Genomic DNA, 57,671 nt, shown 5'->3' on the forward strand with positions numbered 1-57,671 from the left:
ACGCGCAGCGCCGCGCTGAAGCGATGGCGGCGGGCTTCGGCAAAAAGGTTGGGGCGGTGAACGCCATCTCCTCCGGGCAGCTGCGCAACCTGACCAATGCGGTGGGGCTGATGCCGGGCGACTTGTACTACCGCAGCAACCGCACCGTGGATGCGGCGCCGGCCGACAAAGACTACCTCGCCATCGAAGCGCTGCGCTGGTCGCAAACCGTTGACGTCATCTTCCGCATCAAATGAAATTCAGGGTCAGCTCTGTCATTTGGACACGCGGTGCGCACTTTTGATCTTCCTCAAGGCGTCGGCGGCTCGCTGAGGAAGCTTTCTAGCGCGCGGCTGACGGTCTTGACCGAAACTCGCGCAAAGCGGGCGATTTCCGGCATCGAATAACCTTGCGATAAGTAAGCGCGCGCCATCGCTTCCTTCGGGTTGCGGTAGCGTTTGAAGTATTCGTGCAGCGGGTGCACGATCGCGCTGCGTTGCTCGCGTTTGATTTCAGCCAGATCGCCCGGCACATCGGAGCCAATAATGCGCTGGCAAAATGATTCATCGCCAAGCAGCAGCTGATTTCTTACTGACCGCAGCGGACTTGGCTCGCGGATTCCCGCGCGCACAAACTCTTGGTAGCCTTGCCTGGCTTCCGCGAGATTGCTGCCGAACTGCGCCAGTACCAGATCAGGCTGCAGCCACGCCGGAGTATCCGCCAGGCCGATGGTAGCGCGGTAGCTGCTCCACAGCCATTTCTCGGGATGAGATGTGATTCCTGCCCGCACTGGATTCAACTCAATATAGCGCGCCAGCGCCTGTATATAGCGATCGCTTTGGCACAGGATGCCGGTATATCTGCCCTGATACACATGCCCGACCAGATCATGCTGGCGGTTGAAATATTGTGAGTAGTTACCGTTGAGATAGCGCATGCCGCGCGCCAGTCCGCCGTCCGGGGTTTCCAGCAGCAAGTGGTAGTGGTTGGTCATCTGGCAGTAAGCGCGCACGATGAAATTGAAGCGCGCGCAGGCCTGCCCCAGCAGCGAAAGCCACACCAGCCGGTTGCTATCTGAACGGTAAATGCTGTCCTGCCTGTCGCCACGGGCGGTGACATGGTAGAGGGCTCCGCTGTATTCGATGCGTAGTGGACGGTTCATATGGCGAGTGTAGGGCCACATGTGTCCGCTCCATTTGCGCTCTCGCAATGAGTGGGGAGGCGCAGGAATTTCGCGCCGCGTATTGATCCATCTCAAAACTCGTGCGCGCGTGTCCAAATGACAGAGCTGACCCTGAATTGTTTTTCGGGCTAGAATGCGGAAAAATTAACGAGGAGGACTCATGAAGTTGATCGCCACTTTCCTGGCTGCCGTTTTGTTCGCGGGCGCCGCGCATGCCGCGACGCCAAATCCCGATGCCGCACAGGTCAAGGCCGCCCACGATTTGCTCGCCGCCATGCAGGCCGAGAAGATGATGCGTATGACCGCCGGCATGAGCCAGTACGCCTCGCCCGCGCAACGCAAGGAGGTCATGGATAAGGTGATTAAGCTGCAGCCGGAATTGGTCTATTCCCGCCTCGCGTTGCCGGTCGCCAAGCTGCTCAGCACGGAAACCTCGCTTGAGATGACCAAGTTCTATCAGTCCAGTTACGGCCAGAAGGTGCTGCACGATACCTATAACAGCGGCGCCCAGCTCAATCCGAGCGCGCCGAAACCGACCGCCGCAGAAACCGCTGCCCTCAAGAAGCCGGCCTACCTTAATGCCAGGAAGGAGTTCCAGGCCAATGAGCAGGCCATCCACCACGAGACCTTCTTGCTGCTGAAGGCGGTCATCAACGGCAAGTAATCAGCCGCAGCACTTTTTGTATTTTTGTCCGCTGCCGCACGGGCACGGATCGTTGCGGCCGACCTTGGCCGCTTTCGCCATCGGCGCGTGGAAGAAGGCGTTGATCTGCACCACCGATGGCGCCACTTTGCCGGCCTGCACCGGCGACTGGAACGGCAGCAGCAAGGCCGGCTGCTGCGCCCGCAGCGGCGCCCACGCGTCGCCCGCCAGCTGCACGCCCGCCTGGAAGCCCGCACACCACGCCTCGACTGTCCAGTTGCCGCCGCACTCGTAGATCGGCTCGAAGCTGGCCGGGTCTTTGTCCATCCATACCCGCATGTAGCCGTGATGGCGCAGCACCAGCGCCGTCGTTTCGGCATTGCCCGCGCCGCTGCCCCAGACCAGCGGCAGCCACGCTTCCTGCGCCACCTCCACCGGTCCCACCACCAGCGCGGTCAGCAAGCCTTCCAGCCGCGCCACGTCCATGCTGTCGGCGCTGATCGCGGCCAGCAGTTCGTCGAGTTGATCGTATTCGTCGTCGTTCAGTGGGGCGGTGCTCATGGCGGCGGGTGTCCGGTCGGAAAAGCCGCCATTGTACCTACTTCGCCTGCGGCGGCGCCGGTTTGTTGTTGGGCCGCTCGACGATCAGCACGTGCTTGTCGACGGCGCCGGATTTTTCCTGTTTCACCACTTGTACCGCAACCGGCCGGTGGTCGTACACCGAGCGCGGAGGTTTAGGCACCAGCATGCTGTTCTCCTGTGGGCTGTTGTTGAACACGCAAGTGGGGGCGATAAACGTTTCGACAAGTTTGCTTTTTTTCTCTGTGGTTTTTTCGATGCCACGCAGTTCTTTTCTTGGTAAGTCGGCCATCAAAATGTTAATTTGGCAAATCGTCCGACCGCGCCAAGACGCGGCGGACACGTTGCCAAACAGTAGGTGCGGCACGTAAACCAATAATTCAGGGATACGATCATGGGAAACATCATTAACGGCACCGACGGCGCCGACGGCCTGTTTGCGGGTAATGGCGGTGATACGCTCAACGGCTTTGGCGGCAATGACGTGCTGCAGGGCGGCAATGGCGCCGATGTGATCAACGCCGGGGCCGGCGATGATTTCATCAACGTGCGCGGCAAGGGCGACGATACGGTGGACGGCGGCGATGGCAACGACCGCGTCACGTATTACACCACCGGCAAGCTGACGCTCAATCTCGAGGATGGTAACGCCGACGACAGCAGCGGCTTCATCGACCATCTGACGAATATCGAACGCATTTCCGGCACCGCCGGCTTTGGCGATGTGATTACCGGTCGCGCCGACACCAATGAAACCCTGTACGGCAACGGCGGCAACGATACGCTCGATGGCGGCGTCGGCGGCAGCGATACCACTGGTTACAGCTTTATTGCCCCAGGCGCGGGCGGCGTGCAGGTGAACCTGGCGCTGGGCACCAGCAGCGGCCCTGACGGCAACGATGTGCTGAGCAATTTTGAAAACGTCGAAGGCAGCATCAATAACGATACGCTGACCGGCGACGATGGCGCCAACATCTTGTGGGGCGGGGATGGCGACGATCTGTTGATCGGCGCCGGCGGCAACGATACGCTGGTCGGCGGCGCCGGCAATGACCGCGCGGTCTTTAGCGGCAATCGCAGCGATTACACGCTGACCACGCAGGACAACGGCGACGTGACGGTGCAGGATAATCGCGGCGGTTCGCCGGACGGTACCGACACGGTGCGCGGCGTGAAGTATCTGCAGTTTGCCGACACCACGCTGGAAGCCAAGCCGATGGACCAGGTGGTCAGCAGCGTCAAGGCCGGCCATCAGGCGTTCAATTTCTCGCTCATGTTGCGCGGCACCGGCGGCCAAGGCGCCAACGGTTATGCCACGGTGTTCCGTGGCGGCGACGATAACGGCGAGGGCATTTATGTGCGCGTGTTTACCGGCGACGGCGTGGCGCGCACCGAGGATATCCTGGTCAACAGCAGCACCGCCGGCGACCAGCGCGCGCCCACCGCCGTGGCGCTGCAGGATGGCACTTTCGTGGTGATGTGGGACAGCACGCCGGAGACCAGCCCGTATCCCAATGCCGGCCTGATCGACATCAAGATGCAGCACTTCGATGCCGACGGCAACAAGATGGGCGGCGAGGTGACGGTCAATACCACCACCGCCTTCCAGCAGCGCTTCCCGTCGGCGATTGCCACCGCCGATGGCGGTTTCTTCGCGGTGTGGCAGTCGCGCCAGGAGGGCAGCGGCCCCACCGCCAGCTATGGCGTGTACGGCCAGAAGTTCGATATCGCCGGCAACAAGGTGGGCGCTGAGCTGCATATCAACACCACCGAGGCGGGCAACCAGCTGTTCCCGCTGGTGCGCCAAGCCGGCGCCGACGCCAACGCCGATGGCATCCCCGACCAACTGGTGGTGTTGTGGGAGGATCTGGGGCTGACCGGCGCCGTGCGCATCGCCCAGCAATTCCTCAACGGCGACGGCAGCAAGAGCGGCGGCGAAAGCTTTATCTACAGCGCGCCGGCCGGCAGCAGCATGAATTTCGTGCACCAGGCCGAGGTCGAGGGCGGCTACGTCGTCAGCTGGACCATGACGCTGGCCGACGGCACTGGCGCCGTGATGGCGCGCCTGTTCAACGAAAACGGCACGCCGCGCGGCGCGGCCTTCACGGTGGCGTCCGGCGAATACTATTACGGCACCGACGCCATCAGCGTCTTCAACGGCGACGTCATGATGGTGTGGGATGTCCATCATGCGGACGGCAGCAGCGCCATCGTCGGCCGCAACTTCAACGTGGTCACCGGCGCGCCGAGCGGGGCCACCTACCTGATCAGCAATCACGCCAACGGCGCCAGCCTGATGTATCCGACCGTGAGCCCGTCCGGCAATAACGATGTGCTGGTGTCCTGGAATACGCAGGGCAACCAGATCGACGGCGAAATCAGCGGCGTCTACCAGCAACTGGTGAACGGCAATGGCCAGTTCGAGAACGGCGTCTTCAACACCGGCGCCACGCCGGACGCTACCAGCTTCACGGTACAGGTGGTGGCTGGCGGCGCGGCGCCGCAGACCGACACGCAGGGCCGTTACGTGCTGAACGCGGCTCTCACCAGCGGCGACAGCACGGTGTTGTCGCACCTGGCGCTGAAAGGCACGGCCGCCTTCGGCACCACGGTGACCATTTACTCGGACGGCAACCCGCTGCTGAAAGTGGGCGTCGATGACAGCGGCAAGTGGACCGCCGATATCAAGGACCTGGCCGCCGGCACGCATGCGTTGACCGCCGTGGTCACCGATGTGCACGGCAACGCCAGCGCGGCCAGCGCCGCGTTCGAAGTGACGGTGGACAACGACGTCATTGAAGGCACCAGCGGCGCCGACGACGAGGATTACTGGATCGGGCACGGCGCCGACGGCAATGCGCAAGTGCTCAACGGCGGCGCCGGCAACGACACCCTGTACGGCGCCGGCGGCAGCGACACCATGAACGGCGGCGCCGGCGACGACACTTTCCTGATCAGCAAAGGCGAGATGGCGTTCGAGCAGGCCGACGAGGGTACCGACACCATCATCAGCACCTACAGCCTGGCGCTGCCGGCCAATATCGAAAACCTGACTTTCGACAGCGACGCCGACGGCTACCTGGTCGGTAACAACCTGGACAATGTGCTGACCGGCGGCGACGGCGGCAACTTCATCCACGGCATGGGCGGCAACGACACGCTGATCGGCAATGGCGGCGGCAATAATTTCCAGGGCGGCGAGGGCAACGACCTGGAGCAGGGCGGCAGCTATGGCGACTACTTCATCGGCGGCGCCGGCGACACCGGCGACGATACGATGGACGGCGGCGCCGGCAACGATATCATCAACCTGTCGCCGGGCCATGACGCCATCATCGGCGGCGAGGGCGACGAGGACGTGCTGCAAACCCGCGTCGAGGGCGCCAGCCACGGCGTCAACATCAACCTGGCCACCGGCATCATCGTCGACAACGGCTTTGGCGAGAGCGGCACCGTCACCGGCATCGAGGAAGTGGAGGGCACGCAGTTCGCCGACACCCTGATCGGCAGCGCGGCCGACGAGCAATTGATTTCCCACGGCGGCAGCGACAGCATCGACGGCGGCGCCGGCAAGGACATCGTGTTCTACGGCGGCAGCGCCAATTTCACCGGTAGCCTGAGCACCGGCACCGGCACCAGCACGGACGGCACCGTCACCTTCACCAACGTCGAAGGGCTGGGCGGCGGCAGCGGCAACGACAGCCTGACCGGCAGCGCCGGCAATGACAGCCTGGGCGGCTTCCTCGGCGACGACACCATGACCGGGCTGGGCGGCAACGACGAGCTGTGGGCGCTGGGCGGCAAGGACACGGCGGTCTATCGCGGCAAACAGGCCGACTACAACATCAGCACCAACGCCGACGGTACCGTCACGGTGCAGGACAAGCGCACCAGCGGGACCACGCTGGACGGCACCGACACACTGCACGGCGTGCGCACCTTGCAATTCGCCGACGGCTCGGTGGACCTGAAAGTGCTTGACCGCGTGGTCAGCAGCGCCCCGGCCGGCTACCAGGTTTACCAGACCACGGCGGCGCACTGGTATCTGGACGGCGGCTACATCCAGGTGTTCCGCGCCACCGATGGCAGCGGCGACGGCCTGTATGCGCGCGTGTTCGACGAGGACGGCAACCCGGACGGCAACGATATCCTGATCAATGCCGGCAACACCGGCGGCGACCAGCGCGCGCCGGTGGTCGCCAGCATGATCTCCGGCGGCTATGCGGTGGCCTATCACAGCAATCCGGCGCTGGGCGCCGGCTATGCGGACAGCGGCTGGGACGTGATGGTGCAGTTGCTCGACAACAGCGGCCACCTGGTCGGCGGAGCCATCAACGTCGGCACCACGGCCGGCGTGGGCCAGCGCCTGCCGACCGTGGCCGGCCTGACCAACGGCAACTTCGTGGTGACCTGGCAATCGGCGCAAGCGGGCGACGACGGCCACCTGGCGGTGTACGCGCGCGTGTTCTCCTCGACCGGCATGCCATACGGCCCGGAAATCAAGGTGGGCACCAGCAGCGAGTACGCCCAGACCTCGCCGGTCGCCACCGCGCTGGACGACGGCGGCGCCATCATCACCTGGGCCGGCGTCAATGACGACGGCCACTTTGGTTTCATCTCGCAGCGCTTCGGTCCCGGCGGCGCCAAGGTTGGCGACGCCTATACCGTGTTTGAAGTCGGCGGCCCCGACTCCACCGTGTCGGCCATCCATACCACCACCCTGAACGACGGCGGCCATGTGCTGACCTGGATTTACGACGCCGACGGCCCCACCCGCGAGGGCGAGCTGGGCACCGGCCCGGACGTGGTGATGGCGCGCCACTACGACGCCGACGGCAACCCGGCAGGCGACGCCTTCGTGGTCTCGGCCGCCGGCCTGCAGCGCTCGTCGTCGGTGCTGGGCCTGAGCGACGGCAGCTATCTGGTGGTGTGGGACGTGGAAAATACCGACGGCACGTCGGCCATCATGGGCCGCCGCTACAACAGCGATAACAGCCCAGCGGCGGCCGAATTCAAGATCAGCAATGCGGCCAGCGCCGGCATCAAGGTGTTCCCGACGCTGGCCGAGTTCCAGCCGGGCCAGATCGTGGTGGCATGGGGCACGCAGGACGCGCCCGCGATCACCAGCAGCGGCGGCATCTACCAGCAGATCATCGACTTCAACGGCAATCCGCTGTTCTATGTCGGCGATTCCTCGATCACCAAGCCGGCCACGCCGACCCTGACGGTGCAGACCGTGGTGGGCGGTTCCGTGCCTGTCCTCGACCCGGCCTACCCGAGCGCCGCCTATTACCTGAAGGACGCGCCGCTGACCACCGGCGCCACCACCGCCAACAACCACCTGGTGGTGAGCGGCACGGCCGTCGCAGGCTCGACCGTGACCATCAAGGTCGGCACTGGTATCCCCAAGACGGTGGGGGTGGACGACGACGGCCGCTGGGCACTGGACATCAAAGATCTGGCTGACGGCACGTATGCGGTCACGGCCACCGTGACCGATCTGTTCGGCAAAACCAGCTTGACCAGCACCGCCTTCACCGTCACCGTCAAGGCCGGCATCACCGGCACCGGGCTGGCGGACGGCGAAAGCTACTGGGCGGCGCGCGGCGCCGACGGCACCGCGCAGTCGCTGTTCGGCGGCGACGGCAACGACACCCTGAACGGCGGCGGCGGCGCCGACACGCTGAACGGCGGCGCCGGCGACGACACCTACATCGTCGCCAATGGCGGCATCGTCATTACGGAAGCGCCTGGCGCTGGCACCGATACGGTGAAGACCTCGCTGGCCGCGCTGACCTTGGCGGCCAACGTGGAAAACGGCATGGCCCTCGGCGCTGGCGCGGTGGCCCTCACCGGCAACGCCCTGAACAACGTCCTCAGCGGCAACAGCGGCAACGATACGCTGGACGGCGCGGCCGGCAACGACACCCTGGCCGGCGGCGTCGGCGACGATAGCTATACGGTCGACGCGGTCGGCGACGTTATCATCGAAAACGCCAGCGCCGGCACCGATGCGGTGAAGGTGATGCTGGCAGCGGCCGGCACCTACACGCTGTCGGCCAACATTGAGAACGCGACGGTCGGCAACGCCATCGCGGTCAACCTGGCCGGCAATGAGCAGGCCAATCTGCTGACCGGCAATGCCGCCGTCAACAAGCTCGAAGGCGGCGCCGGCAACGATACGCTGGACGGCGGCGCCGGCATCGACAGCCTGGTCGGCGGCAGCGGCGACGACACCTACGTGGTCGACGTGGCCGGCGACGTGGTTACCGAACTGGACGGCGGCGGCAAGGACACCATCCTGACCGGGCTGGGCACCTACACGCTGACGGCGGCCAACGTGGAAATCGTCAGGTACACCGGCGCGACCACCTTCAACGCCACCGGCAACGCTGGCGACAACCAGCTCGAAGGCGGCGCCGGCAACGACACGCTGAACGGCGCGGCCGGCAACGACACCCTGATGGGTGGCGCCGGCAACGACAGCCTGCAAGGCGGCGACGGCAATGACGACGTGCGCGGCGGCGACGGCAACGACACCGTGCTTGGCGGCGCCGGCAACGACCTGCTGGCCGGCGGCGTCGGCAGCGGCGCCGACTCGCTCGACGGCGGCGCCGGCAGCGACACCCTGATCGGCGGCGCCGGCAACGATACGCTGGAAGGCGGCCTGATCACCGACAAGATCGGCTACACCGATGCCAACGTGGTGTCGTACAACGAAGCGGGCGCCGGCATCAACCTCAACCTGCAGACCGGCACGGCGCAGGATGGCCTGGGTGGCACCGATAAACTGAGCAACATCAACATCGTGGTCGGTTCCACCCACGACGACACCATCACCGGCAGCAATGCCTTGCTGCTGGAGCAGTTCGAAGGCGGCGCCGGCGACGACGTCATCGACGGCGGCGCGGTCGATGCGCTGAACCAGGAAGGCAATAACCGCGTCACCTTCTTGCGCGCCACCGGCGGCGTGACGGTCGACCTGGCGGACGGCACCTCGGACGGCGACGGCGTCGGCCACGATACCCTCACCAACATCACCCAGGTGCGCGGGACCGCATGGGACGATGAACTGTCGGGTTCGGACACCGCGTTGACCGAACAGTTCGAAGGCCTGGGCGGCAACGACACCATCGACGGCCGTGGCGGCATCGACATTGTGCGCTACGACAACGCCGCCAGCGGCGTGGAAGTCGACCTGAATGCCGGCATGGCCGATGACGGCACCGGCGGCACCGACACCCTGATCAACATCGAAGGCGTGCGCGGCTCGGCCTTTAACGATACCCTGACCGGCGGCAACCCGGACAACGGTATCGACGTCCATGACGGCAAGATCGAAATCTTCATGGGCAACGGCGGCAACGACCTCATCGATGGCGGCGATGGCTACGACCGCGCCGACTACACCTCGGCCACCAGCGCCGTCACGGTCAATCTCGGCGCCGGCACGGCGCTGGATGGCCTGGGCGGCACCGACAGCTTGAGCAACATCGAGGGCGTGCGCGGCTCGGCCTTCAACGACACCCTGATCGGCAGCGACGATGGCGAGTTCGAATCGTTCGAAGGCCGCGAGGGCAACGACAGCATCGACGGCCTGGGCGGCATCGACCGCGTCGACTACGACCGCGCCAAGGCCGGCGTCGGGGTCAACCTGCTTACCGGCATCGCGACCGACGGCTACGGCGGCACCGACAAGCTGCTCAACATCGAAGACGTGCGCGGCTCGTCGTTCAACGACACCATCACCGGCAACGCCGAGGACAACTACCTGCAAGGCCTGGATGGCAACGACAGCCTGCAGGGCGGCGCCGGCTTCGACCTGCTGAGCGCCGGCAGAGGCGTCGACACGGTGGATGGCGGCGCCGATGAGGACACGCTGGCGTTGATCGGCAATTACGCCGACTACACCATCAGCCGTCCGAACGACACCGACGTGCTGCTGGTGAACATCGGCACCGGCGAGAGCATCACGGTGCGCAACGTTGAATTCTTCGAGTTCGACGACGTCGGCCTGAGTTTCGAGGACGTCACCCTGAACTCCGCCAGCGGCCTGCCGGACCTGATCACGGGCACGCCGGACGCCGACAGCATCGACGGCCTGGGCGGCGCCGACACAATGGTCGGCATGGACGGCGATGACGTCTATACGGTCGATGTCGCCGGTGACGTGATCGAGGAAATGCCGGACGAGGGCAACGATACGGTGAAGGTGGCCTTCAAGGCTGCCGCCACCTACACGCTGGGCGAGAACGTGGAGAACGCGGAGGTCGTCGCCGCCGCCACCATCGCGATCAACCTGACCGGCAACGAACTCGATAACAAGCTGACCGGCAACGGCGCCGCCAACAAACTGATCGGCGGTGACGGCAACGACTTCCTGGACGGCCGCGCCGGCAACGACATCATGATCGGCGGCAATGGCCACGACAACTATTTCGTTGATGCGGCCGGCGACGTGGTGACCGAAGAGGCCGGCATCGACGGTGGCTACGACTCTGTCTACACCTCGCTGGGGAGTTACACGCTGGGCGCCAATGTGGAAGGGCTGGCCTACACCGGCACCAGCACCTTTGTCGGCATCGGCAACGCGCTCAACAACAACATCACCGGCGGCGCCGGCAATGACAGCCTGAGCGGCGGTGCCGGCGGTGACTTCCTGAGCGGCGGCGCCGGCAACGACACCCTCGACGGTGGCGCGGTCACCGACCGCGTCAACTACTCCGACGGCAACTACGCCGCCTATTTCTCGGCGACTGCGGGCGTCCAAGTCAATCTCGCCACCGGCGAGGCGCTGGATGGCCAGGGCGGCAAGGACAAGCTGGTCAACATCAACATGGTGTATGGCTCCGATTTCAGCGACACCATCACCGGTAGCAGCACCCTGATCGGCGAGTTCTTCAACGCCGGCAAGGGCGACAACATCATCAACGGTGGCGCCATTGTCAACGCCGACCAGAACAGCAACCTGGTCTACTACTTCGGCTGGGACAGCGATACTGGCGTCAACATCGACCTGCAGGCCGGGACCGCCGAGCACCACGGCGGCAGCGTCGATACGCTGACCAACATCAACCAGCTGGTGGGCTCGATCCACGACGATACGCTGCTCGGCTCGGACAGCGCGGTGACGGAAAGCTTCGACGGCTACCTCGGCAGCAACGAGATCGACGGCCGTGGCGGCTTCGACTTCGTGCGCTACGACTTTGCCCAGGATGGCGGCGTGTTCGTCGACCTGTCGGCCGGCACCGCCGACAAGGGCACCGGCATCGACACCTTGAGCAATATCGAAGGCGTGGTCGGCTCGATGTTCGACGACACCATCATCGGCGGCAATCCCGACAACGGCGTCGAGATTGGCGACGGCCTGATGGAAGTGTTCATCGGCGGCTACGGCAACGACTCCATCGACGGTGGCGAGGGCTACGACCGGGTCGACTTCATCACCAGTACCGCCGCCGTAGTGGTCGACCTCGGCGCCGGCACGGCACAGGATGGCCTGGGCGGCACCGACGAGCTGACGAACATCGAAGGCGTGCGCGGCACGGCCTTCAACGACACCCTGAGCGGCAGCGACGACGGCGAGTTCGAAACCTTCGAAGGCCTGGCCGGCAACGACAGCATCGACGGCAAGGGCGGCATCGACCGCGTCGACTACGACGATGCCAAGACCGCCGTGGTGGTCAACCTGGCCACCGGCGCCACCGACACCGGCAAGGATGGCTACGGCGGCACCGACAAGCTGCTCAACATCGAAGACGTGCGCGGCTCGAAGGGCTTTGGCGACAGCATCACCGGCAGCGCCGCCGACAACCATCTGGAAGGCCTGGGCGGCAACGACACCCTGAACGGCGGCGCCGGCGCGGACGTGCTGGATGCCGGCACCGGGGTCGACCTGGTCGACGGCGGCGCCGACAGCGACACGCTGGTCCTGCTGGGCAACTATGCCAGCTACACCATCGAGCGTCCGACCGCGACCGACCTGCTGCTGAAAAATACCGGCACCGGCGAAACCATCACCGTGCGCAATGTCGAGAACTTCGTGTTTGCCGATGGCACGCGTAGTTACAACGAAACCATCGCCAACAAGCAAAGCATCTTCGGCGACTTCATGATCGGTACGAGCGGCGCTGACTCGATCGACGGCCTGGGCGGCGCCGACACCATGACCGGCTTCGACGGCGACGATATCTATGTGGCCGACGTGGCAGGCGACGTGGTGGTCGAGGCGGCGGATGGCGGCAAAGACATGGTCGAAGTGAAGTTCGCGGCGGCCGGCACCTACACGCTGGCCGACAACGTGGAGGAGGCCAAGGTCACGGCGGCGGCCACCATTGCCGTCAATGTGGTCGGCAATGCGCAAAGCAATAAGCTGACCGGCAACGGCGCGGCCAACAAGCTGGACGGCGGCGCCGGCAACGACACGCTGGACGGCGGCGCCGGCGGCGACTCCATGAGCGGTGGCGAAGGCAACGACCGCTACTACGTCGAGTCCGCCACCGACACGGTCAAGGAAGACCTGGATGCGGGCTACGACGTGGTGTACACCACGCTGGCCAGCTACACGCTGACGGCCAACGTCGACAAGCTGGAGTTCAAGGGCAGCGGCAAGTTCAGCGGCACTGGCAATGCGCTGGACAACGATATCTACGGCGGCGCCGGCGACGACACCGTCAACGGCATGGGCGGTAGCGATGCGCTGTACGGCAACGAAGGCAATGACAGCGTGCTGGGCGGCGAGGGCGACGACGCCATCGACGTCGGCACCGGCACTGCCGACGTGGCCGATGGCGGCGCGGGCGCCGATACGCTGGTGTTGTTGGGCGACTTCGATGCCTACACGCGCAAGCGCGTCTCGGCCACCGACACCCTGCTGGTGAACAGCAGCACCGGCGAGTCGGTCATCCTCCGCAATATCGAGACCGTCGTCTTCAACGGCGACTTCAAGACGCTGGACGAAGTCAACTTCAACCTGCCGAGCGCAGGCAACGACGACCTCGAAGGCACGGACGGCAACGATTCGATGGACGGCGGCCTCGGCAACGACACGATGGCCGGCCTCGACGGCGACGACATCTACGTGGTCGACGTGGCCACCGACGTGGTCACCGAGGCGGCGGACGCCGGCAGGGACACGGTGCAAGTGGCGTTCAAGACCGCCGGCGGTACCTACAGCATGACCGCCAACGTCGAAGACGCCGCGATCACCGGCAGCGTGGCCACCAACATCGTCGGCAACACGCTGGACAACGTCCTGACCGGCAACGCCGTGGCCAACAAGCTGGAAGGCGGCGAGGGCAATGACTCGCTGATCGGCGGCGCCGGCAGTGACACCATGATCGGCGGCCTGGGCAACGACACCTTCGTGGTGGACGTGGCCTCCGACGTGGTGACCGAAGTGGACGGCGGCGGCACCGACCGCGTGGAAACCGCGCTGGCGACCTACACACTGGCGGCCTTCGTCGAGGAGCTTGAATTCAAGGGCACCGGCACGGCGACCTTCAACGCCACCGGCAACGCGCTGGACAACAAGATCGTCGGCGGCGCCAAGAACGACACCCTGAACGGCGGCCTCGGCAACGACTCGCTGACCGGCGGCGCCGGCGACGACAGCCTGCTGGGCGGCGACGGCAACGACACGCTGGTGGCCGGCACCGGCCTCAACGACATCGTTGACGGCGGCGGCGGTACCGACACCGTCAATGTGCTGGGCAATTTCGCGGCCTACACCCGCACCCGCACCACCGCCACCGACACCAAGCTGGTGAACGCGGTGACCGGCGAAACGCTCACCATCCGCAACGTCGAGACGGTGCACTTTGTCGACGGCGACAAGACGATGAACGAAGTCAACTTCAACCTGACCAGCGCTGGCAACGACACGCTGGTCGGCGGCGACGGCAACGACATCATCAACGGCCTGGCCGGCGCCGACGACATGAGCGGCGGCCTCGGCAATGACACCTATGTGGTCGACGTGGCGGGCGACGTGGTGCACGAGCTGGCGGACGAGGGCACGGAAGACCTGGTGCAAGTGGCCTTCACCGTTGCGGGCCAGACCTACACGCTGACCGACAATGTGGAGAAAGGCGCGGTCACCGGCACGGTCGCCACCAACCTGAAGGGCAACGGACTGGACAACGTCCTGACCGGCAACGCGGTCGCCAACAAGCTGGAAGGCGGTGAGGGCAACGACAAGCTGATCGGCGGCCTCGGCACCGACACCATGATCGGCGGCCTGGGCAACGACACCTTCGTGGTGGACGTGGCCGCCGATGTGGTCACCGAGCTCGACGGCGTCGGCACCGACCTGGTGGAAACCGCGCTGGCCAGCTACACGCTGGCCGCGCTGGCCTTTGTCGAGAACCTGAGCTACACCGGCGCGGCAGCCTTCACCGGCACCGGCAATGCGCTGAACAACGCCATCGCCGGCGGCGTCGGCAAAGACACCCTGACTGGCGGCCTCGGCAACGATTCGCTGAGCGGCGGCGCCGGCGACGACAGCCTGCTGGGCGGCGAGGGCAACGACACGCTGGTGGCTGGCACTGGCGTCGCCGATATCGCCGATGGCGGCCTCGGCGACGGCGACGTGGTCAATGTGCTGGGCAACTTCGCGGCCTACACCCGCACCCGCGTCACCGCCGCCGACACCAAGCTGGTGAATGCGGTGACCGGTGAGTCGCTCACCATCCGCAACGTCGAGACGGTGCACTTTGCCGATGGCGACAAGTCGCTGGCGGAAGTCAACGACAACCTCGCCAGCGCCGGCAACGACACGCTGACCGGCACCGATGGCGACGATGCCCTGAACGGCGGCGCCGGCGCCGACACCATGATCGGCCTCGACGGCGACGACACCTACACGGTCGAAGTGAGCGGCGATGTGGTGGTCGAAGACGCCGACGAGGGCGCCGACCTGGTCAAGGTGGCCTTCACCGCGGCCGGCCAGACCTACATCCTGACCGACAACGTCGAAAACGCCACCGTCACCGGCACGGTGGCCACCAACCTGGCCGGCAACGGCCTGGCCAACATCCTGACCGGCAATGCCGTGGCCAACAAGCTGGAAGGTGCTGGCGGCAACGACACCCTGATCGGCGGCGCCGGCACCGACACCATGATCGGCGGCAGCGGCGACGACGTGTACGTGGTCGATGTGGCGGCCGATGTGGTGACCGAGGCGGACAGCGCCGGCTCCGACCGTATCGAGACGGCGCTGGCCAGCTACTCGCTGGCCACGGTCGCCAACGTCGAAAACCTGACCTACACCGCGACCACCGCCACCGCCTTCACCGGCACCGGCAACGCGCTGAACAACGCCATCGTCGGCGGCCTCGGCAAGGACACTCTGAACGGCGGCCTCGGCAACGATTCGCTGTCCGGCGGCGCCGGCGACGACAGCCTGCTCGGCGGTGCTGGCAACGACACGCTGGTGGCCGGCACCGGCGCGGCCGACGTGCTCGACGGCGGCGAGGGCGACGGCGACGTGGTGAATGTACTGGGCAACTTCGCCGCTTACACCCGTACCCGCGTGTCGACCACCGACACCAAGCTGGTCAACGCTGCCACCGGCGAATCGATGATCATCCGCAATGTGGAAACCGTGCACTTTGCCGACGGCGACAAGTTGATCGCGGAAGTCATCAACAACGCCGCCACCTCCGGCAACGACACGCTGACTGGCACCGACGGCGCCGACACCATGAATGGCCTGGCCGGCGCGGACGACCTCAGCGGCAATGCCGGCAACGACACCTATGTGCTCGATGTCGCCGGCGATGTGGTGCACGAGCTGGCGGACGAGGGTACGGACCTGGTACAAGTGGCTTACACTGCCGCCGGCCTGACCTACACCCTGGCCGACAACGTGGAAAACGCCACCGTCACCGGCACCGTGGCCACCAACCTGACCGGCAACGGCCTGGCCAACATCCTGACCGGCAACGCGGTCGCCAACAAGCTGGACGGCGGCCTCGGCAACGACACGCTGATCGGCGGCGCCGGCACCGACACCATGATCGGCGGCGGCGGCAACGATGTGTACGTGGTCGACGTGGCGGCCGACGTGGTGACGGAGGCGGATAGCGGCGGCACCGACCGCGTCGAGACGGCGCTGGCCAGCTACACGCTGGGCACGTTTGTCGAGAACCTGAGCTACACGGCCACCACCACCGTCGGCTTCGCGGGCACCGGCAATGCGTTGAACAATGCCATCATCGGCGGCCTCGGCAAGGATACCCTTACCGGTGGCCTCGGCAACGATTCGCTGACCGGCGGTGCCGGCGACGACAGCCTGCTCGGTGGCGACGGCAACGACACCATCGACGCCGGCACCGGCCTCGCCGATCTCGTTGACGGCGGCCTGGGCGACGACGTGGTGAACGTGCTGGGTAACTTCGCGGCCTACACGCGCAGCCGCACCACCGCCACCGACACCAAGCTGGTCAACGCCGTTACCGGCGAAGTGCTGACCATCCGCAATGTTGAGACGGTGCACTTTGCTGACGGCGACAAGACGCTGACGGAGGTCAATGCCAACCTGCCGAGCACCGCCAACGATACGCTGACCGGCACCGACGGCAACGACACCATCAACGGCCTGGCCGGCGCCGACAGCATGAGCGGCGGCCTCGGCAACGATACCTATGTGGTCGATGTGAGCGGCGACAGCGTGACCGAAGCTGCGGACGAGGGCACGGACCTGGTGCAGGTGGCCTACACCACGGCCGGCCAGACCTACATTCTGGGCGCCAACATCGAGAACGCCACCGTCACCGGCACGGTGATCACTCACCTGACCGGTAACGATCTGGACAACATCCTGACCGGCAACGGCGTCGCCAACAAGCTGGACGGCGGCTTGGGTAACGACAAGCTGATCGGCGGCGTCGGCAACGACACCCTGATCGGCGGCGCCGGCAACGATGTCTACGTGGTCGATGTGGCCGGCGACGTCGTGACCGAGGGCGTGGATGCCGGCACCGACCGCGTTGAAACCGCGCTGGCCACCTATTCGCTGGCGGCGCTTACCAACGTCGAAAACCTGAGCTACACGGCGACCACCACCACTGCCTTCACCGGCACCGGCAATGCGCTGGCCAACGTCATCACCGGCGGCCTGGGCGCCGACAAGCTGAACGGCGCGGCCGGCGACGATACGCTGATCGGCGGCGGCGGCAACGACGCCCTGAACGGCGGCGACGGCGCCGACAGCTTCGTGTTCAACAGCCTGACCGGCATCGACACGATCACTGGCTTTGTCAGCGGCACCGACAAAATCAGCATCAGCCAGGCCATCCTGGCGATCGGCGACGGCGATCTGGTGGTGGAGGACGGGGAAACGCGCGGCGCGGCGGGCGGCTTCAGCGCCGACGCCGAGCTGGTGGTGTTCACTGCCAACGCCGGCGGCACCGCGGCGGCGGCCGCTGCCACGGCGATCGGCTCGGCCACCGGCAATTACACGCTGGGCCAGCAGGCGCTGTTCGTGGTCGACAATGGCACCGCCAGCTACGTCTACCTGTTCAAGTCGAGCGGCACCGATGCAGCCGTTTCGGCGGCGGAGCTGACCCAGATCGCCATCCTGACCGGCACGCCGTCCACCAGCCTGGCGGACTACCAGTTCGTCGCCTGACGAAGCAGGGCCGTCCTGCGTGCATTGGCGCACGCAGGACGGTTTTTTTTCCTTTGCAGATGGTGCAGTGTGCCCGACACTGACAAAACCGTCATACCGCCAAGGAGAGCAGCATGCACAGCACACCCGACCCCGATGTGCCGCCACCGTCGCCGGAGAAAGAACCGCCGCCGGACAACCGGCCGACACCGGAACACGCCCCCATTGAAGAACCCGAACCGCCCAAGCCGGCGGTGAAAACTTGACGATAAAGTATGCCTCAGCGTGCGCTGGCGTACCGTCCGTTGTGTGGAACGGACGGTATGCTGGTTCCACGCCACCAAACGTTGCTCAATGGATATATTTTTCCCTATTTGTGTCTGGCGTCACACAGCGGTAATCAAAGAGTTTCTATAATTTAGTCATGTCGTCGATTTCTGTATTTCTGTACACGGAGAGCAATCATGGGCAACTCGTTACACAATAAAATCTACCTCGGTCGTCGCACTGTCGCCCTGAGCACCAAGCGAGTACAAGCCATGATCTGCATCGCCGCCTTTGCCAGCATCGGCCTGGCCTGGCTGCTGATACGAGCGTTCCAATAAATAACTTTATTGACATTTTTTCGGCTGGTTCCGCCTTGCCGCCGCGCCGCTGTGCGCGTACCATGAGGGCCGCAGCAGTCTCTTATGGAAAAAATGGCAATGAAGAATGAAAAATTCACGCAGGACGAGTACGACGCCCTGTACGAAATCAAGCGCGGCATCAAGGGCGATCGCGTCAGTGCGTGTGTGGGCCGCAACAGCAAGCGCCTGTCCGGCCTCAAGCTGATCAGCATCGCGCACAACGGCCGCATTTCGCTGACGGAAAAGGGCGAGCAGGCGATCTTCCTGCGCCGCTGCGTGCTGGCGCTGCGCGCGCTGTCCGAGCAGGCCGGCGCAGCGGTCGACGCCGACGTGGCCCTGTTCCTCGGCAAGAAATCCCATATCCTCGAGCGCGCCGAAGGCGGCTTTGAAATCAGCGACAAGGGCAGGGAGTCGCTGGAAGACATCATTAAGCAGGGTTACTGATCAAAACGCTCCTCCGGAGCGTTTTTTTTGCTGTAATGTAGAGCTAATACAGCAAATAAAGAGTCCGGGTCCGCCATGAGATTCATCACACTGCAAAAGTTTCGCAAACTATTCGGTGTACTGGTGGCGGCCGTGGTGCTGATGTTGCTGGTGGTTTCGCTGTTTGTCGCGCACGTGCTCAACCAGAGCCGCCTGCGCTACTACGCCAGCGCCGAGGAAACCTCGCACAACCTGGTGGTTTCGCTGGAAAATTTCCTGCATTCGCACTTCCAGGAGGTGGAGCTGGCCATGCGCCGCGCCGACCTCGAATTCCGCCGCATGCATGAGCAGAAGCGCTTCAGCGATGCGGCCTTCAGCGCCTACCTGCGCGAACTCAAGGAGCGCGTGCCGCAGGCGCAGGCGGTGCGCGGCTCCAACGCTGCCGGCATGGTGATCTATGGCGAGCAGGTCGACCTCGCCAATCCGCAAGACCTGACCATCCGCGAATTTTATGCGCGCGTGCAGAACGAGCACCAGCTGGTGTTTGGCGTGCCGGTGCAGTCGCGCATCAGCGGCGAGTGGGTACTGCCGCTGGTTTATCCGCTGACCCTGCCGAATGGCGGCTTTGGCGGCACCGCCTACGTGGTGATGAACAGCGCCCGCATCAGCGAAGCGTTTGCCGGCCTGAATATCGGCGCGCATGGTTCCATCGTGCTGCTGGACGACCGCCGGCGCGTGCTGCACCGCTATCCGGAAGTGCCGGACATGCTGATCGGCAGCACCATCAAGGTCAATCCCGCCACCCAGGCGCTGTTGGACGGCAAGCACAAGCGCGCCAGCTACACCGTGCGCAGCCTGCGCGATGGTCTGGAGCGCACGGTCAGCGTGGAGAAGGTCGGCGCCTATCCGGTGTACATCGTGGTGGGACTGGCCAGCGACGATTTCCTGGCGCCGTGGCGGCGCGAGGTGCGCAATGCCTTGCTGTTCCTCTGCGTGCTGGTCGGCTTGTCGGCGGCGCTGCTGTTGGGGGTGCGCTACGGCCTCAACAAGCAGTACGATGCGCTGAGCGCGCTGGGCGAGACGGACCGGGCGCTGCAAGCCTCGCTGGCGCGCCTGACCGCCTCCGAATCGCGCTGGCGCTCGCTGACCGAAGGCTTGCCGCAGATGGTGTGGACCGCCACGCCGGAGCTGCGCATCGATTTCCTCAGCCATCACTGGGAAAGTTTCAGCGGCGTCCCGGCCGAGCAATTGTTGGCCTCCGGCGACTGGTCGGCGGTGATCCATCCGGAAGACCTGCCGCTGATTAGCGCCGCCTGGCAGCGCGCGCTCGACGGGGGCGAGCAGTTCCGCTGCGACTGCCGGCTGCGCCGGCATGACGGCGAGTGGCGCATCTTCGATCACCATGCGCTGCCGCAGAAGGATGGCAACGGCGTCATCCTCAGCTGGGTCGGCAGCAGCACCGACCGTACCGAGGCGCGCGCGGCGCACGCTGCGCTGCTGCAGGCCAAGGAGGCGGCCGACCAGGCGGGCCGCGCCAAGTCCGACTTCGTGGCCAATATGAGCCATGAGATCCGCTCGCCGATGAATGCGGTGCTGGGCATGTTGCAGCTGCTGCGCCAGACCGAGATGAATGCGCGCCAGCAGGATTACGTCGGCAAGGCCCATGCGGCCGCCGGCGCCTTGCTGGGCCTGCTCAACGACGTGCTGGACTTTTCCAAGGTGGAGGCGGGCAAGCTGGCGCTCGATCCGCATCCGTTCCGGCTCGACAAGCTGTGGCGCGACCTGGCGGTGATTTTGTCGGCCAATGTGGGTTCGCGCAATATCGAGGTACTGTTCCGCATTGCGCCGGAATTGCCGGCGCTGGTGGTGGGTGATGCGCTGCGCCTGCAGCAGGTGCTGCTCAACCTGGCGGGCAACGCCATCAAGTTCACCGAGCGCGGCGAGGTGGTGGTGTCGGCGCAACTGGTGGCGCAGCAGGACGGTACGCTGACGATTGCGTTTGCCATCCGCGATACCGGCATCGGCATTGCGCCCGAGCAGTGCGAGCATATCTTCGATGGTTTCTCGCAGGCCGAGGCGTCTACCGCGCGGCGCTACGGCGGCACCGGGCTGGGGCTGGCGATCAGCCAGCGGCTGGTGCGCCTGATGGGCGGCACGCTGCGCGTGGTGAGCGAGCCTGGACACGGCAGCGTGTTCGATTTCACCATCGAGCTGGGCTTGCCGGAGCAGCCGCCCGAGCTGGCCGCGCCGGCCGACGCCGTGGCGTCGGAGGCGCAGCAGGCGGCGATGCGCGGCCTGTCCTGCCTGGTGGTGGACGACAATCCGGTGGCGCGCACGGTGTTGCGCGAGATGGCGTCGTCGTTCGGCTGGCGGGTCGACGTGGCGGCCGATGGGCTTGAGGCGCTGGATGCGGTCAGCGCGCAGCTGGCGCGGCGCAAGGCGTATGACGTGGTGTTCATCGACTGGCGCATGCCCGGGCTGGATGGCTGGGAGACCAGTTGCCGCATCCGCGCGCAGGCGCCGCAGGGCAAGACGCCGCTGATCGTGATGGTGACCGCGCATGACCGCGAACTGCTGGCGCAGCGGTCTCGCGATATGGCGCCGGTGCTCGATGGTTTCGTGGTCAAGCCGGTGACGGCGTCGATGCTGTTCGATGCGGTGGTCGAGGCGCGCATGGAGCAGCGCAAGCCGCTGGCGCTGGTGTCGGCGCCGGCGCAGCGGCGGCTGGCTGGCGTGCGGCTGTTGCTGGTGGATGACAATGCGGCCAATCAGCAGGTCGCCAGCGAGTTGTTGGGCAGCGAAGGCGCGCAGGTGGTGGTGGCTAGCTCGGGGGCGATGGCGCTGGGCGTGTTGAATGGGGCGGGGCCGCTGCCGGATCTGATCTTGATGGATATCCAGATGCCGGAGATGGATGGCTACCAGGCCACCCGGGCGATACAGGCCCGGCTGGGCATGAAGACGCCGCCGATCGTGGCGATGACGGCCAATGCGCTGGCCTCGGACCGCATCGCGGCGCTGGAAGCCGGCATGGCCGACCACGTCGGCAAGCCGTTCGACCTGGCACAACTGGTGGAGGTGATCCTGCAACACGCGCGGCACGGCGGCGCCGCGTCAGCCAACGGAGCGGCGGCCGCCGGACAGCGCGGCGCGGCTGCGCCGGATGCTGCGGCCACGTCGGCTGGGGCGACAACGGCAGGGGATGAGGCCATGCTGCTGCCCGACGCCGGCCTCAATAGCGTGGCCGCGCTCAAGCGCATGGGCGGGCTGGAATCGGTCTACCTGATCGCGCTGCGCAGCTTCGTGGCCGAGGCGGAAAAACTGGCGCACGAGCTGCACGCCGCGCGCCGCGGGCAAGACAGCGCTGCCGCCTTGCCCGCGCTGCACACATTGAAAGGGTTGGCCGGCACCGTCGGCGCCGACCGTCTTGCCACCCTGAGCCAACTGGCCGAGCGCGCCCTCAAGCAGGACGCCACCGCCTGGGCGCCGCTCGACCGGGTGCTCGACGCGTGCCCCGAGGTGGCCGGGGACATTGAACAGCTACTTACCGAAAGCCGTCGGCAGTGATTTCCAGCTCCGTGACTTCGCCATAGGTCTTGGCGATGCCGCGTATGTCGGCCGCCTTGCCGATCAACACCGTCTGCAGCTTGTCGCGCGGGAAGTGCTTGTTGACCAGCGCCTTGGCGCGCTCCGGCGTCAGGCTGTCGACGTCGCGGGTGAAATTGTCGATCTGCTCGCGGCCCACCTGGTTGGCGTACATATCGCCCAGCAGCCCGGCCAGCTGCTCGCCGGTTTCATAGCGCGGCGGGAACTGGCCCTTGACGTAGGCCTTGGCCGAATCCAGCGTCGCCTTGTCGATGCCCTTGTCCCACAGGCGCTGGTAAGTCTTGTGGGTCAGGGCCAGCGCCGCTTCGGTCTTCGGCGACGCGGTAAAGCTGCTGATGGCAAACGTGCCGGTCTGCGACAGCGTGCTGAAACTGCTGAAGGCGCCGTAGGTCAGGCCGGAGTTGACGCGCAGCTCATCGTTCAGCCACGAAGTGAAACGGCCGCCCAGCACCGTGTTGATCACCTGCAGCGGCACGTAGTCCGGATCATTGCGGGCCACGCCGGCGCCGCCGACCAGGAAAGTAGTCTCGATGGCGTCGGCCTTGTTGACCAGCAGCACGCGCGCCTTGTCGGCTTTGACCTTGCCATTCTGCTGCGCCGCCGGCGCCGGGCCGCTGGCCTGCCACGCGCCGAACAGCGATTCGATCTGCTTGCGCATCTCGCTCTTCTGGAAATCGCCGACCACGATGATGGCGGCATTGTCGGGGCGGTAGTAGGTCTGGTAGTAGCGCCGCACGTCGGCCTGCTTGAGCGCGCTGACGCTGCCGACCGTGCCGCTGGCCGGAATCGCATACGGGCTATCGCCGAACAGCATGGCGCGGTAGTAGTTCTGCACCACGTTGCGCGGCGCTTCCTTGGCCTGCTTGAGGCCGTTCACCTTGCGCTCGCGCAGCTTGCCCAGCTCGGCCTCGTCGAAGCCCGGCTGCTGGACGATTTCAGCGAACAGCGGCAGCAGCGCGGCCGTGTCGTCGCGCGCGAAGTTGGCCTGCACCGTGCTGGACTCGGCCCCGGCGCCACCGGCGATGCGCGCGCCACGGTCATCGAACGCCTGGTCGATGGCGGCCTTGTTGTGGGCCTTGCTGCCCAGCAGCAGGGCGTCGCCGGTCAGGTTGGACAGGCCCGGTTGTGCGCCGTCGTTGACCGCGCCGGCCTTGACCACGGCGCGGACCGACACCAGCGGCACGTCGTGGCGTTCCATCAGGTAGACCTTGAGGCCGTTTTGCAGCGTGACAGTATCGAACTCCGGCAGGCGGAATTCGGCGGCGTGGAGCTGTGCGCCGTGCAGTGCGCTGGCGGCCAGTACGGCGGCGATAAGCGTATGTTTCATGGATCAGTCCTCCTTCGCGGCCAGCACGCCGATGGTGCGCTGCGACTTGGTCAGGTATTTGGCGGCGACGGCCTGGATATCGGCCGGCGTCAGTTTCTGGTAGGCGGCGGGCGCGTCGAACATCTTCTTGTAGCTGCCGAAGAAGACTTCGTAGCTGCCCAGCTGCAGCGCCTTGCCGTTGATGGTTTCCTGCTCGCGGTACAGGTTGACCAGCTTCTGGTTCTTCACCTTCTGCAGCTCTTCGGCGCTGACGCCTTCCTTGACCAGCTTGTCCACTTCGGCCAGCAGCGCCTGTTCCAGCTTGGCGGCCGGCACATTGGCGGCGGCTACCGCCGACAGGTACAGCAGGCCGGGATCGAAGCCGTCGATGCTGTCGGCGCTGACCTGCGTGGCCAGTTGCGTATCGACCAGCGCCTTGTACAGGCGCGAGGTCTTGCCGCCTGCCAGCACGCTTTGCAGCACGTCGAGCGCGTAGTGGTCCGGGCTGTCGTTGGCCGGCACCTTGTAGCCCACGCTCAGGTTGACCGAGGTGGCCGATTCCTTGGTGATGAACAGGCGACGCTCGCCGGTCTGCGGCGGCTCGATGGTGCGCACCGGCGGCGGCAGGGCGCGCTTGGGGATGCCGCCGAAATACTTGGTAGCCAGCTGCTTGACCTGCTCGGCCTTCACATCGCCCACCACCACGGCCACGGCGTTATTGGGCGCGTAGTAGGTGCGGAAGTAGTGCTCAAGGTCAGCCTGGGTCCAGGCCTTGATGTCGGACTCGTGGCCGATTACCGGCAGCGCGTACGGGTGGGCGGTGAAGGCCACGCTGTTGATCTCGTTGTACAGCGCCATCAGGTTGGAGTTCTCGAGGTTGGTGCTGCGTTCGGACAGCACCACGCCGCGCTCGCTCTCCACCATCTTCGGATCAATGGTGAGGTGGGCCACGCGGTCGCTTTCCAGCGTAAAGATGGTCTCCAGCGCCGAGGCCGGGAACCAGTCCTGGTACACCGTCAGGTCGCTGCTGGTGAAGGCGTTGTTGGAGCCGCCGTTGGCCTCCATCGTGCGGTCGAACATTTTCGGGCCGAACTTCTTGGAGCCGTTGAACATCATGTGTTCAAAGAAGTGCGACAAACCGGTGATGCCGGGCGCTTCATTGCGCGAGCCGACTTTCCAGAAGGTGTACATGGTGGCGTTGGGAATGCCGTGCGATTCCAGCACGATGAACTTCATGCCATTGTTCAGCGTGAAGGTTTGCACCTGATCGGCGCTGATCGCGGCCTGCGCGGTGGTGGCCGACAAGGCGAGCATCAGGCTCGCGGCCAGGACTTTCCATTTCATAAGCGCTCCATCGAGGACGAGTGAGCGCTGAGTGTACATCTTTTGATAACTATTTGCGAATGGCAAGCTTAGCAGATAGCATGTCATTAACCACAAAAGGAGTCTGGCAATGGAAAAACCGAACTGGGTAGCGCACGAACTGAGCATGACCGTATTGATGACGCCGGATATGGCGAACTTTTCAGGCAACGTGCACGGCGGCACCATCCTGAAGTACCTGGACAGCGTGGCCTATGCCTGCGCCAGCCGTTACTCCGGCACCTACACCGTGACGCTGTCGGTGGACCAGGTGATGTTCCTGCAGCCGATTCACGTGGGCGAGCTGGTGACCTTCCTGGCCTCGATCAACTACACCGGCCGCACCTCGATGGAAGTGGGCATCCGCGTGGTGACCGAGAACATCCAGCAGCGCCTGGTGCGCCACGCCAACAGCTGCTACTTCACGATGGTGGCGGTGGACTCCCACCGCAAGCCGGTGGAAGTGCCGCCGCTGGTGCCGGAAACCGAAGAGCAGAAGCAGCGCTGGGAACAAGCCGTGTTGCGCAAGCAGTCGCGCCAGATGGTGCACGGCAATCGCAAGAAATGAGCGGCGCAATGCAACGCTTGGCGGCGCTGACGGTGTCGGCGCTGCTGGCTGCAGCGCTGCCGTGCGCGCTGGCGGCACAGCCCAGCGGCAAGCAGATCATCGGCGATGTGAGCCGCATCGTCGCGCCCAACGGCGTGCAGGAGAACTTCAAGCTGCACATCAACGGCATCGACCAGTGGGTCTACACGCGCGGGCAGGACCGCAAGAACCCGGTGCTGCTGTTCGTGCACGGCGGCCCGGCCTCGACCAGTGCGCCGACCATGTGGATGTACCAGCGTCCGTTCGAAGAGTACTTCACAGTAGTCAATTACGACCAGCGTGGGGCCGGCAAGACCTATCTGGAAACCGATCCGGACACGGTGCGCCCGACCTTGCGCATCGACCAGTTCGTCGATGATGCGGTGCAGATTGCCGAGCAAGTCTCGAAGCGCTACGGCAAGCGCAAGGTGATCCTGGTCGGGCACAGCTGGGGCACGGTGGTGGGCATGCGCGCGGCGCTGAAACGGCCGGATTTGTTCCATGCCTACGTTGGCATCGGCCAGGTCATCAGCATGCTGGACAACGAAAGGGTCAGCTTCGACTTCGCGCTGGCGCAGGCGCGCAAGGAGCACAACGAGAAGGCCATCAAGGAGCTGGAATCGATTGCGCCCTATCCGGGCGATACGCCGCTCACGCGCGAACGCATCATCACCGAGCGCAACTGGGCGCAGCATTACGGCGGCCTGGCCGCGTACCGCAGCGATTTCGCCTACTACTTCGACGCGCCGCTGCTGTCGCCGGAATATGACGAGGCGGCCATCAAGGCCATCGACCAGGGCAGCCTGCTGACGCTGGAACGGATACTGAACGAATGGCTGCAGGTGGACCTCAAGCCGGTCAAGCGCTTCCCGATTCCGGTGGTGATGTTCATGGGGCGGCACGACTACACCACGCCGTCCGAACCGACCGCCGCCTGGCTGGCGAAGGTCAAGGCGCCGTACAAGCGCGCGGTCTGGTTCGAAAACTCCTCGCACCTGGTGCAGTTCGAGGAGCCGGGCAAGACGCTGGTCAGCTTGCTCGAATACGTGCGCCCACTGGCAAAGGATTAACTGCGGCGCTTCTGCAATAAGAGATACGCGGGACGCCCAGATGTGGTGAGGCGGTTCCGCGTGCAGCTGGTTAAGCTTCCGGCTCCATTTATTTATGCGAGCAAGGAAGAAATCATGAGCGCTGCGTTAGACAAGAAAACCGCCAACCTCGGTGTGGCCTGGGAGGGCATCTACGGCTATACCCAGGCTGTGAAGGTGAAGGACACGATCTACATTTCCGGCCAGCTGAGCCACGACCAGCAGGGCAATCTGGTGGCGCCGGCCGTGCTGGGCGCAGACGGCAAGCCGCGCGATTTCGACACGATGGCGGCGCAGATGCGCCAGACCTATGTCAACGCCATTGAGCTGCTGGCGCAGTTCGGCGCCACGCTCGACAACGTGGTGGAAGAAACTTTGTTCGTGCTGGACGTCGATGCCGCCTTCAAAGTGGCCGGCGTGGTGCGCAAGGAAATGTACGCCAGTGCGCAACCCGCCATCGCCAGCAATCTGATCGGCGTGTCCCGGCTGGCGTTTCCGGAACAGCTAATCGAGATTGCTTTCCGCGCCGTCCTGCCGGATTAAGCCTGCTTGCGGCGGGTCAGGAATACCAGACCTGCCGCGATCACCGAGGCCGCCGCCAGTGCGTACAAACCGCCCTGGATCGAGCCGGTCTTCTGTTCCAGATAGCCGAAGGTGGCTGGCGCGACGAAGCCGCCGAGGTTGCCCAGCGAGTTGATCAGCGCGATCACCGCTGCGGCGATGCGACTGTCCAGATACCCTTGCGGAATCGGCCAGAACAGCGACGATGCCGCCTTGAAGCCGATGCCGGCAAAGCAGATCGCCACGAATGCAAACACCGGGCCGCCGGTGGTGGAGGCGAACATGCCGCAGGCTGCAATCAACAGCGCCACCGCCACCCATGCCTGCTGGTGGCGATACTTCTGCGCCAGCGTGGCAAACATGTACATGGCCGCGATCGAGATCATCCACGGAATCGAGTTGAACAGGCCGATCTGGAACTCGCTGAAATGGCCCATCTTCTTGATGATGCTCGGCAGCCAGAACGTCGCGCCGTAGATGGTCAGCTGGATCGCGAAGTAAATGAAGCAGAACAGCGCGATGCGGCCATCCTTGAGCAGCGTGAACATGCTGGCGTGGACCGGCTTGCTGGCGTCGCGCTCCTTCTTCTCGGCGGCGATGACGGTGGCCAGCGCGTTGCGCTCGGCATCGGTGAGCCACTTGGCGTCTTCCGGCCTGGAGTCGAGGCAGAACCACACCACGAAGCACAGCGCCACCGAGGCCAAACCTTCGATGATGAACATCCATTGCCAGCCGTGGAAGCCGCCGCCCTCAATCGACAGCAGCGCGCCCGACAGCGGCCCGGACATGACCGACGCCAGCGCCGAGCCGCTCAGGAAAATCGCCATCGCCTTGCCGCGCTCGCGGTTCGGCAGCCATTGCGTGAAGTAGTAGACCACGCCGGGGAAGAAGCCGGCCTCGGCCACGCCCAGCAGGAAGCGCATCACGTAGAACGACGTCTCGCCCTGCACGAAGGCCATGCCGGTGGCGACCACGCCCCAACTGGCCATGATGCGGGTCAGCCAGGCCTTGGCGCCGAAGCGCTGTTGCAGGATGTTGGACGGCACTTCGAACAGCGCGTAGGCGAGGAAGAACACGCCCGCGCCAAAACCGAACGCCGCCGCGCCGATGCCGAGGTCTTTCTCCAGGTGCGAACGCACGAAGCCGATGTTGACGCGGTCGATGTAATTGGCGATGAACATCACCACGAACAGCGGCAGGATGCGCCATTTGACTTTGCTGACGGCGGTGTCGAGCACGGTAGGGGCGGCGGCTTGCGCGCCGCCAGCGGTGGTGGTTGCTGTAGTCATGTTTGTCTCCTTGTGGTTCTTATTGTTGTTTTTAGCGAACCATGCAAGGCATCTTGTTATTGAACTTCCAGCCGGGGATCAGGAACTGCATCGCCACCGCATCGTCCCGCGCGCCCAGCCCCATATTGTTGTAGAGGTGGTGGGCGGCCTCGATGGCATCCATGTCCAGCTCGACGCCGAGGCCCGGCGTGGTCGGCACCTGCACCATGCCGCCCTTGATCTGCAGCGGATTCTTGGTGAGATGCTGGCCGTCCTGCCAGATCCAGTGGGTGTCGATGGCGGTGATGTTGCCCGGCGCGGCGGCGGCTACGTGGGTGAACATGGCCAGCGAAACGTCAAAGTGGTTGTTCGAGTGCGAGCCCCAGGTCAGGCCCCATTCATGGCACATCTGCGCCACGCGCACCGAACCCTGCATAGTCCAGAAGTGCGGGTCGGCCAGCGGGATGTCGACCGATTGCAGCTGGATCGCGTGGCGCATTTCGCGCCAGTCGGTGGCGACCATATTGGTGGCGGTCAGCAGGCCGGTGGCGCGGCGGAACTCGGCCATCACCTCGCGGCCCGAGTAGCCGTTCTCGGCGCCGCACGGGTCCTCGGCGTAGGCCAGCACATCGCCCTTGTCGCGGCACAGGCGGATCGCGTCCTTCAGCAGCCAGCCGCCGTTCGGGTCCAAGGTCACGCGCGCTTCTGGGAAGCGTTCGTGCAGGGCGGTGACGGCTTCCATTTCTTCCTCGCCACGGAACACGCCGCCTTTCAGCTTGAAGTCGTTGAAGCCGTAGCGCTCGTAGGCGGCTTCGGCCAGCTTGACCACCGCGTCCGGCGTCAGCGCGGCTTCGTTGCGCACGCGCGACCAGTTGTCGGTGGCGTTGGCCGGGGTGGCGGCGTAGGGCAGGTCGGTCTTGTTGCGGTCGCCGATGTAGAACAGGTAGCCCAGCATTTCCACTTCCTTGCGCTGCTGGCCCTCGCCGAGCAGGGCGGCCACCGGCACGCCGAGGAATTTGCCGACCAGGTCCAGCAGCGCCGCTTCCAGCGCGGTGACCGCATGCACGGCGATGCGCAGGTCGAAGGTTTGCAGGCCACGGCCGCCGGCGTCGCGGCCGTCCAGCGCGGCGCGGGCGGCGTTGAGCAGGGCGTTGTAATTGCCGATCGGCTGGTTCAGCAGCAGCGGCTTGGTGTCTTCCAGCGCCTGACGGATCTTCTCGCCGCCCGGTACTTCGCCGACGCCGGTGTTGCCGGCGCTGTCGGTCAGGATCACCAGGTTGCGGGTGAAGTAGGGACCGTGGGCGCCACTCAGGTTGAGCAGCATGCTGTCACGGCCGGCAACCGGAATGACGCGGATGGCGGTGATGATGGGGGTCTGGTTCATGGTTTTTCCTTCTGAAATGATTGCGCTGTCATTTGTATCTTAGAATGGAGTTGGGGGAAACTCAAGGGAAATTGATGATAGAAAATGATGTGCGGTGCTACAATGACACATCTTTTTCTATCGAGGCTGTCATGAGCGAGCTGCGCACTTTGCGGACCACAACAGGGGAAATGCAGGTCAGCGGCGCCACGCTGGCCGATGTGGCCAAGCTGGCCGGGGTGTCGCCGATTACCGTGTCGCGCGCGCTCAACCAGCCGCATCTGGTGCGGCCGAACACGGTCGCCAAGGTGCAGGCGGCGGTGCAGCAGACCGGCTACGTCAAGAACATGATGGCCGGGGCGCTGGCGTCGAACCGCAGCCGGCTGGTGTCGCTGGTGCTGCCGACCATCTCCACGCCGATCTTCGCCGATATGGTGCAGGCCGCCAGCGACCACCTGACGGCGGCCGGCTACCAGGTCATGCTGGGCTTGTCGAGCTACGAGGCGTGGCGCGAGGAACTGTTGGTCGAGACCATCCTGAGCCGGCGGCCGGATGGTGTGATCCTGACTGGCTCGCTGCACACCGACAGCACGCGGCGGCGCCTGCAGGCCGCGCAAGTGCCGGTGGTGGAGGCGTGGGACCTGACGCCGTCGCCGATCGACATGATGGTGGGCTTCTCGCACGAGGAAGTGGGGCATGCGATCGCCCAGCACCTGCTGGAGCGCGGCTACAAGCGGATCGCCATCCTGGCGGTTGAAGATCCGCGCGCGGCGCGGCGCAACCAGGGCTTGCAGGCCGGGCTGGCCAAGCTGGGCGTGCAGGTGGCGGCGGTGCAGATGATGCCGCTGCCATCCACCTTCGGGCTGGGGCGGGATGGCTTGTCTCTGTTGCTGGAACGTTGTCCGGACGTCGACGCGGTGGTGTGCAGTTCCGACACACTGGCGCATGGCGTATTGACCGAAGCGATCGCACGCGGGCTCAGCGTGCCGGGGCAACTGGCGGTGGTCGGCTTCGGCGACCTTAATTTTGCTGAGCGAACCTATCCGCCGCTATCGACTGTACGCGTCGATGGCGCTAATATCGGACGTGTGGCGGCGCAAGCGATACTGGACCGGTTGGACGGCAAGGCGATGGCCGGGCTGACCGACACCGGCTTCCAGTTGATCCAGCGCGGCAGCACCTAAACCGATAACAGGAGGCCGGCATGGAAATGAAGCGCATCAATGCGGGGAAATTGCGGGCCATCGGCTATGACGCGCGCGACAAGCTGTTGCGGGTGGAGTTCGAGGATGGCACGGCGATGGATTATTCGGGCGTTGGCAACGAAGTGTGGCGCAAACTGTCCACCTCCGGCGCGGCGTGGAGCTACTACCGCGACAACATCGAAGACGAATACACCGGCCGCAAAGGCGTGGTGCGCAAACCGACCACCCGTGCCGATCTGGAAAACCTGTTCAAGGCGCCGGACGAATAAGGAGAATTCATGCATTGTCCCGCCATGTTTCGTGAAGAGCGGTTGGAGGTGTTGCAGCAATTGATGCGGGAGCATCCGCTGGCGACCTTGATTACGGCCGGCGCCGGCGGGCTGACGGCGAACCTGATTCCGTTCTCGCTGCATGGCGACGTACTGCGCGCGCATCTGGCGCGGAACAACAAACAGCTGGATGACCTGCTGGCGGGGACGGAAGCGCTGATTGTGTTTCAGGGGCCGCAAAGCTACATCACACCGTCATGGTATCCCTCGAAAGCCGAGCACGGCAAAGTGGTGCCGACCTGGAATTTCGTGATGGTGCAAGCACGCGGCATCCCGCAAGTGATGGACGATGCGGCCTGGCTGCGCGAACAAGTCGGCCAGATGACCGCCAACCTCGAAGGCCAGCGCGCCGAACCGTGGAGCGTCGCCGACGCCCCCGACGACTTCATCGCCACCCAACTCCGCGCCATCGTCGGCGTCGAAATCCCCATCCGCTCGCTCGAAGGCAAATGGAAAATCAGTCAGAACCGCAACGAAGCCGACCGCCAAGGCGTCATCCAGGGCCTGTCATCGGAAAGCCGCTGCCCGGAAATGCATCGGCTTATGGCGCCTTAATTCAGGGTCAGCTCTGTCATTTGGACACGCGTGATCGATGTTTGAGGATTCTCAAAGTGCTCTGTGAAATTTTAGCTGTCAGAGCTGTTGGGCTATTCCGCCTTTGAACGCGCATTAATAAAAATTGTTTTGATATGGATCAAAGGTGCCGGCTGCGTGTCCGAATGACAGAGCTGACCCTGAATGGTGATTTCCAATTGAATCCGCATCTGCACTGTGGTTTAATCGAATGATCTTTGATCCACTTGATTGCGACATGTCCGACGCCAGTATTCAGCCAGCTTTCCGAGTCGAGCGCTCTTCTGTTCACGGTAATGGTGTGTTCGCGCGGCGCGATATCGCTCCCGGTGAGCGTATCGTCGAATATGCCGGGCGCGAAATCACCTGGGAGGAGGCGCAGATCCGCGCTGAGATCCAGGGCGGCCCGCATAATCACACTTTCTTCTTCAGCCTGGCCAACGGTAATGTCATCGATGGCGGTGATCACGGCAACGAGGCGCGCTTCATCAATCATTCCTGCGAGCCGAATTGCGAGGCGATCGAGGGGGAGGATGGCCGCATTTTTATCTATGCGCTGCATGACATCAAGCAGGATGAGGAACTCAGCTATTCTTATCCCCTGATTTACGAGGGCCGTCACACGCCTGCCATCAAGAAGGAGTTCGCTTGCCGCTGTGGCGCGCTCAATTGCACCGGCACGATGTTGGCTCCTAAGCCGCGCAAGCGCAAGCCGAAAATTAAGCCGCAACCGTTTGCAGATCTCGTCCCTGCTGCAGCAGCTGTTCAAAGTCCGCAGCCGGCAGCGCTGGGCTGAAGTAGTAGCCCTGCATTTCGTCGCAGCCGTTGCGGCGCAGGTAGTCGACCTGGCTTTCGGTCTCCACGCCTTCGGCAATCACCCGCAGCTTGAGGTTGTGCGCCAGCGCGATGATGGACACCACAATCGCCGCCTCGTCATCCTCGTTGATGTCGCTGACGAAGGAACGATCGATTTTCAGCACGTCGATCGGGAAGTGCCGCAAATACGAGAAGCTGGAGTAGCCGGTGCCGAAGTCGTCGATCGACAGCGCCAGTCCCAGTGCCTTCAGCTTGTGCAACAATTCCACCGCCTGCGCCACGTCGTGCATGAACAGGCCTTCGGTTAGTTCGATATCGAGACAGGCTGGCGGCAGCCCGGTATCGCGCAGCACTTCGCTGATCGATGACAGCAGCTGCGGCTCGCTGAACTGGCGCGGCGACAAATTCACGGCGATGCGCAGCATGCCATGCCCGTCGTCCATCCAGCTGCGCGCCTGCGCACACGCGGTGCGCAGCACCCAGGCGCCGATTTCCACGATCAGCCCGGTCTCCTCGGCCAGCCCGATGAAGCGGTGCGGCGCCACCATGCCCAGTTCCGGATGCTGCCAGCGCAGCAGTGCTTCCATGCCGACCACGCGCCCGCTCTGCAAGTCCACCTGCGGCTGGTAGTGCAGCACGAACTCCTGCCGCACCAGTGCGTTGCGCAGCGCGCTTTCGATGCGCAGCCGTTCACGCGCCTCTTCGTTCATGGCCGGCTCGTAGAACTGGGTGTTGTTGCGGCCCAGCTTTTTGGCGCGGTACATGGCGATGTCGGCATGCTCGATCAGGCGCTGGGCCGAGGTGCCGTCCGCGCCGTACACGGCCACGCCGATCGAACAGGTGACGAAGAATTCCTTCCCTTCCAGCATGGCCGGCTGGGTCACGGCGCGCATGATGCGCTGGGCGATGTCGTGCGAGGCTTCTTCCGGATATTCGCACAGGATGGCGACGAATTCGTCGCCCGACAGGCGCGCCACGGTGTCGCTCTCGCGCACGCTGTCCTGCAGGCGCTGGGCCACGGTTTTCAGCAGCTGGTCGCCGGCCTTGTGGCCGAGGCTGTCGTTGACGAATTTAAAGCGGTCGAGGTCGATCAGCATGACCCACAGCGGCTTGCCGCTGCGGTTGGCGAAGGCCACGGCCTGGCTCAGGCGGTCCTGCAGCAGCACGCGGTTGGGCAGGCCGGTCAACACGTCGTGGTGGGCGATGTGCTGGATGCGCTGCTCGGCCAGCTTGCGCTCGGTGATTTCAGTGCCGGTGCCGCGATAGCCCTTGAATTTGCCCTCGCGGTCGAACACCGGCTCGCCGCTGGTGCTGAACCAGTGGGTCTGGCCGTCCACGCCGGTCAGCGCATATTCAAGGTTGGTGAAGGGCAGGTGGGCTTCCAGCGTGGCGCGATGATCGCGGCCCCAGCGGTTGTCCCACACCTCGGGATGCAGTTCCCAGCGGGTCCTGCCGATGAACAGCGCGGGCTCCTGCTTGCCCTTGTCGAAGAAGCCGCCGGTGATGTTGGTGAAGCGGAATTGCTCGTCCTGTTCCCAGTACCAGTCCGACGACAGCGCCAGCAGGCGGCGGAAGCGGTGCTCGCTTTCCTGCAGCGCTTCCTCGGTGCGCTTGCGGGCCGCCACGTCCTCGGCCAGCTTGTCGTTGCTGGCCTTGAGCGCCAAGGTGCGCTCGTCGACCAGCCGCTGCACGCGCCTGGAGCGGCGCGCCAGCGAGTTGACGAAGGCCGCCGTCAGCAATGAGAACAGCAGGCCGCCGACCAGCGTCGACAGGGAGCCGAGGTGCGTCGGCAGGAAGGGGCGCGGCAGCGGCGTCACCTGCACATGCCACGATTTGCCGGCCGCGCTGAAGGTGCGCACATACGGTTCGCGGTAGTCGAAGGCCAGCCAGCGCTGCAGCGGGCGCGGCGCCGGCGGCTCGCTGGCCGGCTGGCCGCGCGTGTAGATCAGGTTGGCGGGGCGGATGTCGTCGCCGATGTAGACCTGCAGCATCAGCTCGCGGTCGTCCAGCAGGTCGGCCGCCAGCAGGATTTTCTGGATCAGGTCGGCCGAGCGGATCACCGCGCTGGTGTTGCCGATCCAGGCCGCGCGCCGCTGCGCCGCCGTGCCCAGCTCGGCGCCGGCGCGATACACCGGGATCATCATCACGAAGCCTTTTTGCGCCGCCCGTTCCTGTTCCAGCTTCATCAGCGCGGTGGTGCGCGGCTGGCCGCTGTCGACCGCTTCGCCGATCACGCGCGCCATCGCCGGCAGCGAGGCCACGTCCAAGCCGAAGGCCGCCTCGTTGCCTTCCAGCGGTTCCAGGTAGTCGACGATGATGTGTTGCGGGCGCGGCGTCAGCGGCTGGCGGTTGGCGTCGTGCAGCACGTAGTCGGGATGGCGCTTTTGCGTTTCGGCCTCGTGGCGGCGCGCGCTGGCGGTGTCCATCACGCGGTGGAAATTGAAAGCTTGCACAAATGGATAACGTTCCAGCAGCGGCTGGGTGAAGGCGGCAAACTGCTCGCGGTCGAGCAAGCCGACCGAGCGGAACAGTGTGTTGATGATGGTGACCAGTTCCAGCGTGTCGTCCATGCCGCGCCGGATGGCCGCCGCCCGCATGTGGCCGCGCTGCTGGAAGCTCAGTTCCATTTTGCTGTATTCCAGCGCGCTGACCGCGACGAACAACAGGCCGGTGACGGCGAAGCCGGTCATCAGCGTCAGGATGGCCGCCAGCGAAATCCGGGATGATTTGCGTGAGGACGACATGACGCGCTTTCCGCAGGGCAGAGTGGCAGGGCGCGGGCAGGGGTGAGGACCGCAGGATTGATAGCTAGTGTGTCACAAAACATGCCGTGGTGACAGGCTTGGTGCCAAATAACCACGGCTCACTGCCAACGGAGCTTGAGCACGATCCAGTGCGCCAGCAGGCGGTTGAGCAGGGGCAGGGCCAGGCCGTGGGTGCGCGCCACTTTCTGTTGCATGGCCAGCGCCGGCGATGTCGACGCTCCGCCGTCCTTGACCGCGAACAGGATGCGGTTGTTGCCGGCGATGCCACGGAACCAGCAGATACGGCCCTGGAAGGCGGTCCGCAGGCGGCGCAGCATGGCGCCGTAGTTGGGGTCGTAGCTGAAGATATTGGTCACCATCACGCCGCCGGGGCGCAGCGCGCGACGGCAATCGTTGTAGAAAGCGCTGCTGCCCAGCGCCGGCGGCAGGCCCTCGGCGTCGAAACCGTCCACCAGCAGCACGTCGGCGCTGTTGTTCAGCTTGCTCATGTAATCGACCGCGTCGGTCTGGATCACGCGGAAGCGGGCATTGTCGCGCGGGATGGCGAATTGTTCGCGCAGGGCGATCACGTCCGGATTGAGCTCCAGCACGGTGATGCGGCAGTGCGGCAAATAACGGTAGCAAAACTTCGCCAGCGAGCCGCCGCCCAGGCCGACCATGACAATGTGCTCGGGCTGCGGATGAAACAGCACGAAGCACATCATGGCGCGCGCATAGCTGAGTACCAGCTCGTCCGGGCGCGACAGGCGCATTTCGCTTTGCACCATGCCGGGCTGGAACTCCAGGCGGCGCTTGTCGCCATCGGTCAGAACCCGGGGGCGTTGCAGGGGCTTGGTGGGGGGCGTCAAGTTTTGTTGTATTGTGGATTTACGTAGGGAATCATAGTAGCATGGCGTTAGCATAGGCTAGCCCCTCCGGCGGCCAACTTGGAGAGAGAGAACGATGTTTTTAGACCACCCTACGCTTACCGCCACCAACAGCTTCACCGAGCCGGACCGCCTGGAACGCCTGAACCGCGTCTACGGCTACGTGGCGGCGCTGGCTGACCTGGCCGGCAAGCAGAGCTTTATCGAGAAAGTCAGCCAGCTGCACGACCACAAGGGCACCCTGATTGTGTTCTGGCACGACGCCCCGAACGAGGATGAAAAAGACTTGTTCACCAAGGCCTGGGCCAGCAAGATGGGCGACGGCAGTACCAATGTGGAACACGAGGTCTGATGCCTCGGTCTGACATCAGGCCCCGGTCATGGATATAAAAACCTTGTTGTTGGCGCTGGCGCTGGGCAATCTGAGCCTGTGCGCGGCGCTGTTCTTTTTTGAGGCCGGCGCGCGGCGCGGCAATCAGCCGGCACGCGTGCACGCCACCTGGACCTGGGCCAAGCAATGCCAGGCCGTGGCCTGGGGGCTGTTGTATTTACGCGGCGAACTGCCCGATTTCCTGACCATTCCTTTTGCCAATGCGCTGCTGTTTGCCGGCTTCGCGCTCGACGCCTCGGCGCTGTGGGAGCAGGCCGGGCGCCGCGTGTGGCGGCCTTATCTGTTGCCGGCGTTGGGCGCAGCGATAGGCTTGTACACCGGCGCCTGGCTGCTGCAAGCGCCGGCCGGTACCCGTATCGCCATCGGCTCGGTAGCGGCCGGTTTCTTCTTTGTGGCTGGCGCTGCCGCGCTGGGGCGGGGCTGGAGCAACGGCACGCCGCTGCGGCGCTATCTGGTGGTGGCGATGCTGGCGCTGAGCGCCGCTGTGGTGCTGCGCGGCCTGTGGTCGTTGTTGCCGGAAGGCGTCAATGGCATCAGCACGCTGGCGGTGCAGGCCGTGGGCGTGGTGGCCGTGTATTTGATGATGTTGAGCAACGCTTTCGGCTATTTGCTGCTGGTGCGCGAGCAAGCCCAAGGCGAGCTGGCGCGGCTGGAAGTGGTCGATCCGCTGACCGATGTGCCGAACCGGCGCGGCTTCTACCAGGCGCTGACACCGTGGATCGCGCTGGCGCGCCGTCCCGGCATGCCGGCCTCGCTGATTGTGCTGAACCTCGACCAGTTCAAGCGCGTCAACGACAGCTACGGCCATCCGGCCGGCGACATGGTGCTGAAGGCGATGGTCGACGTGTGCAAGAAGCAGCTACGCGATTCGGACCAGATGGGCCGTTTGGGCGGCGCCGAATTTGCCATCCTGTTGCCGCGCACGTCGATCGAGGATGCGACGATGGTGGCGGAACGCATCCGCCAGGCCGTCGCCGCGTTGCCGGTGAAGGCCGAGAAGGCGGTGATCAGCATGACGGCCAGCCTGGGCGTGACCGTGATCCGCGCCGAGGACAGCACCGTCAGTCTGTTCAAGCGCGCCGACGAGGCGCTGCAAGCCGCCAAACAGGCTGGCCGCAACCGTGTGATGGAGGCGGAAGTCATCAGGTTGTAATATTTTCGGCATATCGTCATATAATGATATAAACAGTTTAGTCAGATTCCATAATATGTACGCAGCCGTAGATCTTGGTTCCAATAGTTTTCGCCTCCACATCGGCAAGCACGATGGTGAGGCCATCCGCGTCCTGAAAAGCGTGCGCGAACCGATCCGGCTGGCCGCAGGGCTGGACAAGGACGGCAACCTGACGCCTGCCGCCATGCAGTCGGCCCTCAACTGCCTGAAGAACTTCCGCGCCGTGCTGGCCGGCTACAAGCTCGATGCGGTGCGCGTGGTCGCCACTTCCGCCATGCGGGTGGCGCGCAATGCCGCCGCCTTCCTGCCGGAGGCCGAACTGGCCATCGGCTACCCGATCGAGATCATCTCCGGCGAGGAGGAAGGGCGCCTGATCTACATGGGCGTGGCGCACTCGGTCGGCCTGCCCGGCGAACGCCGGCTGGTGATCGATATCGGCGGCGGTTCGACGGAATTGATCCTGGGGCGCGGCCAGGAAATCGAGAAGGTCGAATCGTTCAGCGTCGGCACGGTCAAGCAAAGCCTGTCGTTCTTCATCGGCGGGCGGGTGGACGGACCATCGTTCGAGGCCGCCATCCTGTCGGCGCGCAGCCATTTCGAGGACGCCGCGCCGCCTTACCTGCCGCAGTTCTGGAAGCAGTGCTACGGTTCCTCCGGCACCGCGCGCACCATCGCCGACATCATCGTCAAGAACGGCTTGGGCAAGGAAGTCAACGCGCAGACGCTGGAAGCGCTCAAGCAGCGCTTCGTCGAATTCGGCCATGTCAGCAAGATCGACATGCCGGGCCTGAAGCCGGACCGCGCCTCCACCATCATCGGCGGGCTGGCGATTCTGATTGGCCTGGTGCGCGAGCTGGGGATCCCGCAGGTGGTGCCGATCGAGGCCGGCCTGCGCATGGGCGTGATGTGGGACTTGCACCTGCGCTCGACCAAGCGCGATCGCCGCGAGCAGTCGGTGCTGGCTTGCGTGCAGCGCTTCCACGTCGACGAGAAGCGCGCCAACCGCGTGGCCGACGACGCGCTGGCGCTGTATGCCCAGACCAAGCCGGCGTCGGACCAATACAGCCGCCATTTGTACTGGAGCGCGCTGCTGCACGAAATGGGCATGGTGGTGTCGCACACCGGCTATCACAAGCACGCCGCCTACATCATCGAGAACGCCGACCTGCCGGGCTTCACTTCGCGCGAGCAGCGCATGATGAGCCGCATGATCGTGGCGCACAAGGGCAATCTGCGCAAGGTGGTGGAGGTATTGGCCGAGCCGGACTTCGCCAAGGCCATCGTGGCGCTGCGGCTGGCGGTGCTGTTCATGCACTCGCGGATCGATATCGACTTCACCCAGCTCAAGCTGCGCTTCAAGAGCCGCATCGAGCTCGATATCCGGCGCGAATGGGTGGCCGAGCATCCGACCTTGTCCTATTGGCTGGAGAAGGAACAGGAGCAGTGGGACGAAGTCGGTGTAGACTTCGCCATTCGCACCAGTTAAGGGAAACACCATGAAATACAGGACAACCTGCTTTTGCGCTTGCATAATGCTAGTCCTGTCGTTGCCTGCCGCAGGTGTTGCCAACGCAGCGCCGAAAGAAACCGTGCACCTGTGCTTTGAGGCGCAGGACGTGCGGCCGTGGCGCACGGAGCAGGGCGGCGGGCTCAATTTCGAGCTGCTTAAACTGGTCGAGCAGCGCCTCGACGTGCATTTCGATTTCCAGAGCATTCCGTGGAAGCGCTGCCTGGCGCAGCTGAAAGCCAATGCGGTGGACGGCGCGTTTGCGGTCAGCTATAAACCGGACCGGCGCGAACTGGGCGCCTATCCGGGCGGTGAAAACGTCGACGCCAGCAAGCGCATGCACATCGACCGCTATGTGGTCCTGCGCCGCAAGGGCAGCAAGGTGGAATGGGACGGTCAGCATTTCAGCAATCTCGATGGTGCGATCGGCTTCCAGCTTGGCTACTCGGTGGGCGATGTGCTGCGCGCGCAGAATCTTGAAGTGGACGAAGGCAGCCAGCGCGCCGATGAACTGGCGCGCAAGCTGATTGCCGGGCGGCTGGCGGCAGCGGCGGTGGGCGGCAGCGACGCCGACGGCTTGATGCATGGCCCGCTGGCGCCACAGCTGGAACAGCTGCCGGTTCCCATCATCGAGAAGCCGTACTTCCTGATTTTGTCGCATGCGCTGGTGGCGTCCAAGCCGCAACTGGCGGCGCGCATCTGGAGCACGGTGGAGCAAGTGCGCAATAGCCCGGCCTATCAGAAACTGGCACAGGCGCAGGGAGTGCGCCATTAATCCGCACGGCCACGCGATGAGAGACGGCGGCGGCCCGCTGGCGCAATTGCGGCTGGCGTGGCGGCGCAATATCCTGCTGCGGCTGGGCTTTGGGATCTTCCTCGCGGTGGCGCTGTCCACCGCCATCTACACCACCTATGTGATGCGCACCTTGCGCAGCGAGGCCGAACAGAATCTGCGCGAACGCGCCGAACGGCTGGCGGCGGTGCTGTCGCAGGCGCTGGCGCGGCCGCTGTTCGATATCAACAGCGCGGCGGTGTCCAGCGTGGTGGATGCCTCCGGCGCCACGCCGGAAGTGTTGGTGCTGCGCGTGCTGGGACCGAGCGGCGCGGAACTGGCCAGCTATGTGTCGCCGATGAAGGAGCCGGTGGCGACCATACACGTCCACCGCGATATCAGCTACAGCGATGCGCGCCGCAGTTACCCGGTCGGCGCCATCGACCTGGCATATTCGCGCCAGCAGATGGACGCGGACCTGCAACGGCAGGTGCTGAACACGGTGGTGGCCAATCTGCTGCTGGCGATGGGCATCGTGCTGTCGATCTTTATCGTCGGCCGGCGCACGGCGCGGCCGTTTGCCGATATCCGCATCGGGCTGGAAAAGCTGACGCGCGGCGAGACCGATATCAAGTTGTCCGGCGTCGGGCGCGCCGACCAGGTAGGGCGCTTGTCGGATGCGGTGCTGCGCTTCCGCGACACGCTCACGCGCCTGCGCGACGCCGAGCGCGAACTGCGCGACTTGAACGCGGAGCTGGAGCAGCGCATCAGCGACCGCACGGCTGAACTGAACCGCACCATGCAGCAGGCGCGCGACAGCCAGGCCAAGCTGCAAGCGATCGTCGATACGGCGCTGGACGCGGTGGTGCGCATGGATCTGGAAGGCCGCATCGTCGGCTGGAACCGGCAGGCGGAGATGATCTTCGGCTGGTCGCGCGAGCAGGCGCTGGGGCTGGAGCTGGACAAGACCATCATTCCGCCGCGCTTCCGCTATGACCACAAGCGCGGCATGCAGCGCTACCTGGCCGGCGGCGGTGGCGGCGTGCTCGATACGCGCATCGAAGTATTTGCCTTGCGCCGCAGCGGCGAGGAATTCCCGATCGAGCTGGCGATCACGCGGGTGCAGGCCGAGGGGCGTGATGGCTTCGAATTCTGCGCCTTTATCCGCGATATCAGCGAGCGGCGCGAGCGCGAGCAAAAGCTGGTCAATGCAAATGCGATGGCGGAGGCGGCGAACATCGCCAAGTCCGAATTCCTGGCCAATATGAGCCACGAGATCCGCACGCCGATGAGCGCCGTGATCGGCATGGCTTATCTGGCGCTGCGCACCGAGATGACGGCGCGCCAGCACGATTACATCAGCAAGATCCATCGCGCGGCGCTCACGCTGCTGGGCATCATCAACGACATTCTCGATTTTTCCAAGATCGAGGCGGGGCGGCTGGAAGTCGAGGCGATTCCGTTTTCGCTGGAAGATGTGCTGGTCAACGTCAACAGCGTGACGGCGCAGCGCGCGGCCGACAAGCGGCTAACCTATGTGATCGGCATGGCGCCGGAAGTGCCGCGCTACCTGGTGGGCGACCCGCTGCGGCTTGGGCAGGTGCTGATCAATCTGGTGAATAATGCGGTCAAGTTCACGCTGGAAGGCAAGCTGGAACTGCACTGCGAACTGCGCGCGCCGCGCGACGACGGCAAGACGGTGCTGCGCTTCACGGTGAGTGATACCGGCATTGGCATGACGGCGCAGCAGAAATCGCGCCTGTTCCGCGCCTTCAGCCAGGCCAACGGTTCGACCACGCGGCAGTACGGCGGCACCGGCCTTGGACTGTCGATTTCGCAGCAGCTAGTGCGGCTGATGGGCGGGAATATCGAGGTGGAGAGCGAGGTGGATCGCGGTTCGACTTTCCATTTCGACCTGCCGTTCGATTTATCCGACGCGGCCGCGCTGGCGGTGCAGGAGGCGCTGCACAACGGCCCGGTGGACGACCTGCGGCTGGACGCCTCGCCACGCCGCACCGCGCGCGTGCTGCTGGCCGAGGACAGCGCCGACAATCAGGATGTGACCCGCGCACTGCTGGAATTGCAAGGGCTGGATGTGGAAGTGGTGGACGACGGCCGGCAGGCGCTGGCGCGGCTGATGGAGGCTGGGCCGCGCGCCTACGATCTGGTGCTGATGGATCTCGGCATGCCGGTAATGGACGGCCACGAGGCCACGCGCCTGCTGCGGGTGGACAGCCGCTTCAACGAACTGCCGATCATTGCCGTGACGTCGAATGCGCTGGCCGGCATGCAGGCGCGCTGCCTGGAAGAGGGCATGCAGGACTACATCACCAAGCCGATCGATCCGCAGCGGCTGTACGCGGTGTTATCGCGCTGGCTGGGCATGTCGATGAAGGTGATTCCGCCGGTGCCGCCGCTGCCGGAATCGGGCGAGGATACTGCCGGCAGCAGCGCAGCCGATGCCCGCGAGGCGATGCAGGATCTGGTAGCGCTGCTGGCGGAGTTCAGCGGCGAGAGCATGGATTATTTTGCACGCTGCCAGGCCTGCCTGGCAGCCGTGCTGTCGCCGTCGGAGATGGCGCGCCTGAATCACCACATGGAACAATACGAGTTTGAGGCGGCCCGCAAGCTGCTGACCGAAGCGATAAAAAAACAGGAGACACTATGAATGCTGCCCATCGCCACACCGTGCTGATCGTCGACGATACGCCGGACAACATCACGCTGCTATCTAATCTGCTCAAGGACAAGTACCACACCAAGGTGGCGACCAACGGCACGACCGCGCTGCAGATCGTGGCGTCGTCCAAGGTGGATCTGATCCTGCTCGACATCATGATGCCGGACGTAGACGGCATCGAAACCTGCCGCCGCCTGAAGGCCGATCCGGCCAGCGCGGCGATTCCGGTAGTGTTCCTGACCGCGAAAAGCCTGCAGGAAGACGAGGCGCTGGGCCGCAGCGTGGGCGCAGCGGACTTTTTGCGCAAGCCGGTTAATCCAGCTCAATTGTTCAGTCGTGTAGCACTGCACCTGAAATGATATATACTATTTATATTGTTGATTAATCTGGAGTGAGCATGGCCACCAAAGCAGCCCCGAAAACCACCGTAACCAAGACCGTCGCCAAGACCACCGCCGCCAAACCGGCCGTGAAGAAACCTGTCGCCAAGGCGGCAGCGCCGAAAGCCGCTGCGAAGCCAGCACCTAAGGCCGCCACCAAACCAGCGGCCAAGGCCGCAGTGCCGAAAGTAGCGCCTAAGGCAGCACCGAAAGCGGCGCCCAAGGCCGCGCCGAAAGCCGCTCCAAAAGCCGCTCCAAAAGCCGTCGCCAAACCGAAAGTCGCCGCCAAGCCGGCAGCTCCTGAAGTGAAAGCCAAAGCGCCAAAAGAAAAACTGGTGCGCGACAGCTTCACCATGCCTGAAGCCGAATATGCGGTGCTGGGCCAGGTCAAGAAGACCGCGCTGAAAGCCGGTTTCGAAGTGAAGAAGAGCGAACTGCTGCGCGTCGGCGTCGCCCTGATTGCGCAAATCGACCTCGCCACGCTGAAGAAAGTGCTGGCCAGCCTGCCGCAACTGAAGACCGGCCGTCCCAAGAAAGCCTGATTTAAAAACAACATGTCACGAAAATGACATTTCGCTGTCATTTTCCTGAAGTATTCGCTGGTTACGCTTGCTTCGTCTTCCACACAAAAGGGATGAAGCATGCAGACCTCGATCATACAAGCGGACGTCCGGGCAACGTCTGGCAAGCTGGTACTCAGTATGGCAAGCACGCCGGAAGAACTGCGCGAAGTCCAGCGCCTGCGCTACAAAGTGTTTATTGAATCGATGGGCCTGAGCGCGCTGGAACGCGCCGACGGCCTCGATGCCGACGAATTCGACGAGCACTGCGACCACCTGATCGTGCGCGATGCCGACAGCCTGATGGTGGTCGGCACCTACCGCCTGCTGAACGCCACCCGCGCGCGCAAGCTGGGCCGCCTGTATTCGGAAGGCGAGTTCGATCTGGGCCGCCTGAATAACATCCGTGGCCGCATCGTCGAAGCGGGCCGCGCCTGCATCCACCCTGATTATCGCGGCGGCAGCGTGATCATGCTGCTGTGGTCCGGCCTGGCCGAGTACATGCGCCGTGAAAATGCTGAATTTCTGGTAGGCTGCGCCAGCATCTCGCTGGCTGACGGCGGCCACAATGCGGTGGCGGTGTACCAGCAGCTGATCACCAAAAACCTGGCGCCGATCGAATACCGCGTGACGCCGCACCTGCCGTTCCCGTTCTCGAAACTGGAGGCGGCGCAGAAGCCGCAAGTGCCGGCGCTGTTGAAGGGCTATATGCGCTCGGGCGCGTGGATCTGCGGCGAGCCGGCATGGGATCCTGATTTCGAATCGGCCGACCTGTTCCTGCTGATGCCACTGGCGAACCTGGATTCGCGCTACGCCCGTCACTACGGTGTCGGCGAGCAGCAGGCTGCCTGACGCGCTGGTGTTGCCCCGTGTAGAATAAGCCATTGTGCTTATTCTACGGGGCTGTGATGAAGCTGGATCTGGAGTCGGACAAGACGGGTTATCAGGAACGTCCGGTCACGCGCCATCGCGGCGCGGACGCCGCTCGCACCACCGACCGCGTGATCGAGGAAGTGCCGGTCGCGCTGGTTTTCAATGGCATCTCGCATGCCGTCATGATGGTCACGCCGCGTGACCTGCAACCGTTCGCGATGGGCTTCGCCCTGACCGAGGGATTGGTCTCGCAAGCCTCCGATGTTTTTGATATTGAAGTACGCGAGCATGCGCGCAGCTTCGAGATCGACATCACCATCGCTACTCAGGAATTCGTGCAGCTCAAGCAGCAGCGCCGCTCGATGGCGGGGCGCAGCGGCTGCGGCGTGTGCGGCATCGAGAGCCTGGAACTGCTGGATTTGCAGCCGGAACGAATCGAAGCCGCGCCGCTGGCTGGGCCGCTGCAACCGGCGATCGCGCGCGCAGCGTCGGAGCTGGGGCAGTACCAGGAACTGCAGCGCGCCACCGGCGGCGTGCACGCAGCAGCATGGTGCAACGCAGACGGCGCCGTGCAGCGTGTCTGCGAAGACGTCGGCCGCCACAACGCGCTCGATAAGCTGATCGGCCACCTGGCGCTGGAAGGCGTGGACATGCAGCGCGGCTTCGTCTTCATGTCCAGCCGCGCGAGCTACGAGCTGGTACGCAAAGCCGCCCGTATGAATATCCCCATGCTAGCCACCATCTCGGCCCCCAGCACACTGGCCATCGATATCGCCGCCGAAGCCGGCATCAAACTCATCAGCTTCTGCCGCCACGACGGCTGCGTCGAATACACTTAAGCACAGAACAGCGGGGGAGCCTGGCAATGAAAATCATCATCGCAAGCAAACCCGTCGCCATGTTCGCGCTGGCTTGCCTGGCCTGGGGGCGGCCGGCCTGGGCCCAGAGCGAACCCGATGGCGACTCGGCGCTGATCGTGGGCCGCGTGGAAGTCAGCGCCAATAAAACGGGCGTGCTGCCCACGCGCAGCGTCCTCAGTTCCGTCGATATCCTGGGCGACGAACTGCTGCGCGACCAGCAGGTGAAAAGCGCCTGGGAACTGTTCGCGCGCGCGCCCGGCGTCATGCTCACGCCTTTCCGCCAGGGGAACGAGTCCGGCAGATTGTCGTTCCGGGGTTTCAATGGCGAGGGCGAGGTGAACGCCGTCAAACTGCTCATCGACGGTATCCCGGCGAATGACAACGCTGGCGGCATGCCGCTGATTGGCGCGATCCTGCCGCTGGAGCTCCAGCGTATCGAAGTGGTACGCGGCACCAACGACCCGCGTTACGGCCTGCATAATATCGCTGGGAACGCTAATATAGTCACCCGCGCCGGCGGCAACGACGGCGAGGCAAGGCTGAGCTACGGCAGCTTCGACACCCGCCAGCTGCAGTTGGTCAAGGGCGTGGAAGCGGGCAACTGGTCGCAGAATTATGTGTTCGGCTACCAGAACAGCGGCGGCTACCGCGACCATGCGCAGGGCTCCAACCTGGTCCTGGCCGGCAAATGGTTTTACACCAGCGACGACGGCCGCCTGCGCCTTGGCCTGAGCGCGCGCCACGCGCAGGCCAAGGCGCAGGAACCCGGCTACCTGACGGCCGCCGATGCGCACAGCGATCCGACCGCATCTTACCGGTACGCCCAGTCTGATGGCGGCAATCGCCAGCTCAGCCAGCTTGGCCTGTATCTGGACGCCGAACTCAATGCGCAGCTGTCGCTGTCCAGCCGCGTTTATCTGAACCGGATACAGGACCAGCGCTGGCTACGTTTTTCCACCGTTGATTCGCAGCAGGAACGTGTCAACGGCGAGACGCATATTGGTTTCCTCAGCACGCTGAGTTATCGCCCGCGCCTGGCGCTATTGGACGGCTTCAAGAGCGTGGTGATCGAAGGCGGCGCCAGTGCCGAGCATCAGCGCGACCACAGTCCGCGCTACAGTACCGTCGACCAGGTCCGGGTGAGGGCCACGCGCGACCATCATTTCACCTTCGACACCGTGGGCGGCTACGTGCAGGCCGTGATCAAGCCGGTCGACGCGCTGAGGATCGTGCCCGGTTTTCGGATCGACAAGATCGATGGCAGCTTCAGCGATCCTTCAAAAGGCGTGGCTTACCCGATCCGGGACTACGGCGTGATCAAGCAGCCGAAATTCAGCGTCGCGTATGCGGCGGCGCCGGGCGCCAGCGTGTACGCCAACTGGGGCCGCAGCTTCCAGGTCGGCAGCGGCGCCGCCGCCTTCCAGTCGACGCCGACGGTGTTGCGCCCGTCGATCAACGATGGCTGGGAGTCGGGTGTCAAGCTCGCGCCGGCGGCATGGTTCGACGGCCGCATCGCGCTGTGGCGCCAGCGCGCCTCGGGCGAAGTCAAGCGGCGCCTGAACGATCCCGGCGGCGACGTCGACAACGTCGGCGAAACGCGCCGGCAGGGTGTCGATGTCCAACTCAATCTGCGGCCCGTACGGCGCGGCAACGTCTGGCTGGCCTGGTCCCTGCAGGACGCCACCATCGTCAAGCCCGATCCGGCCGCGCCGTCCACCATCGGCAAGACGATCGACCATGTGCCGCGCCATGTCTATTCGGCCGGCGGCGATTTCCAGGCCACACCGGCGCTCAAGCTGTCGGTCTGGGGCAACGGCCAGTCCGGCTATTACCTCACTTCGGCCAACGCCGGCGGCCAGTTCGGCGGCTACGTGTTGTTCAACGCCAGCGCAAGCTATCGCCTCAGCGCCAGCCTGGCACTGGAACTGCAGCTGAAAAACCTGGCCAATCGCTACTACGAATATGTGTGGATCAATGACCAGACCCGCCATTCGCCGGGGGATGGGCGGGCGGCTTATCTGTCGGTCAACATGACGTTTTAGGCCGGGGCCTCACTGGCGCGGCGGCGGCAGCGCGGCTTGGCCGATGTTACGCCAGTAGTCGCGCTCGATCCGCGCCAGGTCGACTTCGCGCGCCGCCTCGTCGAAGGCGCGCTGGTGCTTCAGGCCTTCCGCCGTGCGCTGAAAGCAGACATGCACGGACCGTTCCGGGAACAAATGCTCGGCGATGACGATGCGTTCCCGTTCCGCCTGCGAGTAGCCGCTTCTGGCCAGCGTGTAGCGCAGCATACGTTTTTCCACCACGATCGCGCTGAAGCGCTGGTGCAGCAGCTTGCGCAGGTTCATATCGTTGTTGAGGCCTTCCTCCACGGTCAGCAGGCCGGAGCGGACCAGCGCATCGAAGGGCTCGCCGTTCGAATAGCCGGCCACGGTGCCGATGCGCACGCCGCGCAAGTCCTCCAGCCGGGCGGCCGCCACCGGCTGATCCTTCAGGTAGGCGAGCACCGTCTGGCGGCTGCCGACGGCGCTGGAAAAATAGCACAGCTTGTCGCGCTCGGCGGTGCGGAACATGGCCAGCGCGCCGGCGTAGCGGCGGTCGTTCAAGCCCAGTTGCATGGCACGCTTCCAGGGGAAGTAGTCGATTCGGGCGGTGGCGTCCATGCGCTGCAATACCGCCTCCAGCAGGGTGCCGGTGAGACCGTTACCCGGCAGCGCGGCGCTGAAGAATGGCGGCCAGTCTTCGGTGGCAAAGCGCAGCACCGCCGGCCCGGCGGCAAGCACCGGTGCGCTCAGCAGCAAACTGACAGCGAGTCCGAATAGTCTTGATAAATTCAAACAACTCCTCCGGCGGCGGGGCCGCAGTGTCGTTATTATTTCGAAGCCAGTTTCAATTTTACCGCGTCGTGGCCGCTACGGGCCGTTATCGTTATTCCACCGGCGATTGTTCGGCCGACCGCTGCAACAGCACCGGGATCGATTTCGAGGTCGGCGTGCCGGCGCCGTCGGCGGTGCTGTGGAGGGGTACCAGGCCGTTGGTCTCGGGGAAGTAGGCGCCCAGGCAGCCGCGCGGGATGTCGTATTCCACCAGCAGGAAGCGCTCGGCGCGGCGCGTGACGTCGTCTCCCCACACGCTCACCATGTCGACGTATTCGCCGTTTTTCAGGCCGAGCATCGCCAGGTCTTCCTTGTTGATGAAGACCACGCGGCGCAGGCCGAACACGCCGCGATAGCGGTCATCCAGCCCATAGATGGTGGTGTTGTACTGGTCGTGCGAACGCGCGGTCATCAGCACCATCAGGCGCTCGCCATGCTTGGCGCGGGCGCGGTGGATCGGCGTGTCGAGGTCCACCGCGTGCGGCACGAATTGGGCGCGGCCGCTGGCGGTGCGCCATTCGCGCTCGCGCGACGCCACCCGCAGGTGGAAGCCGCCCGGATGCGCCACGCGCGCGTTGAAGTCGTGGAAGTCGTCGAACACTTGCGCGATCAGGTCGCGGATGGCGGCATAGTCGGCGCCGAGCGCCAGCCAATCCACTTTATCGCTGCCCAGCGTGGCGTGCGCCAGCCGGGCCACGATCGCGGTTTCCGACAACAGGTTGTCCGAGGCCGGTTTGTTCATGCCGTAGGACAGGTGCACCATGCTCATGGAGTCCTCCACCGTCACGCCTTGCGGCACGCCGTTTTGCAGGTCGATCTCGGTGCGGCCCAGCGTTGGCAGGATCAGCGCTTCCTTGCCCATCACGAGGTGGCTGCGATTCAGCTTGGTGGCGACGTGCACGGTCAGCTCACACTGGCGCAGCGCGTCGAAGGTCAGCGGGGTGTCCGGCGTGGCCATCGCAAAATTGCCGCCCATGCCGAAGAAGACTTTGACGCGGCCGTCCAGCATCGCCTGGATGCTGTCCACCGTATCCAGTCCGTGTTCGCGCGGCGGCTCGAAGCCGAATACATTTTGCAGGCGGTCGAGGAAGGCCTTGGTCGGCTTTTCCTCGATGCCCATCGTGCGGTCGCCCTGCACATTGGAGTGGCCGCGCACCGGGCACAGGCCCGCGCCGAGACGGCCGATTTGCCCGCGCATCATCATCAGGTTGGACAGCATCTGGATGGCTTTCAGCGCGTTCTTGTGCTGGGTCAGGCCCATGCCCCAGGTGCTGATGACGTTCTTGCCCTTGATGTAGATGTCGCTCAATTGCTCGATCTGCGCGCGCGGCACGCCGGATTCCGCCAGCAGCACGTCCCAGCTTTCGGCGCGCAGGTCCTGCTCAAACGCTTCGTAGCCGCTGGTGTGCTGGGCGATGAAGTCGCGGTCCAGCAGGCCCGGTTGGCCGGCCGCCAGCGCTTCGTCGTCGCGCTCCACCAGCCGCTTGGCGATGGCCTTGATCAGCGCAAAGTCGCCCGCCAGTTTCGGCTGGATGAAGACGCTGCTGATCTGGGTGCTGGAACCGGTCAGCATTTCCAGCGCGTGCGCCGGCGAGGTAAAACGTTCCAGCCCACGCTCGCGCAATGGATTGATCGACACGATGGTGGCGCCGCGCCGGGCCGCATCGCGCAATTCGTTCATCATGCGTGGATGGTTGGTGGCCGGGTTCTGGCCGAAGATCAGCAGCGTGTCGGTGTGCTCGAAATCCTGCAGTGTGACGGTGCCCTTGCCGATGCCCACGGTGCCCGGCAAGCCACGGCTGGTCGGCTCGTGGCACATGTTGGAGCAGTCCGGGAAGTTGTTGGTGCCGTACATCCGCACGAACAGCTGGAACAGGAAGGCCGCCTCGTTGCCGGTGCGGCCGGAGGTGTAGAACGTCGCCTGGTCCGGATCGGGCAGGGCCTGGAGATGGCGCGCCATCAACGCGAACGCGTCGTCCCAGGCGATGGGCTGGTACTTGTCGCTGGCGGCGTCGTAGACCATCGGGTCGGTCAGGCGGCCGTGCTGTTCCAGTTCGTAGTCCGATTGCGCCAGCAGTTCGGTGACGGTGTGGGCGGCGAAGAACTCCGGCCGCACGCGTTTGCTGGTGGCTTCCGCCGCCACCGCCTTCACGCCGTTCTCGCAGAATTCAAAGGTGGAGGCGTGCTCGCGGTCGGGCCAGGCGCAGCCGGGACAGTCGAAACCGTTCGGCTGGTTTTGCTTGAGCAGGGTCTTGTAATTGCCGCCCGCGACTTTCTCGCGCACCAGGTTGATGGCCACTTGTTTCAGCGCCCCCCAGCCGGCGGCGGGATGGGTGTAAGGTTCGATATGGCCTTCGGGCTTTTTGTTCATGTTGCGATCCGGTAATATTTTCTACGGGTATTATTGCATATTCAGTAAAGAGACTACGCATGGATGATGAAATCATGGCCGCCCTTGCCGGCGTGCTGGAAGCGCTGCGGCGCATCGAGGCCGAGTGGCCGGACAAGCCGTGCTCGCTCGCCAAGCTCAGCAAGCAGGCGCAGCGGCCGATGAGCGTGCTGCGGCGCCAGCTGACCATGCTGGAAGAGGCCGGCCTCATCACGCTGGCGCTGGACGATGGCGGCGTTTCCGGTGCAGTCCAGTTTAGTCCGGCCGGGCGCCAGTTGGCCGCCGACATCTTTAATTAAAAATTTTCCTTGCATCTTGTCGGACTGAGGTTTAAAGTGCCTGTACCGTTTGGTACAACTTAAAAGGAACCCACATCATGAGCCGTCCTCCACTCCCACCGTTCACCCTGGAAACCGCCGCCCAGAAAGTCCGCGCCGCCGAAGACGGCTGGAACAGCCGCAATCCCGAGAAGGTCGCGCTGGCCTACACGGAGGACTGTTACTGGCGCAACCGCGGCGAATTCGTCACCGGCCGCGCCGCCATCGTCGGCCTGCTGCAACGCAAATGGACGCGCGAGCTCGAATACCGCCTGATCAAGGAATTGTGGGCGCACGACGGCAACCGCATTGCAGTTCGCTTCGCCTACGAATACCATGACGACTCCGGCCAGTGGTATCGCGCCTACGGCAACGAAAACTGGGAGTTCGCGGCAGACGGCCTGATGCAGCGCCGCCTGGCCAGCATCAACGAACACCCGATCGCCGCCGCCGAGCGCAAGTTCCACTGGGATATCAACGCACCACGCCCGGCCGATCACCCCGGCCTGAGCGATTTTGGATTCTAAGCATGCCACGAGTGATGGGAGAACGCAGCGACGCCGTGCCGCTGCTGGCCGAAGTGTTTCGCACCTACGGTTTTGAAGGCGCCAGCCTGGCGCGGATTACCGAGGGAACCGGCCTCGGCAAGGGCAGCATCTATAACTTTTTCCCCGGCGGGAAGGAGGAGATGGCCGAGGCCGTGCTGGACGAGATCGACGGCTGGTTCCGCGGCCAGGTGTTCCAGCCGCTGCGTTCCGCCAGCGATGTGCGGCAGGGGGTGGCCGACATGTTCAAGGCGGTCGGCCGCTATTTCATGTCGGGCCGCAAGGTGTGCCTGGTCGGCGTGTTTGCGCTGGGACATGAGCGCGACCGTTTCGCCGTCAAGGTGCAGGCGTATTTTGCCGAGTGGGTGCAGGCGCTGGCCGATGCCCTGCAGCGCGGCGGCCGCGACGCCGGCAGTGCGCTGGCGCTGGCCGAGGAGGTGGTCGGCGGCATCCAGGGCGCGCTGGTGCTGGCGCGCGCGGCCGATGAGCCGGCGCTGTTCATGCGCGCGCTGGCACGGATGGAGCAGCGGCTCAACACTGCGTGAACTGATCGGCTGGCGCACGGTCCAATCAGTTTTAAAGGACGGCCATGCCATGATACCGCCACTGACTTCCGCCATCGCGCCGGGCCTCGAACCGGAGCTCCTGTTGCGCCAGATTTACCTGAATGTGCGTGACTTTGCGATTTTCACCACCGATCCCAACGGCCAGGTCAGCAGCTGGAACCTCGGTGCCGAGCTGATCTTCGGCTATGCGCCGGAAGAAATCATCGGCCTCAATATGGATCGCCTGTTCACCGTCGCCGACCAGGCCGAGAGCGAGCACCTGAAGGAAATGGCGGTGGCGCGCGAACAGGAACGCGCCGCCGACTATCGCTGGCATCTGCGCAAGGATGGGTCGATGTTCTGGGCCGACGGCGTGCTCACCCCCATCCCCGGCACCAACGGGGCGCCGCTCGGCTACCTGAAAATCCTGCGCGACATCACCGAGCGCAAACTGGCGCAGGATGAAATCCACCGCCTGGCCACCGTCGATGTGATGACCGGCCTGTCCAACCGCGCAGCCTTCGATACGCGGCGTTCGGAAATGCTGTCGCTGGCCGAGCGCACCGGCCAGCTGCTGTTGTTGATGATGATAGACCTCGACCAGTTCAAGGAAGTCAATGATGAACTGGGCCACCAGTCCGGCGACCAGCTGCTGCGGCAAGCGGCGCAGCGCATCCGCGAGGCCAGCCGCGAAAGCGATTACGTGGCCCGTCTTGGCGGCGACGAATTCGGCCTGCTGCAGTTGAGTGCGCCGTCGCCGGCCAGCGGCGGCCTGCTGGCGGAGAAGCTGCTGATCGAGCTGGCGCGGCCGTTCCTGATCGGCGACCGCGAAATCAGGATCAGCGCCAGCATCGGCATCGCCGTCTACCCGCTGGACGCCGTCACGCCGGACAACTTGCTGACCAAGGCGGACCTGGCGCTGTACCACGCCAAGAACGGGGGGCGCAACCGCTATCACTACTACACGCAGGCGCTGGACGAGGTGGCGCACCGCAAGAATGCCGACCACAGTGAGCTGCGGCGCCTGCTGGCGAAGCACAGATGCGAACTGGCTTACCAGCCCATCCTCGACCGGGACGGCCACACGCTGGCGATGGAGGCCTTGTTGCGCCTGCCCGGCTACCTGGGGCGGCAGCCGGTGGAATATGCGATCGCGCTGGCCGGGGAGATGGGGCTGCTGCCGGAGCTGGGCTGCTGGGTGTTGGAGTGCGCCTTTGCGCAGTTGCGCGCGTGGCGCGATGCCGGGCTGACGGGCATGCGGCTGTGCATCAACACCTGCGCCAAGGAGCTGCAGTATGCGGGCTACATGGCGCATGTCGAGGCGGCGCTGATCGAGTATGGCGTGGCGGCCAGCGAGGTGGAAATCGAGCTGACCGAGCGCGACGCGATTGAGCTGGAGCGTAATCGCAGCAACATCATCGAACAGCTGCGGGCGCGCGGGTTCATGGTGTCGCTGGACGATTTCGGCACCGGCTATTCCTCGCTCAGCTATCTGCGCGCGCTGCCGGTCAACACGATCAAGCTGGATAAGAGTTTCCTGCGCGGCGTACCGGGCAGCAGCGACGCCAACGCGGTGGTCCGGCTGGTGATCCAGCTGGCGCACGACCTGCGCCTGAACGTGGTGGCGGAAGGCGTGGAGAGCGCGGAACAGGCGGTGTTCCTCACCGATGCCGGCTGCGGCGCGTTCCAGGGCTATCTGTACACGCCGGCCTTGCGCGCCGATGCGGCCACGGCGTGGCTGCACGCGCATGCTTGATTCAAAGTAGCGCGAGGTCGCGGCCCGGCGTGCCGAAGATGCTGTCCACCTGCGTGGGGTTCAAGCCGTACATGCGGGCCAGCAGGCCGCCGAACAGGGCGCGGTATTCGTTCAGCACCGGGTAGTCGCGGTTCTGGAACAAGGTCGGCTGCTCGACCCGCACTTGTTCGCCGCGCACCTTGCCGCCATTGACGCTGCCGCCCAGCACCCAGTACACGCTGCCATGTCCGTGGTCGGTGCCGCGATTGCCGTTCTCGCGGAAGGTGCGGCCAAATTCGCTGACCACCACCACCACCGTGTCCTTCCATTCCGGCCCCATCTCCTGCGCGAAGCCGGCCAGGCCGCGTCCCAGTTCATCGAGCCGGTTGGCGAGATAGCCGGTGGCGTTGCCCTGGCCGACATGGGTGTCCCAGCCGCCGACGTCGACGAAGCCGATGTTGTAGCGCTCCTTCATCACCTTGGCGATGCGGCGCGCTTCCAGTTCGAAGCCCTTGGCGGTGATGGCGTTGCGGTTGGCGGCGTCCATCTCGCCGATCATCTCCTTCATCACATCCTCGCGCACGGTGAAGCCGTCGCGCACCTGCTGCGCCAGCGGCGTGCCCTGGTACATGGCGGCGATCATCTTCGCCTGCCGCGCATCGACGGCCGGCTTGGCGACGTTGCGCAGCGCGGTGTTGGCCACTTGCAGGCTGCCCTGCATGATCAGCGGCAGCTGGTCGGTGAAGGCGATCGGGCTGGCGCCGATGTTGGTACGATCTGCGTTCAAGGTGGCGGCCAGGCGGTTGAGGAAGCCGGAGCGGTAGTCACGCTTGCGGTCCAGCGCCTGGCCGAGTTCTATGCTGTCCTGCGTTTCGAAGTGGCTGCGCGACAGGTCTTCGGTGCCGGCGAACGGTATGAAGGCGACCTGTCCGGCGCTGAACAGCGGGTAGATGGAGTCGCGCAGGGCAGGGTGCAGGCCCCAGTCGGCATCCACCGGCAGCGCGGCGGTCCTGGGGATGGCGATGTTGGGGCGCACCTGGTAGTAGTAGTCGCTGCTGATGGGCGCGAGCAGGCTGGCGGCGTCGTAGCCGCCGCGCATGAAGACGAACAGCAGGCGCGTTTTGCTGGCCGGCGCGGCCCATAGCTGGCCGGTCATGGCGGCTACGGGCAAGGCGGCCAGTGATTTGATCAGGGTGCGGCGGTGCATGGGCTTCTCCTAGCGGTGCATCAGTTCCGGCGACGACAGGAACAGCGCATTCCATTCCTGCGGCGAGACGGCTTGTTCCAGCGCCTGCTGCGTGGCCGGAGCCAGCGTTTGTTTCAGCGACTGGTAGTAAAGCGCATTGGCCAGCTGCGGGAAGGCCGGCTTTTCCTGCGGCTGCGCGCCTTCGCTCTTGAACAGGCCCGCCGCGCCGCCGCCGATGGCCTTGGCGATTTCAAAGCGGGTGGTCATCTGGCCCGGACTGGCCCAGCCGGATTCGGTGAGCGGATAGCCGTCCGGCGTCTGGCGGCCGTACAGCGGCTCGGCCATGCGATTGAGCCAGTTCAGCATCGGCGCGGTGTTGAGGATGATCTTGTCGTCGTAGGTCAGGCGCACGGCGGACACCACGTAGTGCACCGGATCCTTGAACTTGCGGCCCAGCGACTGGGTGAATTCGGCTGACGTGAACATCTCGCGCAGCACGGCGGCGATATCGCCGTCGCTGGACTGGAAGCGCGCGGCCATGCGATCGACCAGTGGCTGTGGCGGTTCGTCGGCAACGAAGTAGATGGCCAGCTTGCGGCTGATGTAGCGTGCGGTGGCGGGATGGCGGCACAGGCGGTCCAGCGCTTCATCCACTTCGGCCAGGCCGCGGCCTTTCACGGTCTGGCCCAGGAAGACTTTGTCGGCGTAGTCGTGGCGGTTGGGGTTGAACTCGAACAGCCCGTTGCGCACGTACTGGTCTTGCTTGTCGCGGCGGACGTTGGGTGTCTTGTCGCCGAGGTTGACGCCCACGCCGGTGAGGATGCGCGCCAGCTGCTGCACGTCGTTCTGGGTGTAGCCGCCGTCCACGCCCAGCGTGTGCAGTTCCATGATTTCGCGCGCGTAGTTTTCGTTGATGCGGTTGGCGGCGTTTTGTTCGTTATCGAGATAGCGGATCATGGCCGGATGGTGCAGGGTGGCCGACAGCAGGTCGCGGAACTTGCCCAGCGCGTGCGGGCGGATCGCGTGTTCTTCATAGTCGCCGACCATTGCGCGCAGGTTCGCTTTGCCCTGGTGGACGCTGAAATGGTTCATCCAGAACCACGTCATTTGCTCTTGCAACTGGTTCGGCGAGTACAGGTCGCGCAGCAGCGAGCGGGTGGCGGCTTCCTTCGCGAGGCGGTTCAGCTCCTGCTGATAGGCGCGCTGCGCGGCTTTTTTGGCGTCGTCGTCGAGCATGGCCTTGTCGTAGTCGCGGCGCTGCGCTTCCAGCTCCTGCAGCAGTTGCGCCATCGGCTTTTGCGAGATGGTCAGCGCGTCGATCTGCGCTTGCGCGGCGGCCGGCAGCACGGCGGGGGCAGGGTGCAGCTGCTGTTCCAGCCACGCGTCGTAGCCGGCCTTCGCGGCCTGCTGGTAGGCGCTGTGATTCACGCCCCATGTGATGCGATTCAGCGCGCTGCTCAACGCCGCCGGGTCGGTTGGCGGCGCAGGCGGCGTCGGGGCGGAGGCGCAGCCGGCGAGCAGGAGCAGCGCGGCTGCGCAGCGGGTGATAGGTCGGGTATCCATAATCCGGAGCATATGCCAGATTTCACGTTTTCGTATATGAACCATGTGTATCGTGCAACGAAATGTTACAAACCAGCGCGGTGTTTCCCTCTATGATGGGCTTTTCTTTTCGGGACATCTTATGCGTCTGACGACCGTTATCTTTGCCGCCTTGCTGGCGCTGGCCGACGCGCCGCAGGCACTGGCAGCTGTCACCTTGCATGTCAGTTCCACCATCCAGGAGCGCACCACCCAAGCGGATGTTACGCTGGCTGACAGCTACATGGCAGTCGATACGTCGCAAGGGCGCGTGATCTACGACTTCAAGACGCGCCGCCGTTTTGCCGTGAATACCGCCGCCAGGGAGTACGTGGAGTATTCGCTGTACGATACGCTGGGCTTCCGTGTCATGGAGTTGCAGAACCGCGTGCGTTTGCAGGGCGTGCTACCGGTACCGGCGCTGAACATGGCGGTGCAGGAGAATGAGCTGTCCCTGCTCAATGGCGCGCCGGGCGCCATCGATGAAAAGGCCGAAGATGGTGTGCGCAGCTATGCAATCGGCGGCGTCCATCTGGCGACATGGAGCGAGGCCGGGACCAAGGTCGCGG

Annotated in this window: 42 protein-coding genes (2 of these 42 running past the window's edge); 29 read left to right on the forward strand and 13 right to left on the reverse strand. The window is 64.6% G+C overall.

The window, feature by feature from the left end; genetic code table 11:
• On the forward strand, nt 1-236 hold the 3' portion of the coding sequence (locus BMZ70_RS01345) for an SIMPL domain-containing protein (protein ID WP_092268946.1). The gene continues 457 nt to the left of window position 1, outside the view; only the last 236 of its 693 coding nucleotides appear in the window; its start codon lies off the left edge, out of view; it ends in the stop codon at nt 234-236.
• A 53-nt stretch (nt 237-289) separates the two neighbouring features.
• Here BMZ70_RS01345 and BMZ70_RS01350 read toward each other — a convergent pair whose 3' ends face one another.
• Entirely contained in the window at nt 290-1,162 is an 873-nt protein-coding gene (locus tag BMZ70_RS01350; RefSeq protein WP_229205244.1) for a transposase, read from the reverse strand.
• A 160-nt stretch (nt 1,163-1,322) separates the two neighbouring features.
• On the opposite strand from BMZ70_RS01350, the gene BMZ70_RS01355 reads away from it, so the two are divergent.
• Nucleotides 1,323-1,826 (forward strand): DUF2059 domain-containing protein, encoded by a 504-nt coding sequence (locus BMZ70_RS01355; RefSeq protein ID WP_092268949.1) that lies wholly within the window; start codon nt 1,323-1,325, stop codon nt 1,824-1,826.
• Here the strand turns inward: BMZ70_RS01355 and BMZ70_RS01360 are convergent, their stop codons facing one another.
• The gene (locus tag BMZ70_RS01360) at nt 1,827-2,366 is read right to left on the reverse strand and encodes a UPF0149 family protein (protein ID WP_092268951.1); all 540 of its coding nucleotides are present in this window, start codon (nt 2,364-2,366) and stop codon (nt 1,827-1,829) included.
• A 37-nt stretch (nt 2,367-2,403) separates the two neighbouring features.
• Entirely contained in the window at nt 2,404-2,553 is a 150-nt protein-coding gene (locus BMZ70_RS28245; protein WP_165403545.1) for a hypothetical protein, read from the reverse strand.
• Nucleotides 2,554-2,778: 225 nt separating this feature from the next.
• Here BMZ70_RS28245 and BMZ70_RS01365 point away from each other — a divergent pair, with 225 nt between their 5' ends.
• The 5 genes from BMZ70_RS01365 to BMZ70_RS01375 all read left to right on the forward strand — a co-directional run bounded on the left by BMZ70_RS01365 (nt 2,779) and on the right by BMZ70_RS01375 (nt 22,607).
• The gene (locus tag BMZ70_RS01365) at nt 2,779-18,015 is read left to right on the forward strand and encodes a calcium-binding protein (RefSeq protein WP_092268953.1); all 15,237 of its coding nucleotides are present in this window, start codon (nt 2,779-2,781) and stop codon (nt 18,013-18,015) included.
• 113 nt (nt 18,016-18,128) lie between these two features.
• Nucleotides 18,129-18,260, forward strand: coding sequence for a hypothetical protein (locus BMZ70_RS29065; protein ID WP_255372210.1), 132 nt, complete (start codon nt 18,129-18,131; stop codon nt 18,258-18,260).
• Nucleotides 18,261-18,458: 198 nt separating this feature from the next.
• The gene (locus BMZ70_RS28250) at nt 18,459-18,599 is read left to right on the forward strand and encodes a hypothetical protein (RefSeq protein WP_165403544.1); all 141 of its coding nucleotides are present in this window, start codon (nt 18,459-18,461) and stop codon (nt 18,597-18,599) included.
• 99 nt (nt 18,600-18,698) lie between these two features.
• On the forward strand, nt 18,699-19,064 hold the full coding sequence (locus BMZ70_RS01370) for a hypothetical protein (protein ID WP_092268954.1): 366 nt from the start codon (nt 18,699-18,701) through the stop codon (nt 19,062-19,064).
• A 75-nt stretch (nt 19,065-19,139) separates the two neighbouring features.
• Complete coding sequence (locus BMZ70_RS01375; protein WP_092268955.1) at nt 19,140-22,607, forward strand: response regulator; 3,468 nt, start codon at nt 19,140-19,142, stop codon at nt 22,605-22,607.
• Here BMZ70_RS01375 and BMZ70_RS01380 read toward each other — a convergent pair.
• Both BMZ70_RS01380 and BMZ70_RS01385 read right to left on the reverse strand, forming a co-directional pair.
• Nucleotides 22,585-23,973 carry a M16 family metallopeptidase gene (locus BMZ70_RS01380; protein ID WP_092268956.1) on the reverse strand — a complete coding sequence of 463 codons (1,389 nt, stop codon included), beginning with the start codon at nt 23,971-23,973 and terminating at the stop codon, nt 22,585-22,587. The genes BMZ70_RS01375 and BMZ70_RS01380 overlap by 23 nt on opposite strands.
• A 3-nt stretch (nt 23,974-23,976) precedes the next feature.
• A complete protein-coding gene (locus BMZ70_RS01385) occupies nt 23,977-25,296 on the reverse strand; it encodes a M16 family metallopeptidase (RefSeq protein WP_092268958.1) in 1,320 nt (439 codons plus the stop codon).
• 109 nt (nt 25,297-25,405) lie between these two features.
• On the opposite strand from BMZ70_RS01385, the gene BMZ70_RS01390 reads away from it, so the two are divergent.
• From BMZ70_RS01390 to BMZ70_RS01400, 3 genes are all read left to right on the forward strand, one after another.
• Entirely contained in the window at nt 25,406-25,882 is a 477-nt protein-coding gene (locus BMZ70_RS01390; protein WP_092268960.1) for an acyl-CoA thioesterase, read from the forward strand.
• Between the two features lie 8 nt (nt 25,883-25,890).
• Entirely contained in the window at nt 25,891-26,970 is a 1,080-nt protein-coding gene (locus BMZ70_RS01395) for an alpha/beta fold hydrolase (RefSeq protein WP_092277392.1), read from the forward strand.
• A 114-nt stretch (nt 26,971-27,084) separates the two neighbouring features.
• Nucleotides 27,085-27,531, forward strand: a complete 447-nt coding sequence (locus BMZ70_RS01400; protein WP_092268962.1) for a RidA family protein — start codon at nt 27,085-27,087, stop codon at nt 27,529-27,531.
• On the opposite strand, the gene BMZ70_RS01405 is transcribed toward BMZ70_RS01400, so the two are convergent.
• Complete coding sequence (locus tag BMZ70_RS01405) at nt 27,528-28,838, reverse strand: MFS transporter (RefSeq protein ID WP_092268964.1); 1,311 nt, start codon at nt 28,836-28,838, stop codon at nt 27,528-27,530. The genes BMZ70_RS01400 and BMZ70_RS01405 overlap by 4 nt on opposite strands.
• 31 nt (nt 28,839-28,869) lie before the next feature.
• The gene (gene gudD, locus BMZ70_RS01410) at nt 28,870-30,201 is read right to left on the reverse strand and encodes a glucarate dehydratase (RefSeq protein WP_092268966.1); all 1,332 of its coding nucleotides are present in this window, start codon (nt 30,199-30,201) and stop codon (nt 28,870-28,872) included.
• Nucleotides 30,202-30,332: 131 nt separating this feature from the next.
• Here gudD and BMZ70_RS01415 point away from each other — a divergent pair, with 131 nt between their 5' ends.
• The 4 genes from BMZ70_RS01415 to BMZ70_RS01430 all read left to right on the forward strand — a co-directional run bounded on the left by BMZ70_RS01415 (nt 30,333) and on the right by BMZ70_RS01430 (nt 33,083).
• Nucleotides 30,333-31,364 (forward strand): LacI family DNA-binding transcriptional regulator, encoded by a 1,032-nt coding sequence (locus BMZ70_RS01415; protein ID WP_165403543.1) that lies wholly within the window; start codon nt 30,333-30,335, stop codon nt 31,362-31,364.
• Nucleotides 31,365-31,384: 20 nt separating this feature from the next.
• The gene (locus BMZ70_RS01420; protein ID WP_092268970.1) at nt 31,385-31,654 is read left to right on the forward strand and encodes a KTSC domain-containing protein; all 270 of its coding nucleotides are present in this window, start codon (nt 31,385-31,387) and stop codon (nt 31,652-31,654) included.
• Between the two features lie 9 nt (nt 31,655-31,663).
• Nucleotides 31,664-32,269, forward strand: coding sequence for an FMN-binding negative transcriptional regulator (locus tag BMZ70_RS01425; RefSeq protein ID WP_092268971.1), 606 nt, complete (start codon nt 31,664-31,666; stop codon nt 32,267-32,269).
• A gap of 256 nt (nt 32,270-32,525) precedes the next feature.
• Complete coding sequence (locus tag BMZ70_RS01430; RefSeq protein WP_092277395.1) at nt 32,526-33,083, forward strand: SET domain-containing protein; 558 nt, start codon at nt 32,526-32,528, stop codon at nt 33,081-33,083.
• Here BMZ70_RS01430 and BMZ70_RS01435 read toward each other — a convergent pair.
• Together BMZ70_RS01435 and BMZ70_RS01440 are read right to left on the reverse strand one after the other, a co-directional pair.
• Complete coding sequence (locus tag BMZ70_RS01435; protein WP_092268973.1) at nt 33,007-35,847, reverse strand: bifunctional diguanylate cyclase/phosphodiesterase; 2,841 nt, start codon at nt 35,845-35,847, stop codon at nt 33,007-33,009. The genes BMZ70_RS01430 and BMZ70_RS01435 overlap by 77 nt on opposite strands.
• 119 nt (nt 35,848-35,966) lie before the next feature.
• Nucleotides 35,967-36,635, reverse strand: coding sequence for a fused MFS/spermidine synthase (locus BMZ70_RS01440; protein WP_373922508.1), 669 nt, complete (start codon nt 36,633-36,635; stop codon nt 35,967-35,969).
• Between the two features lie 175 nt (nt 36,636-36,810).
• Between BMZ70_RS01440 and BMZ70_RS01445 the strand changes: the two genes are divergently transcribed.
• From BMZ70_RS01445 to BMZ70_RS01490, 10 genes are all read left to right on the forward strand, one after another.
• Nucleotides 36,811-37,086 carry a hypothetical protein gene (locus tag BMZ70_RS01445; protein ID WP_092268977.1) on the forward strand — a complete coding sequence of 92 codons (276 nt, stop codon included), beginning with the start codon at nt 36,811-36,813 and terminating at the stop codon, nt 37,084-37,086.
• Nucleotides 37,087-37,114: 28 nt separating this feature from the next.
• Complete coding sequence (locus BMZ70_RS01450; protein WP_092268979.1) at nt 37,115-38,278, forward strand: GGDEF domain-containing protein; 1,164 nt, start codon at nt 37,115-37,117, stop codon at nt 38,276-38,278.
• 55 nt (nt 38,279-38,333) lie between these two features.
• Nucleotides 38,334-39,785: a Ppx/GppA phosphatase family protein gene (locus BMZ70_RS01455; protein ID WP_092268981.1), complete on the forward strand. Its 1,452-nt coding sequence runs from the start codon at nt 38,334-38,336 to the stop codon at nt 39,783-39,785.
• A gap of 46 nt (nt 39,786-39,831) precedes the next feature.
• A complete protein-coding gene (locus BMZ70_RS01460) occupies nt 39,832-40,581 on the forward strand; it encodes a substrate-binding periplasmic protein (protein WP_229205245.1) in 750 nt (249 codons plus the stop codon).
• A gap of 16 nt (nt 40,582-40,597) precedes the next feature.
• Entirely contained in the window at nt 40,598-43,246 is a 2,649-nt protein-coding gene (locus BMZ70_RS01465; RefSeq protein WP_229205246.1) for an ATP-binding protein, read from the forward strand.
• The gene (locus BMZ70_RS01470; RefSeq protein ID WP_092268985.1) at nt 43,243-43,617 is read left to right on the forward strand and encodes a response regulator; all 375 of its coding nucleotides are present in this window, start codon (nt 43,243-43,245) and stop codon (nt 43,615-43,617) included. Before BMZ70_RS01465 ends, BMZ70_RS01470 begins: the two co-directional genes overlap by 4 nt.
• A gap of 38 nt (nt 43,618-43,655) precedes the next feature.
• Nucleotides 43,656-44,180 carry a hypothetical protein gene (locus tag BMZ70_RS01475; protein ID WP_175500746.1) on the forward strand — a complete coding sequence of 175 codons (525 nt, stop codon included), beginning with the start codon at nt 43,656-43,658 and terminating at the stop codon, nt 44,178-44,180.
• A gap of 99 nt (nt 44,181-44,279) precedes the next feature.
• The gene (locus BMZ70_RS01480) at nt 44,280-45,050 is read left to right on the forward strand and encodes a GNAT family N-acetyltransferase (RefSeq protein WP_092268987.1); all 771 of its coding nucleotides are present in this window, start codon (nt 44,280-44,282) and stop codon (nt 45,048-45,050) included.
• A gap of 56 nt (nt 45,051-45,106) precedes the next feature.
• Nucleotides 45,107-45,910: a formate dehydrogenase accessory sulfurtransferase FdhD gene (fdhD, locus tag BMZ70_RS01485; RefSeq protein ID WP_092268989.1), complete on the forward strand. Its 804-nt coding sequence runs from the start codon at nt 45,107-45,109 to the stop codon at nt 45,908-45,910.
• 26 nt (nt 45,911-45,936) lie between these two features.
• A complete protein-coding gene (locus tag BMZ70_RS01490; RefSeq protein ID WP_175500747.1) occupies nt 45,937-47,973 on the forward strand; it encodes a TonB-dependent receptor in 2,037 nt (678 codons plus the stop codon).
• Nucleotides 47,974-47,982: 9 nt separating this feature from the next.
• Here the strand turns inward: BMZ70_RS01490 and BMZ70_RS01495 are convergent, their stop codons facing one another.
• Together BMZ70_RS01495 and BMZ70_RS01500 are read right to left on the reverse strand one after the other, a co-directional pair.
• Nucleotides 47,983-48,765, reverse strand: coding sequence for a substrate-binding periplasmic protein (locus BMZ70_RS01495; RefSeq protein WP_229205247.1), 783 nt, complete (start codon nt 48,763-48,765; stop codon nt 47,983-47,985).
• Nucleotides 48,766-48,856: 91 nt separating this feature from the next.
• Complete coding sequence (locus tag BMZ70_RS01500; protein WP_092268990.1) at nt 48,857-51,175, reverse strand: FdhF/YdeP family oxidoreductase; 2,319 nt, start codon at nt 51,173-51,175, stop codon at nt 48,857-48,859.
• Nucleotides 51,176-51,234: 59 nt separating this feature from the next.
• On the opposite strand from BMZ70_RS01500, the gene BMZ70_RS27840 reads away from it, so the two are divergent.
• The 4 genes from BMZ70_RS27840 to BMZ70_RS01520 all read left to right on the forward strand — a co-directional run bounded on the left by BMZ70_RS27840 (nt 51,235) and on the right by BMZ70_RS01520 (nt 54,356).
• Nucleotides 51,235-51,492, forward strand: coding sequence for a helix-turn-helix domain-containing protein (locus tag BMZ70_RS27840; RefSeq protein ID WP_130300946.1), 258 nt, complete (start codon nt 51,235-51,237; stop codon nt 51,490-51,492).
• Nucleotides 51,493-51,569: 77 nt separating this feature from the next.
• Nucleotides 51,570-52,037: a nuclear transport factor 2 family protein gene (locus BMZ70_RS01510; RefSeq protein WP_092268992.1), complete on the forward strand. Its 468-nt coding sequence runs from the start codon at nt 51,570-51,572 to the stop codon at nt 52,035-52,037.
• A 2-nt stretch (nt 52,038-52,039) separates the two neighbouring features.
• Nucleotides 52,040-52,600: a TetR/AcrR family transcriptional regulator gene (locus BMZ70_RS01515; protein ID WP_092268994.1), complete on the forward strand. Its 561-nt coding sequence runs from the start codon at nt 52,040-52,042 to the stop codon at nt 52,598-52,600.
• 49 nt (nt 52,601-52,649) lie between these two features.
• Nucleotides 52,650-54,356, forward strand: a complete 1,707-nt coding sequence (locus BMZ70_RS01520; protein WP_165403542.1) for a putative bifunctional diguanylate cyclase/phosphodiesterase — start codon at nt 52,650-52,652, stop codon at nt 54,354-54,356.
• Nucleotide 54,357: 1 nt separating this feature from the next.
• Here BMZ70_RS01520 and BMZ70_RS01525 read toward each other — a convergent pair whose 3' ends face one another.
• Together BMZ70_RS01525 and BMZ70_RS01530 are read right to left on the reverse strand one after the other, a co-directional pair.
• Nucleotides 54,358-55,542, reverse strand: a complete 1,185-nt coding sequence (locus tag BMZ70_RS01525; RefSeq protein WP_092268997.1) for a DUF1501 domain-containing protein — start codon at nt 55,540-55,542, stop codon at nt 54,358-54,360.
• 9 nt (nt 55,543-55,551) lie between these two features.
• Nucleotides 55,552-57,084: a DUF1800 domain-containing protein gene (locus BMZ70_RS01530; protein ID WP_092268999.1), complete on the reverse strand. Its 1,533-nt coding sequence runs from the start codon at nt 57,082-57,084 to the stop codon at nt 55,552-55,554.
• 121 nt (nt 57,085-57,205) lie between these two features.
• On the opposite strand from BMZ70_RS01530, the gene BMZ70_RS01535 reads away from it, so the two are divergent.
• A protein-coding gene (locus BMZ70_RS01535; RefSeq protein ID WP_092269001.1) for a hypothetical protein crosses the window boundary here: on the forward strand, nt 57,206-57,671 show its 5' portion. 797 nt of this gene lie beyond the right edge of the window; the window shows 466 of its 1,263 coding nt (coding positions 1-466); its start codon is at nt 57,206-57,208; the stop codon falls past the right edge of the window.

This window comes from Duganella sp. CF402, assembly GCF_900109645.1.
In the GTDB taxonomy this organism is placed as follows: Bacteria; Pseudomonadota; Gammaproteobacteria; order Burkholderiales; family Burkholderiaceae_D; genus Rugamonas.

Excerpts from the sequence above, each read along its gene's own strand:
- BMZ70_RS27840 (WP_130300946.1), top strand. The coding sequence starts at position 51,235 with ATGGATGATGAAATCATGGCCGCCCTTGCCGGCGTGCTGGAAGCGCTG.
- BMZ70_RS01385 (WP_092268958.1), bottom strand. The coding sequence starts at position 25,296 with ATGAAATGGAAAGTCCTGGCCGCGAGCCTGATGCTCGCCTTGTCGGCC.
- BMZ70_RS01350 (WP_229205244.1), bottom strand. The coding sequence starts at position 1,162 with ATGTGGCCCTACACTCGCCATATGAACCGTCCACTACGCATCGAATAC.
- BMZ70_RS01515 (WP_092268994.1), top strand. The coding sequence starts at position 52,040 with ATGCCACGAGTGATGGGAGAACGCAGCGACGCCGTGCCGCTGCTGGCC.
- BMZ70_RS28250 (WP_165403544.1), top strand. The coding sequence starts at position 18,459 with ATGGGCAACTCGTTACACAATAAAATCTACCTCGGTCGTCGCACTGTC.
- BMZ70_RS01440 (WP_373922508.1), bottom strand. The coding sequence starts at position 36,635 with ATGGTGCAAAGCGAAATGCGCCTGTCGCGCCCGGACGAGCTGGTACTC.
- BMZ70_RS01355 (WP_092268949.1), top strand. The coding sequence starts at position 1,323 with ATGAAGTTGATCGCCACTTTCCTGGCTGCCGTTTTGTTCGCGGGCGCC.
- BMZ70_RS01390 (WP_092268960.1), top strand. The coding sequence starts at position 25,406 with ATGGAAAAACCGAACTGGGTAGCGCACGAACTGAGCATGACCGTATTG.
- BMZ70_RS01445 (WP_092268977.1), top strand. The coding sequence starts at position 36,811 with ATGTTTTTAGACCACCCTACGCTTACCGCCACCAACAGCTTCACCGAG.
- BMZ70_RS01525 (WP_092268997.1), bottom strand. The coding sequence starts at position 55,542 with ATGCACCGCCGCACCCTGATCAAATCACTGGCCGCCTTGCCCGTAGCC.
- BMZ70_RS01375 (WP_092268955.1), top strand. The coding sequence starts at position 19,140 with ATGAGATTCATCACACTGCAAAAGTTTCGCAAACTATTCGGTGTACTG.
- BMZ70_RS01510 (WP_092268992.1), top strand. The coding sequence starts at position 51,570 with ATGAGCCGTCCTCCACTCCCACCGTTCACCCTGGAAACCGCCGCCCAG.
- BMZ70_RS01470 (WP_092268985.1), top strand. The coding sequence starts at position 43,243 with ATGAATGCTGCCCATCGCCACACCGTGCTGATCGTCGACGATACGCCG.
- BMZ70_RS01415 (WP_165403543.1), top strand. The coding sequence starts at position 30,333 with ATGAGCGAGCTGCGCACTTTGCGGACCACAACAGGGGAAATGCAGGTC.
- BMZ70_RS01380 (WP_092268956.1), bottom strand. The coding sequence starts at position 23,973 with ATGAAACATACGCTTATCGCCGCCGTACTGGCCGCCAGCGCACTGCAC.
- BMZ70_RS01475 (WP_175500746.1), top strand. The coding sequence starts at position 43,656 with ATGGCCACCAAAGCAGCCCCGAAAACCACCGTAACCAAGACCGTCGCC.
- BMZ70_RS01490 (WP_175500747.1), top strand. The coding sequence starts at position 45,937 with ATGAAAATCATCATCGCAAGCAAACCCGTCGCCATGTTCGCGCTGGCT.
- BMZ70_RS01420 (WP_092268970.1), top strand. The coding sequence starts at position 31,385 with ATGGAAATGAAGCGCATCAATGCGGGGAAATTGCGGGCCATCGGCTAT.
- BMZ70_RS01400 (WP_092268962.1), top strand. The coding sequence starts at position 27,085 with ATGAGCGCTGCGTTAGACAAGAAAACCGCCAACCTCGGTGTGGCCTGG.
- BMZ70_RS01465 (WP_229205246.1), top strand. The coding sequence starts at position 40,598 with ATGAGAGACGGCGGCGGCCCGCTGGCGCAATTGCGGCTGGCGTGGCGG.
- BMZ70_RS01460 (WP_229205245.1), top strand. The coding sequence starts at position 39,832 with ATGCTAGTCCTGTCGTTGCCTGCCGCAGGTGTTGCCAACGCAGCGCCG.
- BMZ70_RS01425 (WP_092268971.1), top strand. The coding sequence starts at position 31,664 with ATGCATTGTCCCGCCATGTTTCGTGAAGAGCGGTTGGAGGTGTTGCAG.
- BMZ70_RS01435 (WP_092268973.1), bottom strand. The coding sequence starts at position 35,847 with ATGTCGTCCTCACGCAAATCATCCCGGATTTCGCTGGCGGCCATCCTG.
- BMZ70_RS01480 (WP_092268987.1), top strand. The coding sequence starts at position 44,280 with ATGCAGACCTCGATCATACAAGCGGACGTCCGGGCAACGTCTGGCAAG.
- BMZ70_RS01500 (WP_092268990.1), bottom strand. The coding sequence starts at position 51,175 with ATGAACAAAAAGCCCGAAGGCCATATCGAACCTTACACCCATCCCGCC.
- BMZ70_RS01365 (WP_092268953.1), top strand. The coding sequence starts at position 2,779 with ATGGGAAACATCATTAACGGCACCGACGGCGCCGACGGCCTGTTTGCG.
- BMZ70_RS01395 (WP_092277392.1), top strand. The coding sequence starts at position 25,891 with ATGCAACGCTTGGCGGCGCTGACGGTGTCGGCGCTGCTGGCTGCAGCG.
- BMZ70_RS01530 (WP_092268999.1), bottom strand. The coding sequence starts at position 57,084 with ATGGATACCCGACCTATCACCCGCTGCGCAGCCGCGCTGCTCCTGCTC.
- BMZ70_RS29065 (WP_255372210.1), top strand. The coding sequence starts at position 18,129 with ATGCACAGCACACCCGACCCCGATGTGCCGCCACCGTCGCCGGAGAAA.
- BMZ70_RS01370 (WP_092268954.1), top strand. The coding sequence starts at position 18,699 with ATGAAGAATGAAAAATTCACGCAGGACGAGTACGACGCCCTGTACGAA.
- BMZ70_RS01405 (WP_092268964.1), bottom strand. The coding sequence starts at position 28,838 with ATGACTACAGCAACCACCACCGCTGGCGGCGCGCAAGCCGCCGCCCCT.
- BMZ70_RS01360 (WP_092268951.1), bottom strand. The coding sequence starts at position 2,366 with ATGAGCACCGCCCCACTGAACGACGACGAATACGATCAACTCGACGAA.
- BMZ70_RS01455 (WP_092268981.1), top strand. The coding sequence starts at position 38,334 with ATGTACGCAGCCGTAGATCTTGGTTCCAATAGTTTTCGCCTCCACATC.
- BMZ70_RS01450 (WP_092268979.1), top strand. The coding sequence starts at position 37,115 with ATGGATATAAAAACCTTGTTGTTGGCGCTGGCGCTGGGCAATCTGAGC.
- gudD (WP_092268966.1), bottom strand. The coding sequence starts at position 30,201 with ATGAACCAGACCCCCATCATCACCGCCATCCGCGTCATTCCGGTTGCC.
- BMZ70_RS01430 (WP_092277395.1), top strand. The coding sequence starts at position 32,526 with ATGTCCGACGCCAGTATTCAGCCAGCTTTCCGAGTCGAGCGCTCTTCT.
- fdhD (WP_092268989.1), top strand. The coding sequence starts at position 45,107 with ATGAAGCTGGATCTGGAGTCGGACAAGACGGGTTATCAGGAACGTCCG.
- BMZ70_RS01520 (WP_165403542.1), top strand. The coding sequence starts at position 52,650 with ATGATACCGCCACTGACTTCCGCCATCGCGCCGGGCCTCGAACCGGAG.
- BMZ70_RS28245 (WP_165403545.1), bottom strand. The coding sequence starts at position 2,553 with ATGCTGGTGCCTAAACCTCCGCGCTCGGTGTACGACCACCGGCCGGTT.